Origin of the sequence: Bradyrhizobium sp. URHD0069 (assembly GCF_000701345.1) — a bacterium.
Lineage (GTDB): Bacteria > Pseudomonadota > Alphaproteobacteria > Rhizobiales > Xanthobacteraceae > Bradyrhizobium.
This window is the reverse complement of the sequence record NZ_JNIJ01000048.1, coordinates 1-46978: the sequence shown is the minus strand read 5'-3', so window position 1 is coordinate 46978 and position 46978 is coordinate 1. Positions and strand designations below refer to the sequence as shown.

General features: G+C 58.1%; 45 protein-coding genes and 1 pseudogene. 35 read left to right on the top strand and 11 right to left on the bottom strand.

From position 1 onward, the window contains the following. Positions 1-3499 (top strand): beta strand repeat-containing protein (locus tag N554_RS42815; protein WP_029586060.1); only part of this gene is annotated, 3499 nt, incomplete at its 5' end. Between the two features lie 158 nt (positions 3500-3657). Here N554_RS42815 and N554_RS0125355 read toward each other — a convergent pair. Both N554_RS0125355 and N554_RS0125350 read right to left on the bottom strand, forming a co-directional pair. After that, complete coding sequence (locus N554_RS0125355) at positions 3658-5004, bottom strand: ERF family protein (protein WP_036054042.1); 1347 nt, start codon at positions 5002-5004, stop codon at positions 3658-3660. Further along, complete coding sequence (locus tag N554_RS0125350) at positions 4997-5818, bottom strand: YqaJ viral recombinase family protein (protein WP_029586058.1); 822 nt, start codon at positions 5816-5818, stop codon at positions 4997-4999. Before N554_RS0125350 ends, N554_RS0125355 begins: the two co-directional genes overlap by 8 nt. Positions 5819-6116: 298 nt before the next feature. On the opposite strand from N554_RS0125350, the gene N554_RS42260 reads away from it, so the two are divergent. The 3 genes from N554_RS42260 to N554_RS40310 all read left to right on the top strand — a co-directional run bounded on the left by N554_RS42260 (position 6117) and on the right by N554_RS40310 (position 7226). Next, positions 6117-6590, top strand: a complete 474-nt coding sequence (locus N554_RS42260; RefSeq protein ID WP_245283702.1) for a type II toxin-antitoxin system Phd/YefM family antitoxin — start codon at positions 6117-6119, stop codon at positions 6588-6590. Next, entirely contained in the window at positions 6587-6979 is a 393-nt protein-coding gene (locus N554_RS0125335; RefSeq protein ID WP_029586056.1) for a PIN domain-containing protein, read from the top strand. The genes N554_RS42260 and N554_RS0125335 overlap by 4 nt, the downstream gene beginning before the upstream one ends. 91 nt (positions 6980-7070) lie before the next feature. Then, positions 7071-7226 carry a hypothetical protein gene (locus tag N554_RS40310; protein ID WP_156042102.1) on the top strand — a complete coding sequence of 52 codons (156 nt, stop codon included), beginning with the start codon at positions 7071-7073 and terminating at the stop codon, positions 7224-7226. 525 nt (positions 7227-7751) lie between these two features. Here N554_RS40310 and N554_RS0125320 read toward each other — a convergent pair. Further along, positions 7752-7976, bottom strand: a complete 225-nt coding sequence (locus N554_RS0125320; protein WP_036054040.1) for a hypothetical protein — start codon at positions 7974-7976, stop codon at positions 7752-7754. 295 nt (positions 7977-8271) lie between these two features. On the opposite strand from N554_RS0125320, the gene N554_RS0125315 reads away from it, so the two are divergent. The 8 genes and pseudogenes from N554_RS0125315 to N554_RS0125270 all read left to right on the top strand — a co-directional run bounded on the left by N554_RS0125315 (position 8272) and on the right by N554_RS0125270 (position 17803). Further along, positions 8272-8730, top strand: a complete 459-nt coding sequence (locus N554_RS0125315; protein WP_029586053.1) for a hypothetical protein — start codon at positions 8272-8274, stop codon at positions 8728-8730. Positions 8731-9142: 412 nt separating this feature from the next. Next, positions 9143-10767 (top strand): annotated as a pseudogene (locus N554_RS36390) (type I secretion system permease/ATPase). Positions 10768-10776: 9 nt separating this feature from the next. Beyond that, a complete protein-coding gene (locus N554_RS0125305) occupies positions 10777-12144 on the top strand; it encodes an HlyD family type I secretion periplasmic adaptor subunit (protein WP_051677702.1) in 1368 nt (455 codons plus the stop codon). A 366-nt stretch (positions 12145-12510) separates the two neighbouring features. After that, a complete protein-coding gene (locus tag N554_RS0125300) occupies positions 12511-13176 on the top strand; it encodes a type II toxin-antitoxin system HicB family antitoxin (RefSeq protein WP_029586051.1) in 666 nt (221 codons plus the stop codon). A gap of 1310 nt (positions 13177-14486) precedes the next feature. After that, positions 14487-14888, top strand: a complete 402-nt coding sequence (locus N554_RS0125290) for a hypothetical protein (protein WP_029586049.1) — start codon at positions 14487-14489, stop codon at positions 14886-14888. A gap of 351 nt (positions 14889-15239) precedes the next feature. Next, positions 15240-15593 carry a hypothetical protein gene (locus tag N554_RS0125285; protein ID WP_036054037.1) on the top strand — a complete coding sequence of 118 codons (354 nt, stop codon included), beginning with the start codon at positions 15240-15242 and terminating at the stop codon, positions 15591-15593. A 727-nt stretch (positions 15594-16320) separates the two neighbouring features. Next, positions 16321-16524, top strand: a complete 204-nt coding sequence (locus N554_RS0125280; protein ID WP_156042101.1) for a hypothetical protein — start codon at positions 16321-16323, stop codon at positions 16522-16524. 118 nt (positions 16525-16642) lie between these two features. Continuing rightward, on the top strand, positions 16643-17803 hold the full coding sequence (locus N554_RS0125270; protein WP_156042100.1) for a COG3904 family protein: 1161 nt from the start codon (positions 16643-16645) through the stop codon (positions 17801-17803). A gap of 7 nt (positions 17804-17810) precedes the next feature. On the opposite strand, the gene N554_RS0125265 is transcribed toward N554_RS0125270, so the two are convergent. Next, positions 17811-18002: a hypothetical protein gene (locus N554_RS0125265; protein ID WP_029586045.1), complete on the bottom strand. Its 192-nt coding sequence runs from the start codon at positions 18000-18002 to the stop codon at positions 17811-17813. A gap of 242 nt (positions 18003-18244) precedes the next feature. After that, complete coding sequence (locus N554_RS41145; RefSeq protein WP_256378756.1) at positions 18245-18496, bottom strand: DUF2158 domain-containing protein; 252 nt, start codon at positions 18494-18496, stop codon at positions 18245-18247. A gap of 1018 nt (positions 18497-19514) precedes the next feature. Here N554_RS41145 and N554_RS0125255 point away from each other — a divergent pair. The 18 genes from N554_RS0125255 to N554_RS0125170 all read left to right on the top strand — a co-directional run bounded on the left by N554_RS0125255 (position 19515) and on the right by N554_RS0125170 (position 37805). Beyond that, the gene (locus N554_RS0125255) at positions 19515-20678 is read left to right on the top strand and encodes a hypothetical protein (RefSeq protein WP_245283701.1); all 1164 of its coding nucleotides are present in this window, start codon (positions 19515-19517) and stop codon (positions 20676-20678) included. Between the two features lie 148 nt (positions 20679-20826). After that, positions 20827-21897, top strand: coding sequence for a phosphatase PAP2 family protein (locus N554_RS37540; RefSeq protein ID WP_081851407.1), 1071 nt, complete (start codon positions 20827-20829; stop codon positions 21895-21897). A 416-nt stretch (positions 21898-22313) separates the two neighbouring features. Then, entirely contained in the window at positions 22314-23402 is a 1089-nt protein-coding gene (locus N554_RS0125245) for an acyltransferase family protein (RefSeq protein WP_081851406.1), read from the top strand. 469 nt (positions 23403-23871) lie between these two features. After that, complete coding sequence (locus N554_RS0125240) at positions 23872-24063, top strand: Flp family type IVb pilin (protein WP_029586040.1); 192 nt, start codon at positions 23872-23874, stop codon at positions 24061-24063. A 186-nt stretch (positions 24064-24249) separates the two neighbouring features. Then, positions 24250-25131: a Flp pilus assembly protein CpaB gene (gene cpaB / locus N554_RS0125235; protein WP_081851405.1), complete on the top strand. Its 882-nt coding sequence runs from the start codon at positions 24250-24252 to the stop codon at positions 25129-25131. Between the two features lie 76 nt (positions 25132-25207). Continuing rightward, positions 25208-26803 carry a type II and III secretion system protein family protein gene (locus tag N554_RS0125230; protein ID WP_029586038.1) on the top strand — a complete coding sequence of 532 codons (1596 nt, stop codon included), beginning with the start codon at positions 25208-25210 and terminating at the stop codon, positions 26801-26803. A 12-nt stretch (positions 26804-26815) separates the two neighbouring features. Then, positions 26816-27190, top strand: coding sequence for a hypothetical protein (locus N554_RS0125225; protein WP_029586037.1), 375 nt, complete (start codon positions 26816-26818; stop codon positions 27188-27190). 48 nt (positions 27191-27238) lie between these two features. Beyond that, positions 27239-27739, top strand: a complete 501-nt coding sequence (locus N554_RS37535) for a TadE/TadG family type IV pilus assembly protein (RefSeq protein ID WP_197033736.1) — start codon at positions 27239-27241, stop codon at positions 27737-27739. A gap of 10 nt (positions 27740-27749) precedes the next feature. Next, complete coding sequence (locus tag N554_RS0125215) at positions 27750-28403, top strand: TadE/TadG family type IV pilus assembly protein (RefSeq protein ID WP_029586035.1); 654 nt, start codon at positions 27750-27752, stop codon at positions 28401-28403. Positions 28404-28441: 38 nt separating this feature from the next. Further along, complete coding sequence (locus tag N554_RS0125210; RefSeq protein ID WP_029586034.1) at positions 28442-30187, top strand: TadE/TadG family type IV pilus assembly protein; 1746 nt, start codon at positions 28442-28444, stop codon at positions 30185-30187. 221 nt (positions 30188-30408) lie between these two features. Then, on the top strand, positions 30409-31551 hold the full coding sequence (locus N554_RS0125205) for an AAA family ATPase (protein WP_156042098.1): 1143 nt from the start codon (positions 30409-30411) through the stop codon (positions 31549-31551). 128 nt (positions 31552-31679) lie between these two features. Beyond that, a complete protein-coding gene (locus tag N554_RS0125200) occupies positions 31680-33068 on the top strand; it encodes a CpaF family protein (RefSeq protein ID WP_081851404.1) in 1389 nt (462 codons plus the stop codon). A gap of 4 nt (positions 33069-33072) precedes the next feature. After that, on the top strand, positions 33073-34032 hold the full coding sequence (locus tag N554_RS0125195; RefSeq protein WP_029586031.1) for a type II secretion system F family protein: 960 nt from the start codon (positions 33073-33075) through the stop codon (positions 34030-34032). Between the two features lie 233 nt (positions 34033-34265). Continuing rightward, the gene (locus N554_RS0125190) at positions 34266-34961 is read left to right on the top strand and encodes a type II secretion system F family protein (protein WP_197033734.1); all 696 of its coding nucleotides are present in this window, start codon (positions 34266-34268) and stop codon (positions 34959-34961) included. Between the two features lie 34 nt (positions 34962-34995). Then, positions 34996-35526, top strand: coding sequence for a tetratricopeptide repeat protein (locus N554_RS0125185; RefSeq protein ID WP_029586029.1), 531 nt, complete (start codon positions 34996-34998; stop codon positions 35524-35526). A 168-nt stretch (positions 35527-35694) separates the two neighbouring features. After that, positions 35695-36141: a hypothetical protein gene (locus N554_RS0125180; RefSeq protein ID WP_156042097.1), complete on the top strand. Its 447-nt coding sequence runs from the start codon at positions 35695-35697 to the stop codon at positions 36139-36141. Next, complete coding sequence (locus tag N554_RS37530; protein ID WP_051677695.1) at positions 36138-36677, top strand: A24 family peptidase; 540 nt, start codon at positions 36138-36140, stop codon at positions 36675-36677. The genes N554_RS0125180 and N554_RS37530 overlap by 4 nt, the downstream gene beginning before the upstream one ends. A 423-nt stretch (positions 36678-37100) precedes the next feature. After that, positions 37101-37805, top strand: coding sequence for an outer membrane protein (locus N554_RS0125170; protein ID WP_029586026.1), 705 nt, complete (start codon positions 37101-37103; stop codon positions 37803-37805). Between the two features lie 114 nt (positions 37806-37919). On the opposite strand, the gene N554_RS40305 is transcribed toward N554_RS0125170, so the two are convergent. Continuing rightward, positions 37920-39062 carry a hypothetical protein gene (locus tag N554_RS40305; RefSeq protein WP_156042096.1) on the bottom strand — a complete coding sequence of 381 codons (1143 nt, stop codon included), beginning with the start codon at positions 39060-39062 and terminating at the stop codon, positions 37920-37922. Between the two features lie 164 nt (positions 39063-39226). After that, the gene (locus tag N554_RS0125160; RefSeq protein ID WP_051677693.1) at positions 39227-40033 is read right to left on the bottom strand and encodes a Crp/Fnr family transcriptional regulator; all 807 of its coding nucleotides are present in this window, start codon (positions 40031-40033) and stop codon (positions 39227-39229) included. 491 nt (positions 40034-40524) lie between these two features. Here N554_RS0125160 and N554_RS0125155 point away from each other — a divergent pair, with 491 nt between their 5' ends. Further along, entirely contained in the window at positions 40525-40785 is a 261-nt protein-coding gene (locus tag N554_RS0125155) for a hypothetical protein (RefSeq protein WP_029586023.1), read from the top strand. A gap of 61 nt (positions 40786-40846) precedes the next feature. Here N554_RS0125155 and N554_RS0125150 read toward each other — a convergent pair whose 3' ends face one another. After that, positions 40847-41176: a hypothetical protein gene (locus N554_RS0125150; RefSeq protein WP_245283700.1), complete on the bottom strand. Its 330-nt coding sequence runs from the start codon at positions 41174-41176 to the stop codon at positions 40847-40849. Between the two features lie 324 nt (positions 41177-41500). Continuing rightward, a complete protein-coding gene (locus N554_RS0125145; RefSeq protein WP_156042094.1) occupies positions 41501-41734 on the bottom strand; it encodes a hypothetical protein in 234 nt (77 codons plus the stop codon). A gap of 856 nt (positions 41735-42590) precedes the next feature. On the opposite strand from N554_RS0125145, the gene N554_RS0125135 reads away from it, so the two are divergent. From N554_RS0125135 to N554_RS0125125, 3 genes are all read left to right on the top strand, one after another. Beyond that, entirely contained in the window at positions 42591-42962 is a 372-nt protein-coding gene (locus N554_RS0125135; RefSeq protein ID WP_245283699.1) for a DUF3617 domain-containing protein, read from the top strand. Positions 42963-42970: 8 nt separating this feature from the next. Continuing rightward, positions 42971-43384 (top strand): hypothetical protein, encoded by a 414-nt coding sequence (locus N554_RS0125130; RefSeq protein ID WP_029586018.1) that lies wholly within the window; start codon positions 42971-42973, stop codon positions 43382-43384. 154 nt (positions 43385-43538) lie between these two features. Then, complete coding sequence (locus tag N554_RS0125125) at positions 43539-43904, top strand: hypothetical protein (RefSeq protein ID WP_029586017.1); 366 nt, start codon at positions 43539-43541, stop codon at positions 43902-43904. A 354-nt stretch (positions 43905-44258) separates the two neighbouring features. On the opposite strand, the gene N554_RS41140 is transcribed toward N554_RS0125125, so the two are convergent. Continuing rightward, entirely contained in the window at positions 44259-44675 is a 417-nt protein-coding gene (locus tag N554_RS41140) for a hypothetical protein (protein WP_051677703.1), read from the bottom strand. A gap of 198 nt (positions 44676-44873) precedes the next feature. Then, the gene (locus tag N554_RS40295; protein WP_156042092.1) at positions 44874-45353 is read right to left on the bottom strand and encodes a hypothetical protein; all 480 of its coding nucleotides are present in this window, start codon (positions 45351-45353) and stop codon (positions 44874-44876) included. 3 nt (positions 45354-45356) lie between these two features. On the opposite strand from N554_RS40295, the gene N554_RS36385 reads away from it, so the two are divergent. Further along, positions 45357-46978 (top strand): DUF5801 repeats-in-toxin domain-containing protein (locus N554_RS36385; protein WP_245283698.1); only part of this gene is annotated, 1622 nt, incomplete at its 3' end.

The window sequence follows — 46978 nt, the reverse complement described above, 5'->3', positions numbered from 1 at the left end:
CGACGCCCCGACGCTGACCTCGCCGGATGCGTCCGGCAACGAGGACACCGCGATCGCGCTCAGCTTCTCCTCGGCGCTCACCGACACCGACGGCTCGGAGAGCCTGTCGATCACCATTTCCGGCGTTCCCGCCGGCGCCAGCCTCAATCACGGCACCGACAATGGCGGCGGCGTGTGGACGCTGACGCAGGCTCAGCTCGCGGGTCTCACCATCACGCCGCCCGCCAACAGCGGCGACGACTTCACCCTCACGGTCACCGCGACCTCGAGCGAGGGCGAGAACGGCTCCACCGCCTCGACCAGCGACACCGTCCTGGTGACCGTCAACGCGGTTGCCGACGCCCCGGTGGGTGTGAACGACACCAGCACGAGTCCAGGTGCGACGGCGACGACCGAGAAGGGCGGCACCCTCAACGGGTCTGGCGGCTCGAACGGGACCGGCAACGTCCTGACCAATGACACCGATGTCGACAGCGGCAGCCTGACGGTCAGCGCAATCCGAACCGGCGGCACAGAAGGCGCCGGCACAGCCGGTTCGCTGGGTGTAGGGTTAGTCGGTGCGCACGGGACGCTGACGATTGCCGCCAACGGCAGCTACACCTACGTGGTCAACGAAAACGACGCTGCGGTGCAGGCGCTTAACACCGGCGGCACGATCACCGAAAGTTTCAACTACACGGTGAGCGACGGCAGCCTGACGGACACGGCGGTGCTGACCGTCACCATCAACGGCGCAAATGACGCGCCGGTCGCGCAGGGGGATGTCTACTCAGTCACGAGTGGCGGCGTGCTTCACGTTGTCGTCGGCGGCACGCCTGATGGCGTACTCGCGAACGATACAGACGTTGATAGCGCAATGAGCGCAGTGCTCAATACAGGGCCTGCGCATGGCACTCTCACCCTGAACGCCAACGGAAGCTTCGATTACACTCCAACAGCTGGCTACATCGGCACCGATACCTTCACCTATCACGCAAATGACGGATCAGCTTCCAGCAACGTGGTTACGGTATTGATCGCGGTAGCAGCCGGAGCTTCGAGCGGACATATCATTGATTTTGGATCCGCTCAGGACACTGCCGACTTTTCGCGCGCTACGTTTGATAATAGCCCGGCAACTGGAGGCGCTTGGTCGGTCTACATGGGTGGCAGTCAGGACACGCTCACGACGGCATGGAACCATCTCAATGGGACAACATCGTACTTCGCCGACACAGTGCCGGTTGGCACACCAGGCAATCCAAACGATGCGGTGACTGCGCTGTTCTCGGTTGATCAGTTGGAATCCATTCTCTCGGACACCACCTATCGAGGACTTTTACAAACGTATTTCGATGGAAGTATAGGGAATAGCGACGCTCTTGATCTTTCTGGATCTGCTTGGAACGCCAAGGTGGCCGGCTTCGGCAGAGCCGACATCGCCGTGGCCGCGAGCAACGGTGCTGTCATTGAGTACTCGGCCATTGTTAGTGGTTTTGACGCTAATCTGCCAGATTTCTTCAACACGAACCTGACCGGAAATGGCGCTGACAATACAATCGTTGGAACGATTAATGGAGAGACAATCGGGGTCAATGAGACCAACGCAAATGGAAACGGCAACGACATTCTGGTGGGGCTGGGAGGTGATGATTCCCTCTTCGGCGGTGCTGGCTCTGATCTGCTCCTTGGCGGGGCAGGAAACGACACGCTAACCGGCGGGACGGGCGCTGACATCCTATCTGGTGGAGCGGGTTCCGACGTATTTGCGTACACTGCCACCGTTCAATCGTCGGGCGCGAATATAGACACCATCATCGATTTCACGGCAGGTACCGATAAGATCAAGCTGTCGAATACAATTGATGCAAACACGATTGCCGGAGGCCTCCAGAATTTCTCCACCGTGACCAATACGAGTACTCCGGGTGCCGCCCAGAACAATAATGTGTGGTGGTTCTACAACGCCGCAACTGACGAAACGATCGTCAGAGCAGACACCAATGGCATCGTGGCAAGTGCTGAGCTTGAGATCCATCTGTCCGGCAACATCGCACTTACGGCGACTGATTTCGTCCTTAATGCAGCTCCCGCCGGCGTAGCGGGCCATTCGATTAATCTCGGTCTCACTGCTCCAATTGAAATGGACGGTCAGTCTGCAAGCGTCTCGGTCAAGGGTGTTCCGTCCGGATGGATGCTCGATGGCGGCACGAAGATGGACGACGGATCGTGGAGCGTGCAGACGGACGATGTTCGATCCTTGAGCATTACGTCCTCTGCCGGATTGCCAGGTGCGGTCATGCTGAACGTGACAGCGAGCTGGACAAATGTGGACGGCAGCACAATTACGGTCGCGACGGATAGCAACGTCGAAGCCTACTCAGAAGGCAGCCCTATCTTCGCTTGGTCTGGCGATGACCATCTGACCGGGTCCAGCGGCACGGATTTGTTCGTCTTCTCTCAGCCGATCGGTCACGACACGATCTACAGCTTCGACGACGCAACGGACCAGATCGACCTCATCGGCTATGCCGACTTTACAACCTTCGGCGACATTCAGACGCATATGACGGATGACGGCAACGGCGATGCAGTCGTGACACTTGCGGACGGGCAGTCGATCACCTTCCATGGCGTGAATGCGGCCTCGCTGACCGAAAGCAATTTCGTGTTTGATCTGACACCGGTCATGAACAATGCCGGAACAATGACGATCGGCGACGGCGCGATGCTGCCGCTGAGCGGCATAATCAACAACACCGGCACAATCGCGCTCGAATCGGCCGGCAATGGGACGCTACTACAGGTCATCCAGCACGGCGTCACACTCGAGGGCGGTGGTCAGGTCATCCTGTCCGACAGCGGCGATAACGTGATCACCGGCACGTTAGGTAGCGTTACGGTCACGAACGTCGACAACACAATCTCCGGCGCCGGACAGCTCGGCGCGGGGCAGATGATTCTAATCAACGAAGGCACGATCATCGCAACCGGCACCAACTCCCTCGATATCGATACTGGGACGAACATCGTCATCAACGTCGGGACACTTGAAGCCACCGGGAGCGGCGGGCTGGTCATCGACAGTGACGTTGAGAATTCTGGGCTACTATGGGCGCATGGAGGCAATATCACGCTCGATGGTAACGTAACTGGCAGCGGCACTGCATTGATGGATGGTGTAGCCACGCTCGAATTCGGAGCGGCGTCAACTGCGAATGTAACGTTAGATGCCGCAGCGACCGGAACGCTTAAGCTTGCCGACTCCTTCGACTTTAGCGGGCTTGTGTCAGGATTTAATGCGGATGACCACCTGGATCTTCTCGATGTGGCATTCGGGGCCGGCACGACCGCGAGCTATGTCGAAAATCAGGCCGGTACTGGAGGAACCCTGTCGGTGACCGACGGAGTTCATACCGCGAATATTGCGCTACTTGGGCAGTACTCGGCCGATGGCTTCACGGTCGCGGCAGATGACAGCTTCGGTACGCTTCTGTCGTATCGGGATCATCTGATCTAAATAGTTGAGCCATACAATGCGCTGAACGGGCCGGGTCACACCGGCCCGTTTGATTCGAACAGCTGTGCTAGTCTACGGCCGAGTCAGTAACGACTGCCCGACCTGCAGTTGCACTTAGCGTGTCAATTCGATCGCGCGATGAAGTTCGGCAGCGCGTTTCATGTCGCACCCGGATGGGCAGCGCCGATCGAGGCGGTACCGTCCGATCGTGTACGCAACCATAGTCGCTGCGCCATAGGCATTGGATCGAGACTCAGCTGCTGCCACCATGTGCGTTCATCGCCGTACCGGTGGAGCTCGCGATGGTGAAGCCTGCAAAGCGGCACGGTGAATTCGTCACTCACTTTGCGCCCAAGCGCGCGCTGTTGCGCGAACTTAAGATGATGCGCATCCGATGGGTTGCGACCGCAGGCGAGGCAGGGCTGAGTGCTCACGAACTTCAGATGATCCCGGTCGCGCAGCCGGAGCGGTTTGCTCAGGGTAGTTACAGACTGCGAAGCATCCTCGGATGTTACGCCGCCGTCGACTGATCCGTTTTCGCTTGTAGCTGCGCGCCGCGGCGCGCGATGGCCGTTGAGCTTGCGTGGGGGCTTGCGTTTCTGGCTTGCCGGCATCGGCTCACTGTCTGAGTCAGCACTGCCTTTCGCGGCCGCAGGTTCAGTATTGCCATCATCCTGAGCGCTCGCGCTCGGTTCGGGCCTGTCGAGGGGTGCAACATCGTCGCCGAGCTCGTTAAGCTTCGCGGCAAAGGCAGTCTCGACCTCTTGAGCATCCGATGTGGTGAGCTGGTTCTTGAGCGCCAGGATCCGCTGTGCCCATACGGTTAGAGCTTCGGACTCCTTAAACGCCTTAAGCTGCGAGATCAGCTGCTCGCGCAGAGCGCAGGAATTATCTGCAGTCAGGAGAACGCGGGGCGGTTTGACCTGTTTGCGTCGGCCGTCGTCGGGCGCCGCCGGCGGTGCGGGCGAGAAGGCAGACGCGGGAACGGCAGCATCGGGTGGCAGGACAGATCCTTGGTCGCCAGCGAGTAGTCGTTGGCCGGGTTCGTGCGATGCAGCCAGATGGGGCGAGGCGGCATTAAGATCCGGCGCATCGAGGTCATCTTCGCCGGCTATCCCGACCAGCGTGAACAGCGCGTAGCGGCGGGCGTAGGTCAGCGCCGCTCCCATCCGATGCGGGGTGGCCGTCTCGCTGACCGGACAGACCGGCCAGATAGAGGACACCCATTCGCCAGACGAATGCGCCAATGTCGTGGTCAGACGGATAAGGCCGGCCCCGTCGTCGATCGAGGTGGTCTGCACCGTCGCAATCTCGTGCCGGCCCAGAGACTTGCGCACGAGGTCTAGCCCGCTGGATAAGGACGCGTAGCGGAAGCTGCGGTCGCTCTCTCGGGGGAAGGGCGACCGGATGGTCGCGGTCAGCGACTTCTCGGGGTTAGCGAGTTCGATCTGGGCCTTGGCGAGCGCGCCCGCGATCGCGCCGATGGTTTGGCTGGAGTTATGCACGACCAGCCTCCATTTGCACGATGTCGAAACTCACCGCGCCGGATTTCGAGCGTTTGGCCCGGATGCCATGCCCGACGGCCTCTTTGGCGTCCTCGGGCATCAGCTTCTTCAGCTCGAGCTTCGCGGCTTCATGATTGAGGAAAGCCGGGCGGGTCTGGCAAAACACCCCGGCAATTTCCGCCCAGGAGTTGGAGGATGTCATGTCGACGATCCGGACCGCCTCAACCCGAGGTCTTGGCGTCTCGACCCCGAACAAATGAGGGGTCTCGCCACTCTCGACGCAGCGCCAGAACTTCTTCTCTGCGGTGAGCAGGAGATGCTGGTAGAGCGGATCGGCCGGGATCGTCATCTCGATCCATTTGCCGGCACCGGTAATAATAGAAAGCACCGCAAAGCGGGACTGGATCACCCACATGTTGTGCTGCAGTTGGGCCATGTGCTTCTCGGCCGCGGCTTCTTCCGAGAACGACCAAGGCAACATGAATTTGGCTTCGAAGACGGCTCCCGTGCTCTCGACAACTCCATCCAGGGTTGCCGCCATCCATCGGATTACCTGGTGCTGGGCGCGTCTCTGGACATCCTTGATGACATGGCCGCTGTTTAGTTCGTACCACCGCCGATTGAGGTCTTCGGTCACGGTCCCAAGTTGGACGATCAGGTTACCCGACAGGTCCTCGGGCTCGCTCTCGCCACGTTTTTCCCGCCACAGCCGGATGAGCGCGCTTTCGTCATTTCCCATGATCGTTCGAGCGTCTGAGCCGCCGATGAAGGAGCGGCGGTCTTGTTTCGATTTTGTCCACATGTTCGATTTCATTCCATGCCTCCGCGATGATAAGGTTATATTCGAGAATAACCCCATATGGGGTAAATTAACCCATATGGTATAATAGTCAATATGAAAAAGGGTTCGCTTTCGAGTGCGCAAATTCGGGCGGCCCGGGCGCTTTTGAGGTGGAGCGCAGCAGATCTCGCTCGGGAGGCTGCTCTGGGCGCTAACACAATCCGTCGTGCTGAAGTCGCAGAGGAAGAGACTTCGCTAACCGCTGCTAATGAGCTTGCGATCCGCCGTACCTTGGAAGCCGGCGGCGTCGAGTTCATCGACGAGAACGGCGGTGGCGCCGGTGTGCGCCTTCGAAAGCCCGCTAAGGAAAAATCTCGGAAATGAACCGGTCCGGCGCATGACGGGCCGGACATTCAAAAGCGCCGCCTTGCTCCAAGCATTTGAAGCCGCCGGGGTCGGCGAGAGGCAGGGTGCCCCTTTTGACAAAGTAGCCTCTGGTAGCTACATTGAGTCCATGCGCTCCGTTGGCCTCAAAACGCTCAAAAACAAGCTCAGTGAATACGTCCGGCTTGCCGCCGGCGGCGAGACGGTTCTGGTCACCGATCGTGACCGTGTTGTTGCGGAAATTGGTCCACCTGGCCCCAGCCGGAGTCCGCTGCTATCGGACGCCCTATTGATAGATGCCTTCCGGCAAGGCTGGATGACGCCACCGATCTCGGTCGGGCGCGGGCCGCCCCAACGCAAGCCGGTTATGACGATCGACGAACTTCTGAGCAATCTGCGGCGCGATCGAGCGGACCGATGATCTACCTCGATAGCTCTGTGGCTCTGGCGTATCTATTGGCAGAAGATCGTTTCCCGCCTGACATTCTCTGGGATCAGCCACTGGTTTCCAGCCGGCTTCTCGAATGCGAGGTTTGGAATCGGATCAACGCGCATCAGCTCCAAAATTCGCATGGCGACGCCGTGCGGAATTTGATTGGCCGCGTTGCGATGATTGAAATGGTCGGACCGGTACTGACGCGCGCCCTGCAGCCGTTTCCCGTTCCGGTGAGGACATTAGATGCCATTCACCTCTCGGCGCTTGAGTTTATCCGCGCCCAAAAGCAGAGCGTGGAGCTTGCCAGTTACGACGAACGTCTAGTTGCGGCCGCGCGGCTTCTCGGAATTGCAGAGTGGAGCGAGAGCCAGTGAGCCAGTAGAAAGCCATCGCAGATGGGGTTGTTTTCGCATTTTGTTTGAAGGGCCCCATCGTTACTATCCTCGGCATGGATAGGACTATTCCATGCGTGATCTCGACGCTCTCTTGAACTCGCTGGTCAACATCGATCGCAACAGCCTCGTTGCGATTCTCGCCTCAGAGGCCGAGGCCGCCAAACGGTTAGTAAACTCTGCTCGAGACGAACTGCTACGCAACGTGCCAAGCGACACGAGGCGATAGAGCATGCCGCTCGGGTGGAACGGATGCTGTCGTTCTTCGAGCAAGGCGAGATCGCGCCCGGCATGTCCGAAGCTGACATTGATCTCTGCAACGCGGTTGAACAAACGCTGCGTGCGCGGGGCCCATCGTAACCAGCGATTTAGTGGAGGCGAAGCTACAGCACATGACGGCGACTGCGTTCTATGGATCCTTTCGCGCTTGCGGAAGATACCAAAATGCAATTGGTAAGTCCGAAGACCAATGGGAGGGTGTGCAAACAATCACGGCTAAGCGCGAAAATCCGCATGGCTTTTTTCGCATGCACAACCCTCACATCGTCGAGTTGTACGAAAAAGTACAAATCGGGGCGAACGTCTACGTCGTGCCTTAAACAGTCCAACTGAAACTGACGCTGAGTGTGTCACCTTTCCTCATCCCGGTGAAGCACCACATAGGGCGGTGATCTGGTGGCTTGCTTCCCTTGGTGACGCTTGAGGTGAGGTGACGCAGTTGGGTTTGGGCCGCGTAGTTGCCGTCCCCTGTCACTCAACGGCCGGATGCGACCTCTTGAGATTGGCGAAGCTTTGCCAAGCCAGCCTCGATCCGATCGATTTCGCCTTTGATCTGTTCGAGCATCAAATCAAAGTTGAAGTCCTTCCTGCCATCGACGGCTATCACCAGCCCTTGCCGGTGAGCTTTCAGTTCTTCCAGTGCCTCGGCGTTGCCAAGCTTAACATAGGCATCGACAATGTTCTGGATGGCTTCGGACATCAGGCGCGCGCCTTTAGCTCGGCAATGATCCGCTGGGAGGGGTACATGATTTACACGCGCACTTGTTGGACGGGTTAGACAACAAATCGTACGGTCTCTCGCCACCGAGGGCAACCCTCGCTATTTTGGCGGCCGCTTTTTCAGGCGTTTACCTGTGGGAGTTCGGACGGCTGAGCGCACTCGCAATTTGACCGTGACAAGGACTGTTCGGCTTCGGTAACGTCCAGCGGATCACGGAAAAGGGCTGGTCAATCGCGATCGACTGGTTCTGACTTGGGTGCAGGGGAGAGAATGAATGGCAATCAGGATCGCAGAGGTGAAGTCATCGACATTGTCCGACGACAAAAAAGAAGTGATCGTTGGTGGCAGTGGGAAATATATTGGGGACGTGGAGCTTAGGTTCGCGCGTGAGTGCCTGGATGATCTCATTGATGCCCTGGTGCGGGCGAAAGGCGCTCTCGAACCGTCGGTTAATCCCGGCCTTGCGCCAAGTGTAGTAGCCGTTCCTACGCCCAAGCGCAACGGTGTCGCCCGCCCCAATCCTGATGAGATTAGATTTGAAATCCCGAAGAATTTTACGGTGACGGCTGACACGAGCGGCCGGAGATTGGTCCTGCTCATTCTTAACCATCGCCTGGAGAACCAGGAAGGCTATGCGCTATCGCCGGATGCGGCAAAACAAGTAGCTGGCGGCCTGACGAAGAGCGCCGATGCCGTCCTTGCGGTCAAGCCGCCCCTGACGCCGCCAAACTGATGTCTGCCCTCCCCAAATAGTCGCGCCTGCACGCCCTGCAGCCACTCGAACTCCCGGTGCTCTCATGGGAGCTGGAGCGCTGTACGCCGGCGCTGGGGCGTCAGTAGTACGTTTATAAAACCCCTGTGCCGCAAGGGCAAAAGGAATTGTTACGACGGCGGCGACCCGGCGAGCGGAGCTCCTTTTGTGCAAGCGCCCGCTGTGTTAAACATTGTTTGAGATAAAGAATAAGCGTGACCAATATCTGCTATATTTGACTTGGCTCGATTGTCGTTTTGCCGAACGCGTATGGCGGCACATTATTGTTTAAGGGGGGCGGTTTTCGCCAAATCATGTGAGTGCTCCGTTCAAGAGAACTGACGAACTCCGGCTTTTGCTTCGAACCTGCCAAGGTTATTTCGTCACCGCGGCGATGTTCAGCCTGGCGATCAATCTGCTTTATCTGGCCGGCCCGCTGTACATGCTGCAGGTCTATGACCGGGTAATCTCGAGCGCCAGCGAGGTTACGCTGGTGATGCTGACCATTGCCCTGCTGATGGCCTTCCTGGCGCTGGCCGGGCTCGACGCGGTACGCGCCCGCGTGCTGACGCGCGCCAGCATCCGTCTCGACCAGAAGATCGCTGCTCGAGTCATGACGGCAATCATCGATCGCTCGGCGAGTTTCGGTGGGGCGCGCAGTCAGTTGCTGCGTGATTTCGACACCTTCCGCCAGTTCATCACCGGAATGGGCATCCATGCGATCTTCGATCTTCCCTGGGCGCCGATCTACATCGCGGTGATCTTCGTTTTGCATCCGGCTCTCGGTGCGTTTGCGCTGGGGTGCTCGATTCTCCTTATCTTGATGGCGCTGCTCAACGAATGGATCGTCAAGCCACCGCTCACCGAGTCCAGTGAGGCGGCGTCGCGCAATTACAGCTTTACCGAGATGAGCCTGCGCAACACCGAGGTGGTGCGCGCCATGGGCATGACCGATGGCGATGGGGCCGTGATCGCAATCGCATGCTTGAACGCCAGGTCGTCGCGAGCGACCGCGCCGCGACCATGCAGAGCATCATCCGTTTTCTGCGGCTCTCGATGCAGTCGGTCATCCTTGGCCTCGGCGCCTATCTGGTGATCGAGCGGCTCGCGACGGTCGGTGCCATGTTTGCAGCCAGCATTCTGCTTGGTCGGGCGTTGCAGCCGGTCGAGCAGATTGTCGGATCCTGGCGCAACCTCGTTTCGGCGCGTGGGGCGTTTCTTCGCGTCCGCGAGCTTTTGGCAGCCAGCCCGCCGCGTGAAGCAGGGCTCTCGCTGCCGCGGCCAGACGGTCGTCTCTCGGTTGAATCCCTGACGTTCGTACCGCCGGCCAGCTCGAAGCCAATCCTGCGCGGCGTGGCGTTTGGGATCGACCCGGGCGAAGTGCTGGGCGTCATCGGCCCCACCGGCGCCGGCAAATCCACGCTGGCGCGCCATCTCGTGGGCGTGTACACGCCGTCTGCAGGAGCCGTGCGCCTTGACGGGTCGGACGTTTCAGCCTGGGCGCGGACATCGCTCGGTCAGCATCTCGGCTATCTGCCCCAGGACATCGAATTGTTCGCTGACACCATCGCGGCCAATATCAGTCGATTCCAGGAGGGCGAGGATCAGGAAGTGATCCTGGCGGCGCGAATGGCCGGTGTGCACGAGATGATCCTGCGGCTGCCCAACGGTTATGACACGCAGGTGGGGGAGGGTGGTGCTGTTCTCTCTGGAGGCTATCGCCAACGCATTGGTCTTGCGCGCGCGGTCTACGGCAATCCCAGCTTGGTTGTCCTTGATGAGCCGAGTTCGAACCTCGATGCCGACGGCGATGCGGCCCTGACCGACTGCATCATGCAGCTCAAGAAAAGCGGCACGACCGTGGTCATCGTCTCCCATCGGCCAAGCACCATCGGGGTGGTCGACAAGATTCTGGTTCTCAGGGACGGCGTTGCCGAGATGTTTGGGCCGCGCGCCGAGATCATGTCGCGTCTCACGCGTGCCGTGCCGGTCCATGCGGTTCAGGGCACCGCCAGCTAGGAATAAAGCATGACCGTTCTGGATACTACTGCAAATCGGGCGATGCGCCTGGGCGCCATTTCACCCGTTATGAAAACCATTTCCGGTGACGGAGCTCCGAGCGACTCGATCAAGCGTGTCGCTCTCGCGGGCTGGTTGATCATTGCAATTTTTTTCGGTGGCATCGGGGCATGGGCTGCGATCGCGCCTCTCAATGGCGCGGTGGTCGGGAACGCAGTCGTAAAAGTGGATGGAAACCGTAAGAGCATCCAGCATCTCGACGGCGGGATTGTAAAGGAACTGCGCGTCAAGGAAGGCGACAAGGTCAATGCCGGCGTCATCCTGGTCGTGCTCGACGAAACCCAAGCGCGGGCGGAGTACGACGTACTGTCACAACAATACATGGTCCTTCGCGCCACCGAAGCACGCTTGCTGACCGAGCTTGATCGCGGCTCCGAACTCGTCATGCCGGAGGACCTCAAGACCCAAGACAGCTATTTCAAGAGTGTCTGGAACGGCCAAGTCAGCCAGTTCGAGAGTCGTCGCGCAGCCCTTGAAGGACAGCGCAGCGTGATCCGGGAGAAAATCAATCAGTTGGGTTCGCAGATCGTTGGCGCCGAAGCGCAGGTGAAAGCTTTTACAGACCAAATTTCGTCAGTGCGTGCGGAAGCCAAGGACATCGCGCCGCTGGTGGAGCGAGGGTTGATCGCTCGGCCGCGTATCTTGCAGCTTGAGCGCACCGCCTTTGGGCTGGAAGGACAGATCGCGGACGCCAAGGCTAATATTGCCAAGGCACGCCAGGCGATCGCCGAGCAGCAGCAGCAGATTGCCCAGCTGGACAACGACCGAATGGCTGACGTCACCAAGGACCTGCGCGATACTCAGGCCAAGATGCTCGAGGTGATCCCGAAGGCGATGAATGCCAAGGCGGTGCTTGGTCGTATGGAAATCCGTTCGCCCTATGCCGGGCGTGTGGTCGCGCTAACCGTATTTTCGGTCGGCGGCGTCATTCAGCGCGGCGAGAAGATTCTCGACATTGTGCCGGATCAGGATCTACTTACCATAGAAGCTCAAATAGCCGTTGAGGACATCAGCGACATCCGCCCGAATATGCGGGCGGAGGTTCACCTTACCGCATACAAGCAACGCATAGTCCCGATCATCCATGGCGACATTATTCACGTTTCTGCCGACCGGCTGACCGACCCCAAGACCAACAATCCCTATTATGTGGCGTTTGTTCGGGTTGACGAGGCCGAGCTCGCCGCAATGCCCAACATCAAGCTTTATCCCGGCATGCCGGCGACCGTGATGATCCCAACCATCCAGCGCACGGCCTTCGATTATATCGTCGGCCCACTGGTGATGTCATTCAATCATGCGTTCCGGCAGAAATGAAACCGTTCCAGGCATTCGTTTTGCTTGTTCGAGTGCCACAGCGGCATCTAAGCTATCCCTCTGACGGCCGAACAATGGGCCTGGAAGGAGAAACTTGGCGTGGGGGATCCAAGCCTAAAACTCTCCAGCATGACTGAGTCGATCCCCGAACCGGAGTTGAGGCCGGGCTCCCGGTTTCAATTGACGCGCTTGGGTATCGAGCGCTGCCCGAAACAGCGTGGTCGAACTGGAACCATCCTTAGCATGGCTCGTAACGCCAACGGCTTTCGTGTTCGGTTCGATGGAGCGAAAACAGCCCAGAGTCTGCACCGCACCTACATCATGCCGATAGATCAAGATGGATCGAGTTAATTGTGGATTCGGTAGATGACGACCTTCATCGCCATCGTGCGAAGCGACAGTGAGTACGGATACACGGCATCGTTTCCGGATTTTCCCGGATGCGCGGCGAGTGCATCGACCCTCGACCACGTTATCGCGAAAGCAAGAGAGGCGCTTTCGCTGCACATCGAACGCCTGCTGGAGGCCAACCAACGGATTTCTAGCCCAACGGCTGCCGACGCGATCGAGCGGGGCGATGCGGTGCTTCTGGCAGCGATTGATGTACCTGATGACCTCCGAATCGCGCATGTCGATGTTGCTATTCCCGCTCTGTCGCTGGCCCGGATCGATTCTTTTGCCCGACGCCATGGGCTGACGCACGCGGCGCTGTTCGTCGAGGCAGTTGATCGCTGGGCTATGCAGGAGATCGTGCCTCGTGAAAGAAGGGGCGGGGCATCAGATGGCCCTACGCTATTCGATTTCAGCAATCCGCTCGAGCTGCGGGTCGAGGCAATCGCAGGCGGCATCAAGCCAGAGGATGAGGCAGGAGCGCGGGAACGTGACGCAAGCGTCCCGGAAACCGTTGTGCCAGTCGATACCCGTGACATCACGGCAGAGCTGGAGCGCTTACTCGAGGAATCCGCCGAACCGCAACCATCTGAAGAAGCGGCGGACGATTGGCCAAATCGACCCGCGGGGAAGCCGGTATAAGGTTCCCGGAGCTTCCAGAGCGATTTAGGCTTGTTCAATTTGGATGATCAAACTTGGGTAGTGTCTGAGTTTGAATTTATTGGCCCTTGACGGACAGACGGTCGCGCCCGCCCAGCTCCCGTGGTATGCTTAGCGTAAAGCAGGGGTGTGATGGCAATCGCGAAGCGTTGGCCTGTTTTGAAATGGCAAGCGGCCCAGTCAATAAATCTGCGCCAATGTGAAGTAGTTCACATACCGGCTCAAGCCCGCTCCGCTATCGTCTTTACATTGTTTCACGTATCGATACTTGCATTAGCCCGGCTTTTCAGCCGGGCTTTTGCGTGTGGCCTATTTTGAATCTTGCGAGTGGCCTAATTCGGCCAGTACCAAAAAACGGCCCCAGCACGGAGGCGACTGGGGCCGCTCAAGTTAGTGTCTCCGGGGGCTCCAGAGACACGGGCCATAATCAAAGGCATTGACGCCTGTTCCTGGACCTTAAAGAAAGCGTAACATAGGAAGAACCCCGCCAGGCTTTGGGGGGCTCGGGCGGGGTTCACACTGGGCGCCTGGGTCGTAGGGCGGTGAGCGCGCCCGGTGCGTATTTTCTAACCGCCCCTTCACCCTGCGTTTTGAGAAAACGCAAGTCCTAAGCACAAAAGTTCAGCTTTCAAACCGAGACACTACCCAAGGGTTATCGCCTACACCCCCGTCCAATTGATTCGGACAGCCTTAATCTTCGGCGCATCTTTTTTGTGCCGCCCGTCGAGCGATTTCTGACCGCTTCTCTGCGGTCAGGCCATCGGCCCGCGCCTTCCCGCCCTTCTTACCCATGGCGACCGCAGCCGGGTCCTTACCCTGCTCTTCTGGCGTAGGGTCACGGTCTGGCTTCTCCCCCGTCGCAATATCGATAATCGACTTAGCGAGCTGGTTGGGGTCCCTGGGGCGTTTGGGGTGGCTAGTCATACCAGCTTTCTGTCTGGACGTTCTACAAGTTCGAATGAGGGAACGTGGGTGCTATTCCACCACGACTCTAGCGCAGCTCCGCAGACCGTGCAGACCGCGCCACCTGTATGCGGTACCAAGAACTTTGTTTCAGTGCGTTCGTACTCGGCGCCGCAATTGCATCGGACAATTGTCGCCATTCTCGGAATATGCGCCCGGGACCGTCCGTTTTCCAGCCCGGAAGTCTGCCACAATCAAATGACCCACTACCCAAACTTGCGCTCTCCCACAGGTTGCGAAATAAACCTGTGTGGGGCTGATGGATGAGATTGCTAATAGGTGGGGCACTTTGTGTTGTGCTGGCTGGCTGTGGGATTCAGCGCCAGGAGATGAACGAGGCGTTAGATCCGGCGCGCGACAGCGCAAACGAGGCTCTAGCGCAATGCCGATACGCTTACCCTGACGAAATAGTGCATGCGGTCGCACGCGCGACATGCGTCATCAAGGCGACCGAGCTATTGCGCCCCGTGCTGCCGTTTCCCGATTTGCTCGACCAGGAGAACGCATTGCGAAAGTCACTCGCCGAGCAGGTTCAGGCGCGGAATTTGTCCCTGCTCGAACGCAACGCGCAAATCACCAAATTTCACGCGAAAATGTTGGCGGAAGAACAGAGCAGGTTGCCGACGAATCCGGAAGCAGCTGCGAAGGTCTCGGTTGCGGCAACACAATGGCGACTATCAAATCCCGACGGCTGCGCAACGCTGGGCGGGAATAGAGCAAACTGTTACTGAACAGGGTACACTACGGTCCAACGCAGCGTTGCTGCGTAAGAGTGGTTCACTTGCAAAGCTAATCCCAGGCGACGTGGCATGCACGGGGGTTACCCATGTGGGGCCCTGGTCCGCATTTATTGCATCGCATATCCCTTTTTGAAGAGTGGCGGCCGCATCGAGCCGACCGCAGGCGGCCCCGCCAACATGCGCGAGCATTCTAGGTTCGGTCACCATGGGACGCGGCGAAAGGCCAATGGACAGGTGACGGCGATCAACGAACCTTGGGCGATCCAATTAACCATGTCTAACTCTCAATTTCATTGACCAAACGCTACCGCTTCTGCAGAATATTCCGGGCTGAGGTGTGATATGAAATCGTGGATGGAAGAGCGCGACCGTCTCATCGCGCAGACGATGGCTTTTGTGGAAGAAGTCGCCGCGTCAACGCCAAGTCGGGTCGCGCCGCAAATCATTGCCGCGCCAATAGATCTGGTTCAGAACGCCGAGCAGCCGGTACAGCTCAAGCGCGAGCGGGTTGAAGCGCCGGCAGAGCCGATCGCCACGTCAGGGCCTCGCACGCGCGAGCGTGCAGAGATCCAAAAGCGTGTTGCCTCGTTCAGAGCCCACCAACTGAGATTGATCCAAGACCGGGACCAGTTTTTCCGCTCGGTGATGACGAAAATCGACGACCAACGGCCAAGCGGTAGTCTCCGAACAGATTGAGTATTGAGTAGCTCGCCTGAGATTTTCGAGCGCGGAAGTAGCGAAGGCTTGTATTGCGGATTTATCGAGTGCTCGGCCTATCGAATTGGGCTCGTTTTGCAAAAATAAACATATCCACCTGCCATCATTCCTCACTTTCGCGTCGCTCGAACTCACGCCCGGCGTATTTGCGTCGGCTTAACCCCGCTGCTAACCGGCCCCTTCAAAGAAACGGCCCCAGCTCGGGGGGAAGCTGGGGCCGTAGCTTACGCAAAGAAGTGCCGGAGGGACGCCGGCACTACTCTGATGTAGGTTCGCAATCCGCCGATCCCATTAAATTCTGTTTTAGATTCCAAGAGTGGCCTGTTTTGAAATGGCGAGTGGCCCAGTCAATAAATCTGCGACAGTGTTAAGTAGTTCACATACCGGCTCAAGCCCGCTCCGCTATGGTCTTTGGATTGTTTCACGTATCGATACTTGCAGTAGCCCGGCTGAAAAGCCGGGCTTTTGCGCGTGGCCTGTTTTTGAATCTACGAGTGGCCTAATTCGGCCAGTACCCCATAAAAGAACCCCGCCAGCTTTAGGGGGCTCGGGCGGGGTTCACACGGGCGCTTGGTGGGGTATGGGCGTGCCCGGAGCGTAGTTCTAACCGCCCCTTCACCCTGCGTTTTGAGAAAACGCAAGTCCTAAGCACAAAAGTTGGGCTTTCAAACTGAGACACTACCGAAAAATGGAGGGGGAGGCCAAATTGCCAGACAAGCTCAATTTGATTGAGGCGCTTAAAGACCAGCAGTTTCAATTGCGGCGGATGCTGGATAACCCGATGTGGGTGAGTGAAGCCCCGAAGGCCTCGCTTGAGGAGATGGAGGCGCAAATCCAAGCCATAAAAGTCATTCTGTCTGACCTCCAAGAGGCCATAAGCGACCGGAAGGCAAAGAGCACGGCGCGCTGACTTTTATGGTTCGGCAGCCAACCAATCAGGCGTCGCTAAACCCGCGACGAAACGCTTCGCAATCCGAAATTGGCGCATCCTTCAAGGGGCTCGTTGTCGAAGCACTCGAGGCGAAGGTATGCAGCGAAAAGCCGTGACCGCGGCGCCCTTTTCCGGAAGGATCGGCATTTCAGCGATGCTTAAAGCTTCCAGATTGGCGTATCCCGCGGCCGGGGAACGCAATCGACAATCCCTGACATGGGAAAATCCCTTGCGCACGCCTAAAGCTTGCGAAAAACTTAGCTTGATAGGCATCAGGGGCGCCATGAAGTCGTCGGGTTGCGCGATTTTTCTGGGAATAGCGGTCGCCGTTTGTTGGGGCGCGCCGGCATCGTCAGCGACAATAAAGAGCCTGCCGGGCAAACAGGGCGGTGTGATTATCCAGATATCTGGTCAGATCACAGCAGGCGACGCCGATGCATTCATCAGCGAAGTCAAGCAGGCAAAGGCCACGGGCAAGCTCGTCGAGAACGTTCAGCTAAATTCGACAGGCGGTAGACTCCTGGAAGGTGCAAGGCTGGCAGGAACGATTAGAGAGGGGAAGATTTCGACCACTGTTGGTCAGGGGGCGGTTTGTGCATCAGCATGCTTTTTGGCCTTCGCCGCAGGTGATCCGAAGTTCATAGGCGATGGTGCACAGATCGGTGTGCACAAAGCCTCTGAAAAAGGCGGTCGTGAGACTGTGCTGTCGGACGCCGCAACCGTCTCGATGGCTCGCTTCGCGCAGGAGCTTGGTGTTCCATCCGCGATCATAGGGCGGATGGTGAAGACGCCATCGAGACAGATAGTGTGGCTCAATTCGCAAGATCTCCAGTCCATGGGCGTAACGATGGAGGGAAAGCCCGTTCAAACGAGACAAGTTGTAACGGACGAAGAGTTCGCGTCGCTGGCGGCTGTAGCACCGCAAGCAAGAGCCTCAACAAACGCCTCTTCTTGGAATGAGTTCATAGACAAGGTGGCTAAACTCTCAGCCCAGCAGAATGACGGCAACGCGGCTCTTTCCCGTTTGTGTCAGCCGGAGTTCAATAACTGCATTCTGGGACTGGCGTACGCGCTAAAGGACGGGAGACAGGGGCTCGCCGTAGTCATTCAAGATGTGAACGGCAAGACCATGCGGAGAGAAGTGTGCGAGTTCAATAATTCTAACGACGTAAGAAACTGCGTCGACTGGGATTCCGGCGCTAAACACCGCGACACAAAAAACACGAAGGGCGATTGGGTTCAAATCGCCGGCGAATAACAGTTTGTCAAAAGCTTTGGATGCCTTGGTCGCGCTGCGCCGATTCTCGCCATTGCTTGACCGCAGCGCCTTCGGTTCTGTGCTCGCTGCTGTGCCGTTTGCCCATGTATTCGCCCGATGCCACCCAAGCGGTTTTCGATCGTTTGTTGGTCGTTACAAGACACGGCTCATCCCCAACTCTCACGATAAATTCTGCCATTCTGAAATTCCCCAGCCCCAAAATGCTGAATACTGATTGCATTTTGGTTCCGAGGCAACCCTGGATCGGGTCTTAAGCATAACAATTTGTCCTTGCTCGAATGAAATCGGCAGATCACCAGATTTCATTCGACCTCCGTCATTTCCCCTTCGCCTTCCCGGGCTCTACAAGCCGCCCTTGCTGCCAGCGGCGCGCCCGTGGTGCTATCGCCGATAACGTCCCGGCAATTTCGTACAGTCGCGTTACGAATCGTCCGGAACTGGTCCCGGGAGGCCGTAATCGTCCGGAATTGGTCTGGGGAGGCCGTTGAGAATGCGTATTCCCGGCTCGAGCGCATCGATGGGGAGACGTTCATATCCAATATGGCCATCCCGGTCGGTCCAAGCGCAATTCACCTGATCGTCCTCAATGCCGACGACGGTCATCAATGGCCCTCCTGAACGCAGCCGAACAAGATTGCCAGCTCTTAACGCAGGAGCGGCCTGGTTCTGCATTGCTGTGTTCGATGGAGCGGGGTCGGAAAAGGCTGGAGACAAGGGCATACTTAGCCCAAGCGTCACTCCAATTGTGATCGATGCCTGTTTGATGGAGGCCAACATGTTAAACTCCATTTTAAAGTGTGCGGCTTGCTCGTCACGGCCCGGGCAACTCGCCGCCGCAGCGGCGCCTGGTGTCGCGCGGGCTCGAGCGCGTATCGACGAAACATGTTCTGGAACGGTGAAAGCAAAAGCGGCTATCAGCTATTTGTGAAAGGGTTCGCTGCGGACGCGCCCGGGTCCCAGACACGCGTCGTCGCCCCGCGGCGCTGGGCGCCCGAGGTGTGCATGAATCATTCGCCCTGGGAAAACAGAGGGCGTGGGGAATGCCGGGTGCCCGCTGCACCCGCAGCCCGTGTGCAAAGGTAGAAAGCACACGGTAGTCGCCACGGTCGCACCGGAACACCCGGCATTCCCGCACGCAATGGTTTTAACAGTTTCCTTCGTGCTCTCCCCGGTGATCGGGCTTTCTTGTCACCGTCATCCAGCGGACATGGATTTGTCTGCGCCCGGTCGGGCTGACTTGGCCTCCGCTGGACTTGACGCCGGGACCGGACCAGGCAAATCACGTTGATCCGCTTCAACAAAATCACACCGCCGCGCACTGCGTGCGTTCATTCTATCGCGGCAATTTTCTCTAGGGCCGGCCGACGTGCCAGCTGCTCAACAAAGATGTTGCGGAGGAGCAGGGCAGGCTGCTGGCAACTCCGGAAGGAGCTACCAAGGTTTCGGCCGCGGCAACGCAGTGGCGATTGTCAGATCCCGATGGCTGCACGTCGCTGGGCAGCAACACCGCAAACTGTTACTACTTGAGGATACGACGTTTGCTGCAGCATCCACGAGGGTTCCTGGGGTGCTACTCTGCTTCTCTCCGCCCGAATCCTCGCGTTAACCCTCGCGCGACTGGCTCGCTGGCATTAAAAATGTTTACTGGTATTGGTATTTCCATTTGGGGGATGGTCCAAGGGGGTGTCAGATGTCTTCCGGAAACATCAGTGCCACAGGGGCGGTTGCCTACGACCGAACCCCTGGCTTAGACGGACGGCGTTACCTCTACGGCCCCTTTGTCGATTTCATCTGCATGGGGGGCAGTTCACTCATCCTTCTCCCGCTGCTGTTTCTTCGACCTCCGGAAAAGTACTATGCGTCAATCTGGCTGGCGATGTTCCTGCTCAGCAACGTCATCAACAATCCGCATTTTGCGCACTCGTACCAGATCTTCTATCGGAATTTCGGCAGCAAAAGTTTCGGTGCGGATCATAGCCTGGCCCTGCGTGTGCGGTACATCGTTGCGGGGATTGTGGTGCCCATCGCGATGGCGATTTTCTTCGCCATTACGGTAGCAAGGGGCGATGTTCAGATTCTGGGCTATGGCGGCAATGCCATGGCGTTCTTCGTCGGCTGGCATTATGTGAAGCAGGGTTACGGCATGCTCATGGTCGATGCTGCGCTTAAGAAGCAGTTCTTCCAGGCAACGGACAAGAAGGCGTTGCTCGTCAACAGCTACGCCGTTTGGATACTATCGTGGCTCAATATCAATGTGGCCCTGAGTGAGCGTAACCTGTTCGGCCTTAAATACTACTTATTCCCCGTGCCACCAGCGGTGCTGTCCATCGCAACCGCCGTCGTGGTGGTTACGAGTGTGATGACGCTATGGGTTCTCCATCGCCGCTGGAAAGGGAATACCGGCAGCCTGCCGTACAATGGCGTGGTGGGATACGTGGCGAGCCTCTACATTTGGCTCTTGTTCGTAAAAGTTAATCCGCTCTTGATCCTTGTCGTGCCGGCCCTGCATTCCCTGCAGTATTTGGCTGTCGTGTGGCGATTCGAGACCAACTATGAGAAAGGTCAGGAGGACGCCTCGGAGCCGCTCACCTTGTCCCTCACCAGGAAGTTCCTGGGGGTCAGGTATCGCCTCAACATTGCGTGCTTCATCATCATCGGCTGCTTGGTCGGATTTTTGGGCTTCTTCGGACTTCCGGTCGTGCTCGACATGATGGTGCCCTACAATAAGGAGATCTTCGGAGCCTCCATGTTCATGTTCATCTTCTGGGTTTTCATCAACGTCCACCATTACTTCCTGGATAACGTGATGTGGCGCCGGGAGAACCCCGATACGCGGCGTTACCTCTTCGGCTGACGCATAGACCCGCTGCCAAATCGATTAGCCAAAGGCTCGCTTCGGCGGGCCTTTTTCTGTTGATGTCCACCTAGGAAGGCGGGAATGCAGCGGTCGGCGGAGTAGCTTTCGTCGAGAATCCGCTGGAGCAGCTTTGAACGATTGAGGTATGGTTCGTTCTCTGGTTCGCTGTGAGGTTGTGGTGGTAGTTTCCGCCACTAAGGGCGAGGGGCAATTTATGACGCAATCAAGAAACCCCATGATTCTGGCATGGAGCGTCGTCGCGATTTTTCTTGTCGTCGATGTAATTTGGCTTCAGTTCGGGAAGCTGACCTTTGCGCCGGGGACTTTTGTGCTCATCCTGCGGACCGTGGCGATCGCCAGCGTCGCCTATTTAGCGACCATCGCCGTCGCAAATCGGCTCCGCTCCGACCAGTCGGTGCTCGGCAGAAGCATTTCTGTAATTGCCGATGGCACCAAGCTCTTGCTCCAAGCTGCCGCGTTCATTATTGCAAGCGGCATCACGGGCGTGACATTCTCCTATCTCTCGGCGAGCTTGGGGCTGCCGCTGAGAGACGCTGAGCTGGCGGCCATCGACAAGGCAATTGGCTTCGATTGGCCAGCGTTTCTCGCCTTTGCGAATCAGTCCCACATTTTGAGCTGGGCGCTCAGCGCCGCGTATCACTCCGCCGCCCCGCAGCTCGTGCTCCTGATTCTTTTTCTGGGTTTCACAAGACAGCGCGAGCCGCTGGCTAAATTCCTCGCAGTGCTTGCCATGTCAGATCTGATGACCGGTGTTGTTGTCACACTGGTTCCCGCCGAAGGCGCTTATGCCTATTACCAGCCTGCCCGGGACCTGTTTAGCCAATACACTGCAAACGCGGGCGTGTGGCATCGAGAGGTGTTTACATCGTTGCGCAACGATGCGGCTCCGATCTTGGATTTTACCAGAGTTCAGGGACTCGTCACCTTCCCATCGTTTCACACAACGCTCGCCATAATAACAGCTTGGGCAGTGCGAGATGTTCGCTACATCGCGATTCCCGCGATGCTGCTCAATGCAGCCGTGATTCTATCGACTCTTCCAGAGGGCGGGCACCATCTCATTGACTTATTCGGCGGGGGAATCATCGCGGCCGTCGCCATCCTGACAGTTCAGATTTACATGTCCACCTATGAGCGCGGAAATGCAGCGGTCGACGGCGTAGCTTTCATCGAGAATCCGCTGGAGCGGCTTTGATCGATTCAGACATGTTTCGTTCTCTTGTTCGCTTTGGGGGTTGCGGTGGTAGGTTTGTTAGGCAGGCGATTTTGGGGGTGGCGATTTATTGTGGCCGTTCCAGCACCACGATCGGCAGCATCCCCGCGTGCGCCGGCCACCTCGGCTCGTTGATTTAGATCACCAGGCGGCCAGGGCCGCGAGCAGAAGCCGATTCTCCCATTTACCGTCCGATGAAGATCGTCTTGCATTAGCAGCGCGCAGGATTGACAAGGGCCGGGATGCACCCGTTTCTCTCCGATCCAAATGAGTGATTCGCAGGTGGCCAACGTGAAAGCGTGGGCGCAGCGCCAGCCTGACAAGCCGACGCTTTCTGAGGCCATCCGCCGCCTAGTCGACGCCGCTGCTACAAAATCCCCCAAAGTGTCGCATTAACTATGTGCCGACCCCGGGCCATCCCCAACCGGATATCAAGCGGAACGCGCATTCCCGAACTCGACGGAGCTCGCGGAATGGCGGCCTTGGCAGTGGTCGTTGCTCACTACTTTGGAGAGGTTGAACACGGGCTCCCTGGGCTCACCATCGGCTGGATGGGCGTCAACCTGTTCTTTGTGCTCTCGGGTTTTTTGATCGGCTCCATCATCCTGGAGCGCAAAGATTGCCCGAATTTCTTTCCGGTGTTCTACATCCGACGCACGTTTCGCATTTTCCCGGTATACTTCGCCACGATCGCGCTCACCTTGGGATTTGCGTGGCTGCACGGAACAACGTCATGGACAGGCGAGCCGCTGCCGGCGCTGTCCTATCTGACCTTCACCCAGAATTTCGTGATGGCGCTGCGCGGCGATTACGGGACACCGTGGCTCCTGCCGACCTGGACGTTGGCGGTCGAAGAGCAATTCTATCTCGCCATCCCCTTAATCATCACTTTGCTACCGACGCGCTGGTTGTTGCCGGCCATCCTCGGCGGCATCACGTTAGGCTGCGCAGCGCGCGCTTTGCTCTATTGGACGGGCGACGAAATCGCGGGCCAAGTGCTGCTGTTCAGTCGCGGAGATATCCTGCTGTCCGGTGTACTCGCCGCTTATGTTCATCAACGATACGCGGGGAATGAGATCATTCTGCGCCTGATTCCGCTCGCTGCTGTGGCCGGAGTGCTGCTCGCGGTTGTCCAATTCCGCACTACCGGCGGGAATCTGTTGTTCGTTATCAGCCCGCTGCTGATGGCCATGTTGTTTGCGGCGTATGTGTTACTCGCTGCGCGGGGCTGGACAACGCTTCGCTTCTTCCGTTTGCGGTTCTGGCAGATGCTCGGCACCATCTCATATGGCCTTTACCTCATCCACCAGCCCGTCGCTGGCGTCATGCACGGCCTTATCCTTGATGCGCGACCGGACATCGCAACCGCGCCTCAGGTTATAGTGACTTTCGCCGCCTTGTTCGCGGCGATCGGACTTGCGTGGGCCTCATGGACGCTGATGGAGGCCCCGCTGCTCCGAATGGGACGTACCTGGCACTACAAGTGACGGGCGGCCCCATCTCCGTGAGGATGCGATCGATCCGCTCGAGATCAGCCAGGTATCCGGAGCGTCAACGACCTCGCCTATTATGCCGCGCGGACGCCTCTCGTGATTCCCGCGCGACTTGCCGATTTTTATGTGCGCTCAAATGCCGCTCTGAAAGACCGCTAAGCGCAGTAAATCCAACCGCATGTTTTGCGTGAGGAACTGCGCCGCCCGTAAAGCCGCTTTTTGCGGTTCCGCCGGCTCAATTATGCTGCCTAAACAAGGGGATCTCACGGTTCCAAGTTCCAGATTCCACGTTGTGACTTGTTGGTTACACGATCCCGCCGCGATTAAGGATAAATCGTGTAAAAGTAGGCAAAACATTGACTTAATCCCCTCTTTAAGACATTGTTTACCCAGTGGTGGTCGGGCCGTCCCGCATCGCTAGATTGTTAAGAAAAAATCCACATCCAATTTGGAGGCGTATACTATGCGTAAGTTTCTGAGCAACATCCAGAAGTTCAGCAAGGACGAAGAAGGCGCGGCGCTCATCGAGTACACCGTGCTCCTTGGTATCATGCTGGTTGCGGTCATCGGCACGATCGTTTCCGTCGGTACGTGGGTCAGCGGCAAGTGGTCGGCCCTGAATGCCGCGCTGCCGGTTGCTGCTCCTGCTCCTTGAGCCACGCCCGGGCAACCGGGGGTCGCGCGGGAATACATGACATTAGTTTTGCAGATCGATTGTTGAACGTCAGCTTCGTGCGCTGCACGAAGCTGACGTAATTATTGCCGCGGGCGGCATACCTCGTCGTTGGCTTTTTCCATCAGACGCCGAATATGGCTCTGAGCAACGTGGCGAATTTGAAGAATGCGCAGAAGTAATTTGATCATCCTGCTCCTCGCGCTGGCGATGGGCGGCATTGCTGCCTTCATGGCGCGTAGCTGGATTGAGCGGCACACCACGGCTCAACCTGAGGCGCCGAAGGCGATGACCGTTGTGGTGGCCGCGGCGCGGTTGGCGTTCGGTACCGTTCTTACAGCCGAGAACGTTTCGGAAATTCCGTGGACTGGACAACAGCTGCCCGAGGGCGCGTTCGGGAGCAAGACCGAGCTGTTCAAGGACGGCCGTCGCGTGGTGCTAAGCGCCATGGACAAGAGCGAACTCGTCCTCCGGCCGAAGATTACGGCGCCAGGCCAGCGCGCGTCGCTCTCGGTCCTGCTCGAGGAGGGACAGCGCGCTGTGACGGTGCGCGTCGATGACATCCGTGGTGTTGCAGGATTCATCTTGCCGGGCGATCGCGTCGACGTTGTGCTGCTTCGCACCGAGACGCAGCGGGGCGAAACGGAAAATTCCGTCGACGTTCTCATCCAGTATGTCAAGGTGCTGGCGATCGACCAGCTCGTCAATGAGCGTCAGGATCAGCCGGCTATCGCTACGGTCGCCAAGGCGGTCACCTTGCAGGTCAGCCCGGAGCAGGCGCAAAAAGTTCTGCTCGCCGGCAATATCGGAAAACTGTCGCTGGTGCTGCGGCAGCCCGCCGAGGGCAGCCATGCGGAGGGCGGGCGGATCACCGACGGTGATCTGGGCCCCGGATTTGCCCGGCGCGAGGCGAAAGCCTCGCCGCGGCCGGCGGTTGAGAAAGTATCAGCGCCGCTTCTCCAGGCACTGAAGTCGGACACGGTGAAGATCGTCATTTTTCACGGGACCGACGAAAAAAAGTATGACGTGATTCACCAGGCCAGCGAGTAGGCTTGCTGGATGCGGCGCACCTGCAAGGGGGCAGGGCGATTGGAAGGCCGCGATGGCGGCAAACGGGGCAAAGAGGATGGACGGAGTTCGTGATTCGCGGAAAAGTTCGCGGAAAGCTTGGGGAAAGCTGCTCGCCATCGGTGCTATCGTCGCAGCCGCGCTGACATGGAGCCTTTCCACCAACCGGGCCGGAGCCGCGGACCGCAAATCGGATGGCGTGTTCATCAGTGAAGTCAGTGACGTGCGCCGGGTGACGGTGATCGTCAACAAGTCGCGCACGTTCAGGGTCGAACGCCCGTTCGCGACGATTGTCGCCGGCTCGCCGGATATCGCAGACGTGAAACCGCTCGGCGATCGCACGATTTATGTCCTCGGCAGGCAAACCGGCACCACCAACATCGTCTTGTTCGATGACGCCGCGCGGCAGATCGGGATCCTCGACGTCGAGGTGACGATCGACACCGGCAACCTGCAGCAGAACATCCAGAGCAGCACCGGCGCCAGCGGCATTCGCGTCCGATCCACTGAGGGCCAGGTGATCCTGAGCGGAACCGCGGTCGATGCGGTCGCCGCCGAGCGGGCGATGGCCATTGCCACGGGATCCGCCCCGAAGGGCGCCATCGTTGTCAACGCCATGAACGTCGCGGCGCCGCAGCAAGTGATGCTGGAAGTTCGCTTCCTGGAGGTCAACAGGGAGGCCGGCCGCGACCTGGGCGTGAACCTCTTTGCCGCCAACGCAAACGGCACGAATATCGGACAAACGGGGCTTGGAGACGTCATTCAGGCCAGGCGCACTCCAATTGGTAATGGTGCCCCTCCTAGCACTCTTCCCTTGCTTAGCACCGCCGGTACGCTGGCCAGTGGAGCGGTCCCGTTCGGCAGCCTGCTCACCAGCGTGCTGCGATTGAACAACGGCACCTCGGTCGACTTGCTGCTGACCGCGCTGGAAACCAAGGGCCTGGTGCGCCGGCTGGCCGAACCGAACCTGATCGCGCTCTCGGGCGACGCGGCGAGATTTTTGGCCGGCGGCGAATTTCCGGTGCCAGTGGCCTCTTCGGTGGCCGCCGGCGCCCTTCCAACCGTGACAATCGAATTCAAGAAGTTCGGAGTCGAGCTGGCGTTCGTTCCCACCGTGCTGTCACGGGGCGTGATCAATCTGCGCGTCGAGCCCTCGGTCAGCGAACTCGATTTCGCCAATTCCGTGACCATCGCCGGCACGCAGATCCCGGCGCTGACCCGCCGCGATGCCCGGACCACCGTTGAACTGCGCGATGGCCAGAGCTTCGCCATCGCCGGCCTGCTGCAAACCCGCAATGTGCAGGATGTCTCTCAGTTGCCCTGGATCGGCTCGGTGCCGGTGCTCGGGGCGTTGTTTCGCAGTTCGTCCTATCAGCAGCGCGAGACCGATCTCGTCATCATCGTGACGCCGCGCCTGGTGGCGCCAGCGGCGCCGGGCCAGGTGCTGGCGTCGCCGCTGGACTCCCGCCAGCCTGCCAATGACGTCGATTTCTTCCTCAACGGCCAGATGGAAGTGCGCAAGCGCTACAATGACTACGTCAATTCCGGCGGCGAGATCAAAGGGCCGTACGGGCACATGATCGGCCCCGATATCCGCGTGTCCGGGCCGCCGGCGGTCGTTACCGGTCAGCCCGTCGTCAAGACGCTCAATTAAGGGATCTCCGATATGACATGCACAGTGTTACTCGCGATCGTCAGCCTGGGGGCTTGTAACGGATTGGCGGGCAATGATGAAATGGAGCGCTACTATCAGCGCTCCGACACCATCACCTTAAGCGCGGGCGATGCCAAGCAGGTCAATGCCGTCACCCATACGATCAACCCGTGGCCGCCGGGCGTCGGCGATCGCAGGATCGTTTCCGACGCTCGCCGCGCAGGCAGCGCGGTCACGCGCTATAGCACCTATCAGAGGCCACTGGATACGCTCCCCAACATTGGGCTGGGCGGTACGGCGATGGGCCAGCCGCCCCCATCCAACCAGAATATCAATATCACTGGATCGGGGGCCGGGTCGGCGGGGATATCGGTGCCGGCGCGGTAAAGGGAGCCAAAACGAACGCGAGCTTCTGATTTGATGGCGAGTAATACGATGCTCAAGCGGTCGATCGAGTCATTGTGGCACGACAACGAGGGATCAGTGCTTATCGAAGCAACGATCCTGATGCCCTTCTTAGTCACGCTGATGTTCGGATTATTCGAGTTTTCCTGGTACTTCCACAAGCAGCAGCTCGTGGAGAGCGGCGTGCGCGACGCCGCGCGTTACCTGGCGCGAACAGCCCTAGACACTACGCCCCCCACCAATCCCTGCGACAACGCTACATTCGTAGCGAACGCAAAAAACATTGCAACGAAGGGTGCCATCAGTGGCGGCACCGCCCGCGTCAGCGGCTGGGGCGTGGGATTAGTGAAAATTGAGTGCCTACCTTCAATCGATAACAGCGCAGGCGCATATTCGGGTGCGACGACAATTTACCCGGTCATTGTGAGCACAACGTTCGCCGATCCGGATCTGGGTTATTTTGGTATGCTGGGGTTAACTGTGCCGTACTTGTCGGCGTCGCATACCGAGCGTTCGATCGGTCCGGGCTAGGGGGCGGATCATGGTGGTGAGCCGTTTGTGGCGTGACGAGGCAGGCGGGGCGCTTGTGGAAGCGACGGTCTTGATTCCCATCCTGTTCGTATTCCTGCTTGGATCGGTGGATTTTCTCTACGCCTTCTCTCAATGGACCGCGGCAACCAAGGCAATGCAGGTCGGCGCCCGTCTCGCAGCGGTGTCGGATCCGGTCGCAACCGGTCTTACGGGCAACACCAATATTGCCAAATCCGCCGTGAGTGGCACGGTCTTGCTGGGAGACCCCATGCCCGATTTCCAGGTGACGTGTGCGTCAGGGGCATGCTCGTGCACGCGAGGCACATGCACGGGAATGGGAAGTTACAGTGCAGCGGCGATGAACACGATCGTCTTTGGCCGCGGCACCGCGACCTCCTGCTTTGATGCGGCATCCTATTACAATGCCGGCATGTGCGACATCTTTCCGAGGATCACCGCCGCGAACGTCCGGATCGCCTATGAGCAAACCGGGCTCGGCTACGCCGGCCGCGAGGCAGGGCCGGTGCCGACGATCGCCGTCTCGTTGCAGAACCTGACATTTCAATTCTTCTTTTTGAACGGGCTGATGGGCTTCGCGAATCTCGCCATGCCGGCGTTTACGACGACGTTCACCGGCGAAGCGCTGTCGTCCGCAGCTCAATAGATTTTTTGGGTCGTATGCGAGAAAAAGAGGATTTCCCGATGACAACCCGCATCATGCGCTTGCGCCGGTTCGTCACCACCTTTCGGGACGATACAAGGGGCGCCATCTTGCCCTATGTCACCGTTTTAATGGTCGTGTTCATCGGCATGGGCGCGCTGGCGCTCGATGGCGGGCGCTTTTTTAGCCTGCAAACACAGATGCAGTCGGTTGCTGATGCGTTGGCGCTGGCGGGTGCGCGCGAACTGAACCAACGGGACGGCGCGATTGAGCGCGCCAAAAGCGCGATCAACACCATGGTCGACAACCGCCTCTCGGCGTTGGGCTATAGCGGCCCCATCGCCCATGCGACGCCGAAATTCTACAGCGCGCTGCCGCGCGCGACCGACGGCTGGCCCGTCACGGAGACGAACTCCGACCTCGATGCGAAGTTCGTGGCGGTCACCGTCAACCCAGTGACGATCCCGACCATCATGCCCATCACGTTCTTTCAGAGCGCCGGCGTGAACAGCTTCAGCACCGGCGCGCGGGCGATTGCCGGCTTCACCAGTCAGACCGTTTGCGACATTCCGCCGGTATTTATCTGCAATCCTTACGAGACCGGCGGAATGAGTGATAGCGAAGCGACGTTGGCGCTGAGGGCCAACATCAATCCGCAACAGCAAATGAGATTGGACCCGACCAAGACTGGCCCCGGACAGTTCGGATATCTGATGCCACCGGATGCTTGTAACGGCGCCAGTTGCCTCGAAGATTGGATTGCGATGGCAAAACCGAAGGCGTGCTATCAGAGAGTTGGAGTTGACCTAAATACTGGATTCAAAAATTCCGTCACCGATGGGTTCAACGTTCGATTCGACATGTACGAGAACAATCTCAAGAAGTACATCGGAAACCCGAACTACGCACCAGCACTGAACGTTCGCAAGGGATATCAGACGACAGGCGCCGTTTGCGCTCCCGCAAAACCGAATCCCTATTACACGACCCTACCTTCTCAGACGGCATCGATGATACCCAACTCGACAATTACCATCGTGAAAGGCGATACGGACGACACTAACAAAACCTGCAATAAGACCCCCAGCCCCTGCATTCTGACGAATGTTCCGGCCAACGTCGTAACCCAAGTACAGACATGGCTCGCCAGCGGGAAGCCGCACATATCAGGCGCGCATATTCCTGCGGGCGCCGTCGTAGAAGCGGCGAGTGCCGGCACCCTTACCCTCGACCGGCCGGTCACCGGAAAACAGACTGGAGTCCTGCTCACAATCGGCTGGCCAACGAGCAGCCTGCCGATGGATACCAATCTGGTAGGCAACAGTTCGACCTTTGGGAATTCGCAGTGGGACTGCGAGAACTATTGGAAGATCAATCACCCTGGCGTCGCACCACCGGACGGCTGCAGTACGCCAGAAGGCACCACCGTTAGCCGCTACGCGATCTATCAACAGGAAACGACTGACGATTATTCTTGGCCCGGAAGTGCTGCGGCCGGTGGCGAAAAGGGCGCACCGATATGCTCGACGCCTGGTGTTGGCCCATCGAATACGCAGACCGACCGTCGCCTGATATATGCCGCTGTAATTAATTGCCTTGCTAACGGCCCGTTTGGAGGCGGTCAGACTGCAAATAATGTTCCAGTGGCCGGGTTCGGCAAGTTCTTTATGACCCAACCCGTCGGCGCCGACCCGAGCACACCCGCTGCTGTGATAGGCGAGATGTCGGGCCTAGTAGGATCTCTGGATAACGTTAGGATCATGAACCAGGTCCAGCTTTACCGATAGGCTCACAGGACCTAACAGCACGACGCTCTCAAAGCGGCTTTAAGGCTAATTGCCGTTGGCCGCGAGCATGGCTCGATTTTACTTGCTGCGATGATGATTGTGAGGGACGGTATTTTTTCTTGAGCGCTTTTGCTTGATGTGCGCGCGACCTGGCGCGCTTTGGCGGCACTATTGGAACGATGCAAGTATTTTTATTCAGTGCGAGTATCGATTCGGCTCGGTTGAACGACCTTGAACATCGCATCAGGGCGAAAATACCTGACGTGCAGATCGTCAGCCGGATGGAGGAGGTCACCAAGGTCCTGCCGAAGGCGGCGGGAAGCGATGGCGAGCTTGCGTGCATCCTGTTTCCCGTCGTGCTGAACGCGCCGGCGTCGTTCGATCGTATGGTTTCGATCGCGACCGAATACCGGGACTCGCTGTTCTTCATCTTCATCAGCGACGATATCCCGGCCAGCGATTACAAGCGCCTGGTGCAAACCGGTGGGGCCGACTGGGCATCGACGCGCGGCGCGCCGGAAGAGATCGCCGACATTCTCGCGCGGATCGGCAAAGGTGGCGCCGACAGCGCCGAATCACCGCCTACGACAGAACCGGTCATGATCGCCTTCGTGCCGAGCGCCGGTGGGGTGGGCAACAGTACGCTCGCCATCGAAACCGGCATCCAGCTCAAGACCGCGAAGCGAACGCGCAGCCGCCGCGTCTGCCTGCTCGATCTCGATTTCCAGAACAGCCATATCTGCGATTATCTCGATATCGAGCCGCGCATGCAGATCCATGAAGTCGCCGCCAATCCGGAGCGGCTGGATGCGCAATTGTTCGACCTTTTCGTCAGCCATCACAGCAGCGGCCTGGATGTTCTTGCGGCGCCGCGCAGCCGGGATAACTCGCCCGATCTCGATCCCAAGACGCTTGAGATACTATTCGGGATGATTGCCGCCCGGTACGATCTGATTTTGCTCGACCTGCCGGTGCCGTGGTTCAATTGGACCCGCCAGTTGCTGTCGGCAGCGGAGGTTGTCCTGGTCTCCGGGCTCAACACCATTCCGGGCCTGCGCCACGTGGCGGAGTCGCTGACTGCGGTGAGGGCGGTGGAGCGTGTGCCCGCGAAGATCGCCGTCGTGCTCAACCGCTGTGAATATCGCCTGGTCGGAGGGTTCGCGCGGCGACATCACGTCAAAAACCTGCTTGGCACGGAGGAAGTGTTCTTTGTGCGCGACGATGTTGAGAACGCCGTACAAAGCGTCAATACCGGAATACCTATGGCGGCCCAGGGACAAGGGAAGGTAAGCAAGGATATCGCCCCGATTGCGCTGCTTGCCTCGGAGGCCAAACCCGTCCCTTCGACAGGCCCGCGATCGTAGTTTCAAAGACAGGCAGTGGGCGCATTTACCTCATTGTATTGAGCCGCGTGACATGGGCTTAACGATTGGGTAACGTAAAATACTGCGGTGCAATCTGAGCATCACCAGCGTCAGCCGCGAGTTTTTAGATGAGTATTTTTTTCTCTACGGGCACCGCCGAGCGCGAGCGCCCCAATTTAAGCCCGCGGGTCGCCGCTCCGCCTCCCGTGGAAGACGATCGCCTTTATCACGAGCTGGTTGCGCAACGCCCGGCGCTGCTGGACGAAAAGGTCAAGCTTCACGCAAAAATCATCGACGAATTCAATCTGGCTGTGCTGGAAAGGATGCCGCGCGAAGAGCTGGTCAAAGAGCTCCGCGTCTATGTCGGCGACTACGTTCGCACCGAGAAGATCCCGCTCAACCAGCGCGAAATGCAGGCCTTTGTCGAAGACCTGGTCGACGAGATGATTGGGTTCGGCCCGATCGAGCCGTTGCTCAAGGACCCGACAATCACCGATATTCTGATCAACACGCACAAGAAATGCTTCGTCGAGCGGTTCGGCAAGCTCGAGGAAACCACCGTTCACTTCAAGGACGAGGGGCACCTGCTACGAATCATCCACAAGATCGTGGCCGCCGTCGGCCGGCGCGTGGACGAGTCGTCCCCGACAGTCGACGCGCGCTTGCCCGACGGGTCCCGCGTCAACGTCGCAATCCGGCCGATTGCCGTCGACGGTCCTCTGGTGTCGATCCGCAAATTTTCCAAGAAGCCGTTCTCGATGGATCGTTTGATCGAACTGGGCGCGCTGCGACTTCCGATCGCGGAGGTGCTGCAGGCCGCGGTTCACGGCCGGATTTCAATGATCGTCTCCGGAGGCACGGGCAGCGGCAAGACGACGTTGCTTAATGCGTTGTCCAGCCACATTCCGGTCGATGAGCGCATCATCACGATCGAGGACGCCGCCGAGTTGCAACTGCAACTGCCGCATGTGGGCCGGCTGGAAACTCGGCCCGCCAACGCCGAAGGGAAGGGCGAACTGCGCCAGCGCGAGTTGGTGAAGAACGCGCTGCGCATGCGGCCTGACCGCATCATCATCGGTGAGTGTCGTGGCGAAGAAGCTTTCGACATGCTGCAGGCGATGAATACCGGTCACGAAGGCTCGATGACGACAGTCCATGCCAATACCCCTCGGGATGCCGTCAAGCGACTCGAACAGATGGTTGGCATGGTCGGCGCGTCGATGACGGTAGCGAGCGTCAGAAGCCAGATTGCTTCCGCGGTGCGAATCATCGTCCAGCTGCAGCGGCTGCCCGATGGCAGCAGGCGCGTCACCAGCGTGAGCGAAATTACCGGCATGGAAGGCGAAATCCTGCAGATGCAGGAGCTGTACAAGTTCGTCAAGGAATCCACCGACGAGCGCGGCATGATCCGCGGAAGCTTCAGGGCCACGGGCATTCGACCCTCGTTTCTCGCCGATCTGAAACACGCCGGCATCGATCTGCCCGTATGCTATTTCGACCCAAGCCGCCCGTTGTAGTGCCATGATCAACAGCGAGCTCTGGATCATCTACGCCCTGGTGTTCGGGGCGGCGCTGCTTGGCTTCCAGGCTCTTTATTGGCTGGTGTTCCGGTCGCGCGCGGAACGAAAAATCATCAACCGCCGTCTGACGCTGAGCAGCGAACTTTCGGACCCGGTCGAAGTACTGGACGTGCTCCGTCACGAAAGAGGGCTTGGCAACCTCGGCAATGTGCCGGGATTGCGGTGGCTCGATCAGCTGATCATGCAAACCGGATTGAAAGTCAGTCCGGCCCGAATTTTTATCTGGATTACCGTGCTGAGCGGCGTGTTTTACCTGCCGCTGGCGTTCTGGCTGAAGCTCGGCCCGCTGGCAATCGTCGGTGCAGTCGCTCTCGCCCTGCTGGCCGGATATCTGATGCTGAGGAGCGCGCGCGCCCGCCGGATCAGCCGGTTCAGCGAGCAGCTTCCCGAGGCGCTCGATATTGTCGTTCGCGGCCTCCGCGCCGGACATCCGTTCCGCGTGGCGCTTGGTCTCGTCGCGCGCGAACTGCCTGATCCGATCGGGACGGAATTCGGCATTCTGAACGACGAAATCAGCTTCGGCGCGGATCAGCAGGTTGCCGTCGATCACCTCGCCGCGCGGGTCGGCCAGGAGGATCTCATTTTCGTTTCCATCGCCATCAACATCCAGAGCCAGACCGGCGGCAATCTGGCAGAGATCCTGCAAGGTCTCTCACGCGTGTTGCGCAACCGCTCGAAGTTGCGCCTGAAGGTCCGGGCGCTGACCTCGGAGGGCAGGTTGTCCGCTGTTTTCATGACCGCGATGCCGTTTATTCTTTTCCTGGTCGTGAACCTGATCAGTCCGGCTTATTTTTCAGAGGTGAGAGATCATGCTCTGACCGGCCCGGCGATCGTGGCCGGTCTGATGCTGTTGGGAATTGGAAATTTCGTGATGTACCGGATGGTCAATTTCAAGTTTTGAACATGTTCGAAGCCTCGCCAGTTCTCATCGCTCTCATGGCCTTCGCGGCCGTGAGCGGCCTCGTATTCGTTGCGGGCCAGTATTTGGTGAGAGAAATCAAGGTCCAGCAACGGATTGCCGCCCCGATGCGGGAGGCGGAATCCGGTTCAAGGCTGCTGGATGGACTCAATGCCGTCGTCTTGAAGTATTTCAACGAGAAGCGGTTCAAGGTCGAAGGGCCCGTGCGATCGAAGTTGCGCCAGGAACTGTTGCGCGCAGGGTTCTTCCACGCCGACGCGATCAACTATTACATCTTCTGGCGAATCGGTCTCGTCATTGCTTTGCCGGTCCTCGGCTATGCGATGGCGGTGATCCTGATGCCCGGCTATGGCCCGATCGCCAAGCTCGGGTTTGTCGTCCTCCTGACCGTGCTCGCCATTCTCGGGCCGGATGCGTACATTGCCCGGCGCCAGCGGGTCCTGACCGATGAATATGCGACCACGTTTCCGGATCTGCTGGATTTGATGGTTGTCTGCGTCGATGCCGGACTGGGTCTTGAAGCCGCGCTCAACCGGATCAGCGAAGAGATCATCAAGAAAAGCCGCGCACTCGGCATGAACCTGCTGCTGCTGGGGGCGGAAACCCGCGCCGGCCGGAGCACGATCGATGCGCTCGCGTCCTTTGCCGATCGTCTGGGCCTCGATGAAGCGCGCGCGTTTGTGGGCACGCTCCGGCAGTCGATCGAACTGGGCAGCGACGTGGGCGATGCGCTCCGTGTGTTTAGCGACGAAATGCGGGACAAACGCCTGTTGCGCGCGGAGGAGCAGGCCAACAAGCTGCCCGTGAAAATGGTAATACCCTTGGGAGCTTGCATTTTTCCGGTAATTCTTTTGCTTATCTTGTTTCCGGTTATGGTAAAATTGGTAACGGTATTTAAAACAGTGGGCTGAGTCCGGGCTGGGGCCGGGCTGGGGGAATAGGGTTATGCGGCGCCTTCTTTTATCGCTGGCTTGCGCCTGGCTGGCAGTCGGCCTCGCGGCGTGCGAAACGGTACGTGAGGCTTCCGTCGAGGCGCCCGTCGCTCCCGCGGCGGTCGACCCGGTTCAGGAGCCCACCGACGTCAAGTACTACGCCTCCGACGAACCGCTGCGCATGGGGCTGGAGCAGTTCAACCGCGGCAACTACGGGATCGCCCAGCGCTACTTCAAGGACGCAGTCGAAAAGGCACCGAAGGACGTCACCGCATGGGTTGGGCTGGGCGCGAGCTATGACCGCTTGCGGCGATTCGATCTTGCCGATCAGGCCTACGCGCAGGCGATTCGCTTAGGCGGCGAAACCGTTCAGATCCTGAACAATCAGGGATACTCCTATATGCTGCGCGGGGACCTGAACCGGGCGCGCAGGAAGTTCACCAAGGCGTATGAGTTGGACCCCGGCAATCCCACGATTGCCAACAACCTTCAGCTGCTCAATGGCAGTCGAAAATTCATCGAAAGATCGCCGGAGGCGCTCTAATCATTTGAAATTGTTGGTTTTCGTCGAATCGAAGGGCGACCTGCACGGTTTCCTTCGCTATCTCGAGGTGGCTCCCCCGCCGGGTTGGAACCAATTAAGACAAGCTAAACTTTTCAGCCGTAAACTCTTGGCATGGGGCGGCTTTTCAAACTGCAGTTTCTTGGACCCTTGGCGCTGTTTGTCGCCACGCTGAGTGCTGAGCTTGCGGTTCGCGCATTGGCTTACGCCCCCAGCTCCGAGCTGCTCTGGTTCGTCAACCTCAAAATGTTCGGGATCTTCCAGCGCAGCTATTACATGTTGAGCGATCTTCTCGGCATCCAGAACTTTCAGCTCCTTGGCATCGCCCTGCCGATATTCCTGCTGGCATGTTATGGGCTTGCCGCGAGGCGCAGATTTCCGCTGGCGTTGGCGAGCAACCTGAGTTTTGGATATGCGGCGCTGCTGCTTTTTTCCTGGCAGTCGCCCGGAGCGCCCACCACCCAGGCCTCCCTCGGTTCTATCGCAGTCCCATCGGGGGCAGGTTTTTACGTGTTGACGGGCATTCTTGGCACTTCGTTGGTGTCGTTCGCAATTTCGCATTTGCTTTACTTGCGCGCCGCGCGCTCTGAAATTTGACGGCTTTCCCTCCCGCCTGGGGCTACTTCGTCCTTGTTGTCACAAGCGCGCTGTTATTGCAGGCCGCATGGACCGACCTGCGGGAATTCAAGATCCGCAACGAGCTGATCCTGGCCTTGGCAGGCCTGTTCGTCCTTTACGCCATGCTGACCGGTCACTGGGCCCAGTTAAAGTGGGATGTTGCGTTCGCCGCTTTGATGTTCGTGGTCCTGCTGGCGCTTTATAACACGGGCTGGATGGGGGGCGGTGACGTCAAGATCCTGGCCGTCGCGTTTCTCTGGACTGGTTTGTCCGGCGCGCTGCCCTTCGCGATTCTGCTCGCGCTGTTCAGCAGCGCGCACAGCTTGGCCGCTAAGTTTGGCTGGGTCAAAAGCCAGGTCACTGCTGGCGGCCGCCGGCGTATTCCGTTCGCGCCGTCCGTTGCCGCTGCGCTGATCTGCACATTCATGTTGCGGTCGTTGCAATTGGATATGCCTTCGATTTTGAGCATGGATATCCTGAAATATCTGAGATATTGGCGAATCAATTTTGATTAGCCTGAGAAGGTAATCGAATTCAGGTACAAAATGTCAGATGACGAGAGCTGGGGCCGCGGCTTACAGAGAGACGTGCCGGAGGGAGGCCCGGCACGATTCTGACGTAGGGTTCGCACTCCGCCGATCCTATTTAAATTCGGTTTAGAGGCTGGGCTCCGCCTCAGCAGGTGCCACGACGACTTGGTGTTGGCCGTCGTCGCTATTGCCGCTGCGGTGGGCGACGTCGGGGCCGGTGACGACGCACGAGGAGTTGCGGGCTCGGCGCGCTCAATGATTTGACCAACGCGGCGCACTGAGCGGTAAAAAGGCAACACTGACCGAAAAGCGGTAAAATACTGTCATAAACGTGTCGAATCTGTTGCCCTTAATCGCAAAGCGTGGTTCGTGGAACCTGATTAATCTTTAAGCATGGAAATCGGGGCAATGAAAAAGATACTGACAGCAATAGTTTTGGTTACTTCGGCGGGCACTGCGTCCGCAGCGGACATGCCTAGCGCAGCGCCTTATCAAAAAGCGCCTTACGCTTCGCCAGCCTATAATTGGACCGGCTTTTACATCGGCGCCATGGGCGGCTATGGATGGTCGGATCAGGCGCGCGCGAGCATTGGTGGTTTAACCGTCTCGGAGTCGAGTAATGATCTCAAGGGCGGTTTCGGCGGCGGCACGGTTGGCTACAACTGGCAGGGGGGCAGTTGGGTGTTCGGTGTAGAAGCCGATGCCGCTTGGTCCGACATCAAATTCTCAGAATCGGCTTTCGGCGCGACGGTCACCGACAAGATTCAGTCGTTTGGAAGCGTGACAGGCCGGATGGGCTTTTTGCCCGCAAACTCGGTCCTGTTGTACGTCAAGGGCGGCTACGCGTGGGCCGATAACGAAGTGTCGGCTACAGGCTTTGGAGTGACATTCGCTGAAAGCCGATTCCATTCAGGTTGGACCGTGGGTGGCGGTCTCGAATATCTCTTCGTGCCGAATTGGTCCGGCAAAGTCGAATACATGTATGCCGACTATAGCAACGCGAACTACCTGACCTCTTTTGTGCCGGGCGGCATCGGCTTGGGTGTCACCGTGAACACGGTGAAGGCGGGCGTAAATTATCACTTTGGCGGCCCCGCTGTAGCTCGATACTGAATTTGCGATCGGGAAATTGAGAGTAAGGGTCGGCATCAGTGCCGGCCTTTTTTACATTGCGACGTGCTCAAAAATGTCTTGTAGCCTTTGCGTCGTAGTCACGGAAAAGTCGGCCTAGTTGGGAGCCAAAACAGCGTCGGCCTGGCGGCTATCCCTTTTGGCGATGATGATCGCGCCGTTGCGGGTCATAAATTTGGCTCCGAGCAACCTTGGCAACTTTTCCGTGAGTTGCGACGGTAACGGAATCATTGCACCCTCGACAGAATCGCCGACATTGATCGCAGGCGCAGCCGTGCCGGCAGAAGGGGCCGGCTTGATGTAATCTCTTATCAACTGAATTTCTTCTCGTGAAAGATTTAACGCGGTTTCACCGGTGCGGATTTCCCCACCTGGTTTGTTCTTTTCGGTGTCAGGTTTGTCTTGCGGCTCCTCTTGCTGGTCTAAGTCTCGTTTTTCCTTTTCGGCCTGTTCGACTCTTGCGACACGCTCCTTGATCGGTAAAAGCTCTCGACGCAGGGCTGCAATGTCCGATTTCAAAGATTGTATTTGAGCAAAAGAAATCGCGGCGAGGACGCAGGCAACGACAACTACCACGCTGAGGAGGGCAAATGCAGCGCCTCCCACATTTCGGATCAGGTGTTCATTTTTCCTATTTGACCCAAGAGAGGTTTCTCGCGTGAGATGGCGTCGCCAAATGTCGAAGATGAATTGCTTTTTCGCTGAGATGAAGGCGACAAGGCTGGCCAGCTTGAGGGACGTTCGACCCCGCTCGCGACCTTTGGAATCGGTGCTTTCAGGCAGATCGACCGCACCAATCTCTGACGCGGCGTCAGGCGCTTCCATCGCGACCGATCGGTTTTCTTCATGCTGAGCCGGTTGATGGTGGTTATCATGATCTCCATCTTGAGCATCATTACCGGGCATCTTTAGCTCATGATCGAAGATTTTTAGTCGTTCCTCCATGCTTATGGGATTATCGAACGGCGGCGATGCCGGCACTGAAGAAACTTCCAGGAAAGGTCCGCTCGAACCTTCAAGCGAATGCAAAAGCGTTAGACCGGCATCCGTGATCTGCAAGCCGGCGTCATCTCGTAGTACTAATCCAGATTGAAAAATGTCGATGTCGCCAAGCTCAGAGAAGCGAGTCAGCTGGTCGGTCTGATCTCCGCTTGCGATAATGATCCCGACTTCGCGCCTGACGTCATCGAGTGTCGCTCGCCCCCCAGGACACCTGGCTAAGACGTTCAGAATAGCCAATTTGAATCTCACGCTATCCCTCGCGAATCAGGAGGGCGACGGGGCGCCGAGAGCACAGTCGTAATCAGGATTGCGGCCGGAACAACCCTTAACATCGCTGCGTCCGCGCGCGTGACTGAGATTGCAGTTGGCTCACGGGAAACAAGTGAAGCCCTAGACTGAACTCACGACACTTCCGTCTCATGCCCCAAACCCCGGACATCCCGCTGGACGGCCATCTCTGACGCCTGAGCCATGGGGCTAACCGCTCCCGGCCACAGCAAGGTCTCAGGTCCCGCGATCTTCAATAGCGACTGATAACACCCACACGTCAGCGTCTCCAAAGCCTCGCGATTGCTTATATGGATCAACCCCCGCGAGAGCGAGATGAAACCCATCCTCTGCAATCGATCGGCAACTTGTGTAACTGAGGTACGACGGACGCCAAGCAACTGCGCCATAAACTCCTGCGTCAATCGAAGGCTTGTGCCTTGCGAATAATCGGCAGATCGCAACAGCATCCGGCAAAACCTTTTCTCAATTGAATGGAAAGTATTACAAGCCACCAATATTCGAGTCTGCGATAGCAGCACCTCATTGTAGTGAATGCTTGCCCATTCAATTGCTTTGCTTTTCGCTGTTGCTTGCCGGAAACGCGCAGCGGGTATTCTGCTAACATTCATCGGCAGTTGCACAATCGCTCTGACGGAAGAAATAAAATGCCCAAGGCCAACCATCGCGCCAATCACGCCATCTCGCCCCACCGTAGACGTTTCTACTGTCTGTCCGTTCTTCATGATGGCCAGTAGGGAGACCATTCCATCATGGGGAAAATAAACATGATCGGCTTTATCGCCCGCCTCGCAGATTACCGTGCCCTTGTCCAAATAGATAATCGACGAATGGAGCTTGAGAAGTTCGAAAGCATCATCTTTAAGATTTGCAAGTATCTGATTTTTACGAGGATCGCTCTTCGAAGAAAGACACAGCATCGGTTTCACTGCTCCCCCCTTTTTCGGCGCGGCGTTCGCCTGCTACTTCCAGATATTCCGCCGAGAGGAATATCATCTCAAGGGATTGTAGTTGCGTCCTAAGGTCGCTCTCAGTCCATCGGCGGCGTCCGACTTCACCGGATCGGCGGGGACCTGGGCCTCATGGATATGGCCGCACTTACTGCACCGTAGCGTCCAATGCTCATAGCTGGAGCACAGGGGTAGCGAGCTGGATCGTCGTACGAGCTTGGCAGTGAGGGCAGGGAGACCCCGTCGCGCTGGGCGCCAAAGTGGGTGGCCGGATTTCGGACATTGGATGCTCCTCAGGGATCAGGCGGGAGCATGCGCTCAGAAAAGCGCCGGTTGAGATAATACTCGTCAACGCCCGTATTTAGTCAACCCGGACGAGCGTGCCTCCCCGAAACTGCTTGATAAGGATCAAGTCATTTGGCACTCTTTGAGGGAGCGCCTTAATGGAATCGAGGATTTTTATGCAAAAATCATTGCTTGCGATTATAGCCGCCACCTTTTCTGTTGTGCTTCTTTCGAGCAGCGGCGCCTACAGCGGCACCTATCCATTCGGCGATGAACCGTACCGGCTCAATTGGGGATACGATCCCGAGATTCAGTCTGGTTGCTGGAAGTGGAATTGGCAGCAATATCAGTGGGACGACCACTGTCCGGTCTACATCAATCCCAAGGCCTACATGTATCCGCGTTCGTCGCGCGTGGTTCTGCGAACAAAGGGCTGAGCGTCAGGCTGGCGAGATCCGAAGCTTCGCGGATCTCGCGTACCCTGAAGTGATTTGCTGATCAGGAATGCGCAATCGTGCAAGCGACCTGGCTGTGTTTTCCGAAGTTGAGCAACGCGTTCTCGCGGAATCCATCCAGCCAAACTCCGCGCCCGGCGTAGCGATAGCCGACGCCCATTGGGATCATCCGAACATGCATTGGGCTACGACGGCCTGTGTATAGCGACGCGGTGACGACCTCGCCGGCAATCGACACGGCAATCGGACAAAGCGGATATTCGCGGCCGTTGTCGCAGGTGAAGACAATCTCCGAACAGCTGCCGACAGCGCTCGGGCCCGACGTCATCAAACCCAGATCGGCAGCGGCGGCCGCTTGCGGATGAAGGCCCATGGCAAACCCCAGGAAAATCGCTGTTGCAATAAATCTTTGAAATTCGACTCGCATCATTGCCCCCATGCTGAAAAACTGCACCCACCAGAGCAAAAATCCCCCACAACGTCAAATAGATCTTGGGCAGATCACCAGGTTTGAGGTCTGACGCAATAGCCTGTTCGGCGGCAAATGAATGGGCGGCCAATTGCGTGCGGTTGGCGACGCCGACCCTACGGGTGCGGCGCGGTTTCGTTGCACAGTGGCTGGATGAATCTGCAAATGGCGTAATTCGGCCAGTACCAAAACCGGCCCTAGCCAGCGGGTTTTGTTGCTGCTGCGGTCTTAGTGAATAACGATGTCTTCGTCGCCGCAGTGAGCGCCGTACTTTGAAATGCACTTTGAAATTTGCGCCCGTACTTCGTCCATGCTGCCACAGTAGCGCAAAACGGTGCGGCCCATCCCCTTTGCGTTTTCTATCAACCAGCCGTCAACAAGGATCGCCGTGTCGGAGAGGCGTCGCATCTCGACGTGCAGCCGCGGGTAAGACCTTTCTGGATCGCTGCGATTGCTTGCCATAGACTGTGCCCTTCTGGGGCTTGCCCTGTCTTGCCGCAAAGCCGCCCGCGGGAACGCACAACGCCACCAAGCGGAATATGTTCGCTTGGGGCGTTGTGTAGCAAGCCGGGCCATTAAAATCCCCAGCAAGGCTATGTCTGCATGAGGCGTGCCAAGGTTCAAACGGCGCTGGCCGAACCAATTTAGCCGCATCCTAGATCTTCTGCTGGGCTCCGACCCCAGTCACATTCGCGGTGATTTTCTGGATTCCGTGCGTCCGCTCGGGATTGGAGGCCAGTGTTGGTTTTCCGCCGAGTGTTGCGCAAATGCCGCGTCGCTGATCCCAATAACCGAGAGGCATCAAAACGGCTTGAATAGGGGATTGAAAGGCCTTTTGACGATTTTCGGTCAAACATGTCGCGGCCATCGGCACTGAACCGCACCACCCTTTGCTTGATAGGATGAAGTTGACTTCGCCGATCGCGCTATGAGATGCAAAGGCATCGCGTCTGCGACTCGATCTTCTTGCTCCTCGACAATGAGGTGAGGGGAGATCTGGACTTGCCCGCGGGAGTAGGTATGGACGCCCAAGGGCTATCTGGGGTTGCGCTACCGCCGTTGTTAACTTGGACTTAACGCAAGACATCCGAAATGTTTGGGGATCGCGAGTCGAGGGTCTGCCGCTGACGGTGACACGACTGGGGGTTTTCGGGGATTGAGACAATCGGGGCGAAGAATAATGACTTTTTGTGATCGCTTGGCCAATTCAAGAACCTCCTTTCGTTGCTTTTGTGCCGTGTTTGCATTGATGGTGGCAGGGCCACTATCATCCCACGCTAATGCAGAGGCGTTTGAGGGCCCGAGTTTTCGAAAAGGGATGTGGCATTTTGTGCGAACCCTGGATCTCTTCGCGCATCGAAAAACCAAACACCGACTGCTCGAACGAGAACTGACGGCCTGCGTTGATCCCACACAGGCCATGAAGGCTACTTTTTCGTCACCCTCGGTTGGAAACTGCGTCTCGGCAAAGCCGGAAAAGACCGACAATAAATACACGTTCTCCAATCGCTGCGATTATATGGGGCCGGTTAGTACCGTCATAACTGTCCACAGCGATGAATCTTATACGGAAGTCAACGAACTGAACGTCGGCAAGCTTCCGAGGACGGAATTGGTCGTCGCGCGGAGAATTGGTGATTGCCAGGATGATACCCAAAAGTCCGGCGGATCTTCTGTTTTGGCGCACTGAGCGCGCGGTTGGCGCGGGAAGCGAAGGATCGTCAGCAGGCGGGGCCCGAATCGTTCGCCGCAGCGATGTTGCTTGCCGACATGGGCACCAGACGCGTCGCGCCGCTCTGGCTGTTGGTTCGTTTCAGAAGGGGATGGCTTATGAAATCAATTTCACTAGTTGCTGCGCTCTTCATTTCAACGAGTGCTTATGCTCAAAGTGCCGCTTCTAAGGGCGGCGCACCATCGGTCGGCGATAAGCCGCTCGTTCAGGTGAAGCCGAAAGCACCAATCGGCTGCAAACTTGTCGGAACCGTCAGGGGGACCAAGCTGTGGGCCGGCGACTGCGCGGCGTCCGAACCAAACAGCGCCGCCGTCGAGACGACTCCACCATTGGCTGCGCAAGCCGTTGGGGCGATACCGTCCGGTCAGAAACAGGACTGATCGGATTCCACAACTCGCCTTCAAGCGGTCTCTCTTGTTGTCGACCGACACCGCTCTGCCCATTCCGCCGCTTTAGTTGTCGCACCGCAACAGCCCTTGCGCGGTATCACGAGCTGCGGAATGATCTTGTTTCTGAGGGGGAGACTGGCCGACCATGAGGCTCATAGTTGCCGCAATTTATTTGGTTGGCGTGATCGGCCCCGCGATCTGTCAGACCTCAACGCCGCCGGCCCAGGCAAGCATCCGCGATCAGATCCGGATCGATTCATTTCAGTCGCGCACGCGCGGCGATAATTATGGCATTGCCAGTTTCGTAATCTCCAATACTACCGATAAGCCGCTAAACTCCATCGAACTGACCTGCTGGGTCGACGACGACCGGGCGAACGGAACGAAGGTGCTGGTATGGCCAAGCCCGCGATCAATCCCCGCTCACGACCAGCAGCAGTTTTCAAACGTCAACATCGGTTTGGTCGGGCAGAGTGCTCGCGCTGGTTGCGAAGTAACAGGAGCGGACTAGGTTCAGCAATGTTGCTGATGGTCAGAAAAATATCGAAGTTTGATAAGCGGCCGTCGTTGCGACGAGCTGACCATTGAGGGATCTACCACACTACTAAAAGGGCGTTCCAACGCCGCTGCTCACCCAGCACGATCGCTTGCAGAGCCTGGTCGGCGAATCAAATTGTAGTTCGACGTCCGCGCTCCGCCTCTCATCGTCCGCGCGGGTGTGGGTATCGGGGAGTTAAAAACTTATGGCGCCACTTCGGCCTGAGCTCCATTAGAGAGCACAAAAGGTGAGCCTGGATGAATATACACTTTTTGGTAGATATTTAGACGAGAGCTTTGGCCTGAGGGCGATCCTGCCGCAGCTAGACTAGATCTTTTGCTGCGCTCCTACACCTGCCACGTTCACCGTAATCCTCTGAATTTCGGTGCGTCCTTCCGGGAATTTGACCTCGATCGTCATGAGATCGGCGCCCAAAAAATCCGGTGGGGATTTGTAAAAGGCAACGTAGGCGGGCACCTCGAGCGCAAGGCAAGCCTTGTAGTTTGTGGCTTTCACTTTGGCGGTCTTGACGACCACCTTCCCAGACGTTGGCGGGCTGGCCAATCGAATCGTGGGGAGGGGACCTGACGTGCAGTCGGGCCGCACGTTGATGTAAAGCCCAATCTGAACGTCCTTATTTGGTACAGCTTTGACCGATCGCTCCACGCTCTGGATTGCGCTCTGTGCCCGCATAGCGCCTGTCCCGAGGAGGGCCAACGCGAACGCCAGAAATACTCGCTTCATTAAAGGCTCCATGGGGCAAAACCAGACATTGCAGGCCCGGATGTTGGCGGCTGCCTGGCTCAAAGGCCATGCAATTTGTTAAGCACTTGATCTAACGACGCTCTCTGTCCCTTCTTTACCACATTCCATTTGAAAGTATTGATTAACCAAAGACTTTTGTTGACCCTCGTCTAGGTTAACAATAGTTTAAAGTTAGATTTAGGCTAATTTTTCTGGAAATTGATTCAACCCAGGTCGTAGGCGGCGGAGAAGATTATGAACGGACAATTTCAGGTTGCTCAGGCTTCCGGCACGGGAAATTCCAATAATTCTACGCCTCCACGCATATTCAAACTGACCAAGCCCCTGACCGATCAAGCGGTCATTATCAATCTCGGATACGATCAAAAAGTCCAGGTCGACTTCTCGTCTATCGCAAACGAGAAGATCACGCTCGTCCACGTCGGCGAAAAGCTGATCATCCTGTTCGACAACCAGTCGACGGTGACAGTTGAGCCGTTCTTCGATTCCAGGCACGACGCGCTCGGAAATCTTACGATCGAAGTAGCGCCGGGCCGCAATGTCACGGTCAGCGAATTCGCAAGCCTGTTTCCGATCACCACGGATCAGGCCGTTTTGCCGGCAGCCGGCACTGAAGGTGGCAACGCCCAGGCGAGCGGCGCGGATTTCAACCCCCATGCGGTGGATCCGTTGCCGCCTGTCCCAACCAATAGCCTGGCCCCCCCGGAAGAGCTCGGCAATTTCCCGATTAACCCGCTGCCCGGGGGTGTCGTGCTGACTACCCCACCGCCGCCACCACCGGCTCTTCCGACGATCGTTGCGGGGATTGGGCTGCCGCTGGTGGTGGATGAGAGCTTCGTTGCGTCGGGATCGCAGCAGCCTCCGGGCTCTCCAGGATCGAACGTCGATATCGAGGGTTTTGCGGCGTCATTCACGGTGAACGCACCGGCCGGTGTGCAGTCCCTGACCTATGCGCTCTCGGTGAGCGCAAATGGAGTTGATTCTGGTCTGATCGATTCGGTGAGTGGGAACCACTTATTCCTGTTCCTGACGGCCGGCGGCGTGGTTGAAGGCCGCGAGGGAGCGACCTCCGCACTGGCCGCTTCTGGCGTGACGGTGTTCACGTTGACTGTCGATGGTGCCGGCAACGTGACGATGACGGAACTCCGCGGCGTGCATGAGGGCACACCCGGCGATTTCAACGAAGGAATTTCCCTGGCTGCGGGTCTGGTTTCACTGACAGCGACGGTGACGGACAGCAATAACGCGAGCGCGAGTGCGAGCATCGATCTTGGGCCGCAGATCACCATCCATGACGACGGTCCGAGCATTACGGTGACGGCGGCGGATGCGGCGGCGGATGCTTTGTTGGTTGACGAGACCAATCTTGCGGTGAACGCCACGGCGAACTTTGCCGACAATTTCTCTGTCGTCAGCAACTTCGGTGCGGACGGTGCCGGTACGATTGATTCGGTTTACACGCTTGGCATCAAGAGCGTGGGCGTGGATTCCGGTCTGATCGACGTTGCGACCGGGCAGCACATTTACCTGTACACCAGCGGGGCCGATGTTGTGGGCCGCGTGGGAGCGGGCGGTGTGGCGGATCCGGCCGGGGTGATCGATTTTACGCTGAGCGTGAACGGTTCTGGCGTTGTCACGCTGGACCAGGTGCATGCGCTGGCGCATCCCAATGCGGCCAATCCTGACGATGCGGTGACGCTGTCTGCGGCCGACCTGATCACGTTGACGCGGACCGGCACCATTACGGACGGCGACCTTGATACCGCTTCCAGCTCCAGCAGCATCGACATTGCAACGGCGCTGTCGTTCAAGGACGACGGGCCGAGCATCGTGGTCAGCGATTCGACCGAACCGGTTCTGACGGTTGACGAGACGAACCTTGCGGCGAACGCGGGTCCGACCAGCTTTGCGGGCTTGTTCATGTCCTCCTATGGCGCCGACGGTGCGGGCACGATCACCTATGCGCTGGGGTTCAATGCCGGCGCGACGGGTCTTGTGGACACGGCGACCGGTCAGAACGTCATTCTGTCGCTGGTTGGCGGGCATGTGGAAGGCCGCACCGCGATCAGCAACGACCTGGTGTTCCGGGTCGATGTGGACGGCTCCGGCAACGTGACGCTGGATCAGCAGCGCGCGGTGGTGCATCCGAACGCGGCCAATCCGAACGACTCGGTGAGCCTGTCGGCGGACAATCTGGTGACGCTGACGGCGACGATCACGGACAAGGACGGCGACAGTACGTCGGCGGTGTTGAACATCGGCCAGAACCTGGCGTTCCTGGA

Excerpts from the sequence above, each read along its gene's own strand:
- N554_RS0125195 (WP_029586031.1), top strand. The coding sequence starts at position 33,073 with ATGATCAACAGCGAGCTCTGGATCATCTACGCCCTGGTGTTCGGGGCG.
- N554_RS37535 (WP_197033736.1), top strand. The coding sequence starts at position 27,239 with ATGCTCAAGCGGTCGATCGAGTCATTGTGGCACGACAACGAGGGATCA.
- N554_RS0125210 (WP_029586034.1), top strand. The coding sequence starts at position 28,442 with ATGACAACCCGCATCATGCGCTTGCGCCGGTTCGTCACCACCTTTCGG.
- N554_RS41140 (WP_051677703.1), bottom strand. The coding sequence starts at position 44,675 with ATGAAGCGAGTATTTCTGGCGTTCGCGTTGGCCCTCCTCGGGACAGGC.
- N554_RS0125185 (WP_029586029.1), top strand. The coding sequence starts at position 34,996 with ATGCGGCGCCTTCTTTTATCGCTGGCTTGCGCCTGGCTGGCAGTCGGC.
- N554_RS0125225 (WP_029586037.1), top strand. The coding sequence starts at position 26,816 with ATGACATGCACAGTGTTACTCGCGATCGTCAGCCTGGGGGCTTGTAAC.
- N554_RS0125125 (WP_029586017.1), top strand. The coding sequence starts at position 43,539 with ATGAGGCTCATAGTTGCCGCAATTTATTTGGTTGGCGTGATCGGCCCC.
- cpaB (WP_081851405.1), top strand. The coding sequence starts at position 24,250 with ATGCGCAGAAGTAATTTGATCATCCTGCTCCTCGCGCTGGCGATGGGC.
- N554_RS0125305 (WP_051677702.1), top strand. The coding sequence starts at position 10,777 with ATGACCGTTCTGGATACTACTGCAAATCGGGCGATGCGCCTGGGCGCC.
- N554_RS0125245 (WP_081851406.1), top strand. The coding sequence starts at position 22,314 with ATGTGCCGACCCCGGGCCATCCCCAACCGGATATCAAGCGGAACGCGC.
- N554_RS0125155 (WP_029586023.1), top strand. The coding sequence starts at position 40,525 with ATGCAAAAATCATTGCTTGCGATTATAGCCGCCACCTTTTCTGTTGTG.
- N554_RS0125160 (WP_051677693.1), bottom strand. The coding sequence starts at position 40,033 with ATGCTGTGTCTTTCTTCGAAGAGCGATCCTCGTAAAAATCAGATACTT.
- N554_RS0125170 (WP_029586026.1), top strand. The coding sequence starts at position 37,101 with ATGAAAAAGATACTGACAGCAATAGTTTTGGTTACTTCGGCGGGCACT.
- N554_RS0125135 (WP_245283699.1), top strand. The coding sequence starts at position 42,591 with ATGTGGCATTTTGTGCGAACCCTGGATCTCTTCGCGCATCGAAAAACC.
- N554_RS40310 (WP_156042102.1), top strand. The coding sequence starts at position 7,071 with ATGCGTGATCTCGACGCTCTCTTGAACTCGCTGGTCAACATCGATCGC.
- N554_RS0125350 (WP_029586058.1), bottom strand. The coding sequence starts at position 5,818 with ATGAAATCGAACATGTGGACAAAATCGAAACAAGACCGCCGCTCCTTC.
- N554_RS0125335 (WP_029586056.1), top strand. The coding sequence starts at position 6,587 with ATGATCTACCTCGATAGCTCTGTGGCTCTGGCGTATCTATTGGCAGAA.
- N554_RS0125150 (WP_245283700.1), bottom strand. The coding sequence starts at position 41,176 with ATGGGCCTTCATCCGCAAGCGGCCGCCGCTGCCGATCTGGGTTTGATG.
- N554_RS0125265 (WP_029586045.1), bottom strand. The coding sequence starts at position 18,002 with ATGGCAGAATTTATCGTGAGAGTTGGGGATGAGCCGTGTCTTGTAACG.
- N554_RS0125255 (WP_245283701.1), top strand. The coding sequence starts at position 19,515 with ATGTCTTCCGGAAACATCAGTGCCACAGGGGCGGTTGCCTACGACCGA.
- N554_RS0125200 (WP_081851404.1), top strand. The coding sequence starts at position 31,680 with ATGAGTATTTTTTTCTCTACGGGCACCGCCGAGCGCGAGCGCCCCAAT.
- N554_RS40295 (WP_156042092.1), bottom strand. The coding sequence starts at position 45,353 with ATGGGGGTTGAAATCCGCGCCGCTCGCCTGGGCGTTGCCACCTTCAGT.
- N554_RS0125240 (WP_029586040.1), top strand. The coding sequence starts at position 23,872 with ATGCGTAAGTTTCTGAGCAACATCCAGAAGTTCAGCAAGGACGAAGAA.
- N554_RS0125285 (WP_036054037.1), top strand. The coding sequence starts at position 15,240 with ATGAAATCGTGGATGGAAGAGCGCGACCGTCTCATCGCGCAGACGATG.
- N554_RS0125290 (WP_029586049.1), top strand. The coding sequence starts at position 14,487 with ATGAACGAGGCGTTAGATCCGGCGCGCGACAGCGCAAACGAGGCTCTA.
- N554_RS0125320 (WP_036054040.1), bottom strand. The coding sequence starts at position 7,976 with ATGTCCGAAGCCATCCAGAACATTGTCGATGCCTATGTTAAGCTTGGC.
- N554_RS0125145 (WP_156042094.1), bottom strand. The coding sequence starts at position 41,734 with ATGGCAAGCAATCGCAGCGATCCAGAAAGGTCTTACCCGCGGCTGCAC.
- N554_RS0125230 (WP_029586038.1), top strand. The coding sequence starts at position 25,208 with ATGGACGGAGTTCGTGATTCGCGGAAAAGTTCGCGGAAAGCTTGGGGA.
- N554_RS0125315 (WP_029586053.1), top strand. The coding sequence starts at position 8,272 with ATGGCAATCAGGATCGCAGAGGTGAAGTCATCGACATTGTCCGACGAC.
- N554_RS0125270 (WP_156042100.1), top strand. The coding sequence starts at position 16,643 with ATGCAGCGAAAAGCCGTGACCGCGGCGCCCTTTTCCGGAAGGATCGGC.
- N554_RS0125215 (WP_029586035.1), top strand. The coding sequence starts at position 27,750 with ATGGTGGTGAGCCGTTTGTGGCGTGACGAGGCAGGCGGGGCGCTTGTG.
- N554_RS37540 (WP_081851407.1), top strand. The coding sequence starts at position 20,827 with ATGGTTCGTTCTCTGGTTCGCTGTGAGGTTGTGGTGGTAGTTTCCGCC.
- N554_RS0125300 (WP_029586051.1), top strand. The coding sequence starts at position 12,511 with ATGACGACCTTCATCGCCATCGTGCGAAGCGACAGTGAGTACGGATAC.
- N554_RS41145 (WP_256378756.1), bottom strand. The coding sequence starts at position 18,496 with ATGCAGAACCAGGCCGCTCCTGCGTTAAGAGCTGGCAATCTTGTTCGG.